This window comes from Nocardioides caricicola (genome assembly GCF_039541135.1).
Taxonomy (GTDB): domain Bacteria; phylum Actinomycetota; class Actinomycetes; order Propionibacteriales; family Nocardioidaceae; genus Nocardioides; species Nocardioides caricicola.
In genome coordinates, this window is sequence record NZ_BAABFQ010000003.1 from 1 (window position 1) to 56,548 (window position 56,548).

At 70.7% G+C, this 56,548-nt stretch carries 57 protein-coding genes and 1 tRNA gene (1 of these 58 cut by a window edge); 35 read left to right on the plus strand and 23 right to left on the minus strand.

The annotated features are described in order from the left end of the window. Positions 1-221: 221 nt before the first annotated feature. On the plus strand, positions 222-593 hold the full coding sequence (locus ABD875_RS01660) for a single-stranded DNA-binding protein (protein ID WP_345170730.1): 372 nt from the start codon (positions 222-224) through the stop codon (positions 591-593). Here the strand turns inward: ABD875_RS01660 and ABD875_RS01665 are convergent. Next, entirely contained in the window at positions 568-1,692 is a 1,125-nt protein-coding gene (locus ABD875_RS01665; protein ID WP_345170731.1) for a DUF1015 family protein, read from the minus strand. The two genes, ABD875_RS01660 and ABD875_RS01665, sit on opposite strands and share 26 nt — an antisense overlap. A gap of 14 nt (positions 1,693-1,706) precedes the next feature. On the opposite strand from ABD875_RS01665, the gene ABD875_RS01670 reads away from it, so the two are divergent. From ABD875_RS01670 to ABD875_RS01730, 13 genes are all read left to right on the plus strand, one after another. Then, positions 1,707-2,738, plus strand: coding sequence for an HAD-IIA family hydrolase (locus ABD875_RS01670; RefSeq protein ID WP_345170732.1), 1,032 nt, complete (start codon positions 1,707-1,709; stop codon positions 2,736-2,738). Between the two features lie 9 nt (positions 2,739-2,747). Further along, complete coding sequence (locus ABD875_RS01675) at positions 2,748-2,969, plus strand: hypothetical protein (RefSeq protein WP_345170733.1); 222 nt, start codon at positions 2,748-2,750, stop codon at positions 2,967-2,969. Positions 2,970-2,971: 2 nt separating this feature from the next. Continuing rightward, positions 2,972-3,811 (plus strand): TlyA family RNA methyltransferase, encoded by an 840-nt coding sequence (locus ABD875_RS01680; protein ID WP_345170734.1) that lies wholly within the window; start codon positions 2,972-2,974, stop codon positions 3,809-3,811. Next, on the plus strand, positions 3,808-4,752 hold the full coding sequence (locus tag ABD875_RS01685; protein WP_345170735.1) for an NAD kinase: 945 nt from the start codon (positions 3,808-3,810) through the stop codon (positions 4,750-4,752). Before ABD875_RS01680 ends, ABD875_RS01685 begins: the two co-directional genes overlap by 4 nt. Then, the gene (gene recN / locus ABD875_RS01690) at positions 4,745-6,439 is read left to right on the plus strand and encodes a DNA repair protein RecN (protein ID WP_345170736.1); all 1,695 of its coding nucleotides are present in this window, start codon (positions 4,745-4,747) and stop codon (positions 6,437-6,439) included. The genes ABD875_RS01685 and recN overlap by 8 nt, the downstream gene beginning before the upstream one ends. 66 nt (positions 6,440-6,505) lie before the next feature. Continuing rightward, the gene (gene steA, locus ABD875_RS01695; protein ID WP_345170737.1) at positions 6,506-7,666 is read left to right on the plus strand and encodes a putative cytokinetic ring protein SteA; all 1,161 of its coding nucleotides are present in this window, start codon (positions 6,506-6,508) and stop codon (positions 7,664-7,666) included. Continuing rightward, positions 7,663-8,511 carry a copper transporter gene (locus tag ABD875_RS01700; protein WP_345170738.1) on the plus strand — a complete coding sequence of 283 codons (849 nt, stop codon included), beginning with the start codon at positions 7,663-7,665 and terminating at the stop codon, positions 8,509-8,511. Before steA ends, ABD875_RS01700 begins: the two co-directional genes overlap by 4 nt. An 11-nt stretch (positions 8,512-8,522) precedes the next feature. Further along, positions 8,523-10,217, plus strand: coding sequence for a CTP synthase (gene pyrG / locus ABD875_RS01705; RefSeq protein WP_345170739.1), 1,695 nt, complete (start codon positions 8,523-8,525; stop codon positions 10,215-10,217). A gap of 18 nt (positions 10,218-10,235) precedes the next feature. Next, positions 10,236-10,832: an NUDIX domain-containing protein gene (locus ABD875_RS01710; protein WP_345170740.1), complete on the plus strand. Its 597-nt coding sequence runs from the start codon at positions 10,236-10,238 to the stop codon at positions 10,830-10,832. Between the two features lie 134 nt (positions 10,833-10,966). Further along, positions 10,967-12,091, plus strand: coding sequence for an alanine dehydrogenase (ald, locus tag ABD875_RS01715; RefSeq protein ID WP_345170741.1), 1,125 nt, complete (start codon positions 10,967-10,969; stop codon positions 12,089-12,091). Continuing rightward, a complete protein-coding gene (xerD, locus tag ABD875_RS01720) occupies positions 12,084-13,007 on the plus strand; it encodes a site-specific tyrosine recombinase XerD (RefSeq protein WP_345170742.1) in 924 nt (307 codons plus the stop codon). Before ald ends, xerD begins: the two co-directional genes overlap by 8 nt. Positions 13,008-13,060: 53 nt before the next feature. Beyond that, positions 13,061-15,523 carry a DEAD/DEAH box helicase gene (locus ABD875_RS01725; protein WP_345172643.1) on the plus strand — a complete coding sequence of 821 codons (2,463 nt, stop codon included), beginning with the start codon at positions 13,061-13,063 and terminating at the stop codon, positions 15,521-15,523. 32 nt (positions 15,524-15,555) lie between these two features. Further along, entirely contained in the window at positions 15,556-16,248 is a 693-nt protein-coding gene (locus ABD875_RS01730; protein WP_345170743.1) for a VOC family protein, read from the plus strand. Here ABD875_RS01730 and ABD875_RS01735 read toward each other — a convergent pair. Both ABD875_RS01735 and ABD875_RS01740 read right to left on the minus strand, forming a co-directional pair. After that, positions 16,245-17,360: a glycerophosphodiester phosphodiesterase gene (locus tag ABD875_RS01735; protein ID WP_345170744.1), complete on the minus strand. Its 1,116-nt coding sequence runs from the start codon at positions 17,358-17,360 to the stop codon at positions 16,245-16,247. The two genes, ABD875_RS01730 and ABD875_RS01735, sit on opposite strands and share 4 nt — an antisense overlap. A gap of 62 nt (positions 17,361-17,422) precedes the next feature. Continuing rightward, the gene (locus ABD875_RS01740) at positions 17,423-18,724 is read right to left on the minus strand and encodes a glycosyl hydrolase (protein WP_345170745.1); all 1,302 of its coding nucleotides are present in this window, start codon (positions 18,722-18,724) and stop codon (positions 17,423-17,425) included. Positions 18,725-18,828: 104 nt separating this feature from the next. On the opposite strand from ABD875_RS01740, the gene ABD875_RS01745 reads away from it, so the two are divergent. The 8 genes from ABD875_RS01745 (at position 18,829) to ABD875_RS01780 (ending at position 24,512) form a co-directional block, all read left to right on the plus strand. Beyond that, positions 18,829-19,128: a GNAT family N-acetyltransferase gene (locus ABD875_RS01745; RefSeq protein ID WP_345170746.1), complete on the plus strand. Its 300-nt coding sequence runs from the start codon at positions 18,829-18,831 to the stop codon at positions 19,126-19,128. Positions 19,129-19,434: 306 nt separating this feature from the next. Further along, positions 19,435-20,316, plus strand: a complete 882-nt coding sequence (locus ABD875_RS01750; protein WP_379187300.1) for a ParA family protein — start codon at positions 19,435-19,437, stop codon at positions 20,314-20,316. After that, positions 20,301-20,627 (plus strand): hypothetical protein, encoded by a 327-nt coding sequence (locus ABD875_RS01755; protein WP_345170747.1) that lies wholly within the window; start codon positions 20,301-20,303, stop codon positions 20,625-20,627. The genes ABD875_RS01750 and ABD875_RS01755 overlap by 16 nt, the downstream gene beginning before the upstream one ends. Further along, positions 20,624-21,544: a segregation and condensation protein A gene (locus ABD875_RS01760; RefSeq protein WP_345170748.1), complete on the plus strand. Its 921-nt coding sequence runs from the start codon at positions 20,624-20,626 to the stop codon at positions 21,542-21,544. The genes ABD875_RS01755 and ABD875_RS01760 overlap by 4 nt, the downstream gene beginning before the upstream one ends. Continuing rightward, positions 21,528-22,220 carry an SMC-Scp complex subunit ScpB gene (gene scpB / locus ABD875_RS01765; RefSeq protein WP_345170749.1) on the plus strand — a complete coding sequence of 231 codons (693 nt, stop codon included), beginning with the start codon at positions 21,528-21,530 and terminating at the stop codon, positions 22,218-22,220. The genes ABD875_RS01760 and scpB overlap by 17 nt, the downstream gene beginning before the upstream one ends. After that, the gene (locus ABD875_RS01770) at positions 22,217-22,966 is read left to right on the plus strand and encodes a pseudouridine synthase (protein ID WP_345170750.1); all 750 of its coding nucleotides are present in this window, start codon (positions 22,217-22,219) and stop codon (positions 22,964-22,966) included. Before scpB ends, ABD875_RS01770 begins: the two co-directional genes overlap by 4 nt. A 77-nt stretch (positions 22,967-23,043) precedes the next feature. Next, positions 23,044-23,628: a carboxymuconolactone decarboxylase family protein gene (locus tag ABD875_RS01775; RefSeq protein ID WP_345170751.1), complete on the plus strand. Its 585-nt coding sequence runs from the start codon at positions 23,044-23,046 to the stop codon at positions 23,626-23,628. A 2-nt stretch (positions 23,629-23,630) separates the two neighbouring features. After that, complete coding sequence (locus ABD875_RS01780) at positions 23,631-24,512, plus strand: RNA polymerase sigma-70 factor (protein ID WP_345172647.1); 882 nt, start codon at positions 23,631-23,633, stop codon at positions 24,510-24,512. Positions 24,513-24,517: 5 nt separating this feature from the next. Here the strand turns inward: ABD875_RS01780 and gad are convergent, their stop codons facing one another. The 3 genes from gad to ABD875_RS01795 all read right to left on the minus strand — a co-directional run bounded on the left by gad (position 24,518) and on the right by ABD875_RS01795 (position 26,902). Next, positions 24,518-25,888 (minus strand): glutamate decarboxylase, encoded by a 1,371-nt coding sequence (gene gad / locus ABD875_RS01785; protein ID WP_345170752.1) that lies wholly within the window; start codon positions 25,886-25,888, stop codon positions 24,518-24,520. Further along, on the minus strand, positions 25,885-26,451 hold the full coding sequence (locus ABD875_RS01790) for a hypothetical protein (RefSeq protein ID WP_345170753.1): 567 nt from the start codon (positions 26,449-26,451) through the stop codon (positions 25,885-25,887). The genes gad and ABD875_RS01790 overlap by 4 nt, the downstream gene beginning before the upstream one ends. Positions 26,452-26,545: 94 nt before the next feature. Continuing rightward, positions 26,546-26,902: an STAS domain-containing protein gene (locus ABD875_RS01795; protein ID WP_345170754.1), complete on the minus strand. Its 357-nt coding sequence runs from the start codon at positions 26,900-26,902 to the stop codon at positions 26,546-26,548. A gap of 31 nt (positions 26,903-26,933) precedes the next feature. On the opposite strand from ABD875_RS01795, the gene ABD875_RS01800 reads away from it, so the two are divergent. From ABD875_RS01800 to ABD875_RS01845, 10 genes are all read left to right on the plus strand, one after another. Beyond that, the gene (locus tag ABD875_RS01800; RefSeq protein ID WP_345170755.1) at positions 26,934-27,725 is read left to right on the plus strand and encodes a helix-turn-helix domain-containing protein; all 792 of its coding nucleotides are present in this window, start codon (positions 26,934-26,936) and stop codon (positions 27,723-27,725) included. Positions 27,726-27,729: 4 nt separating this feature from the next. Beyond that, the gene (locus ABD875_RS01805; protein WP_345170756.1) at positions 27,730-28,122 is read left to right on the plus strand and encodes a VOC family protein; all 393 of its coding nucleotides are present in this window, start codon (positions 27,730-27,732) and stop codon (positions 28,120-28,122) included. Positions 28,123-28,131: 9 nt separating this feature from the next. Next, positions 28,132-28,518 (plus strand): chorismate mutase, encoded by a 387-nt coding sequence (gene aroH / locus ABD875_RS01810; protein WP_345170757.1) that lies wholly within the window; start codon positions 28,132-28,134, stop codon positions 28,516-28,518. Then, the gene (locus ABD875_RS01815) at positions 28,511-29,572 is read left to right on the plus strand and encodes a prephenate dehydrogenase (RefSeq protein WP_345170758.1); all 1,062 of its coding nucleotides are present in this window, start codon (positions 28,511-28,513) and stop codon (positions 29,570-29,572) included. Before aroH ends, ABD875_RS01815 begins: the two co-directional genes overlap by 8 nt. Before the next feature lie 11 nt (positions 29,573-29,583). Beyond that, positions 29,584-30,255 carry a (d)CMP kinase gene (cmk, locus tag ABD875_RS01820; RefSeq protein WP_345170759.1) on the plus strand — a complete coding sequence of 224 codons (672 nt, stop codon included), beginning with the start codon at positions 29,584-29,586 and terminating at the stop codon, positions 30,253-30,255. Then, positions 30,252-31,013: a lysophospholipid acyltransferase family protein gene (locus ABD875_RS01825; protein WP_345170760.1), complete on the plus strand. Its 762-nt coding sequence runs from the start codon at positions 30,252-30,254 to the stop codon at positions 31,011-31,013. The genes cmk and ABD875_RS01825 overlap by 4 nt, the downstream gene beginning before the upstream one ends. Further along, entirely contained in the window at positions 31,010-32,377 is a 1,368-nt protein-coding gene (gene der, locus ABD875_RS01830) for a ribosome biogenesis GTPase Der (protein ID WP_345170761.1), read from the plus strand. The genes ABD875_RS01825 and der overlap by 4 nt, the downstream gene beginning before the upstream one ends. Before the next feature lie 115 nt (positions 32,378-32,492). Next, positions 32,493-33,485, plus strand: a complete 993-nt coding sequence (locus ABD875_RS01835; protein ID WP_345170762.1) for a hypothetical protein — start codon at positions 32,493-32,495, stop codon at positions 33,483-33,485. A gap of 39 nt (positions 33,486-33,524) precedes the next feature. Beyond that, a complete protein-coding gene (locus ABD875_RS01840) occupies positions 33,525-34,043 on the plus strand; it encodes a DinB family protein (RefSeq protein ID WP_345170763.1) in 519 nt (172 codons plus the stop codon). Between the two features lie 121 nt (positions 34,044-34,164). Further along, a tRNA-Pro gene (locus tag ABD875_RS01845) sits at positions 34,165-34,238 on the plus strand. A 209-nt stretch (positions 34,239-34,447) separates the two neighbouring features. Here ABD875_RS01845 and ABD875_RS01850 read toward each other — a convergent pair. Together ABD875_RS01850 and ABD875_RS01855 are read right to left on the minus strand one after the other, a co-directional pair. Continuing rightward, the gene (locus tag ABD875_RS01850; RefSeq protein WP_345170764.1) at positions 34,448-35,290 is read right to left on the minus strand and encodes an IS3 family transposase; all 843 of its coding nucleotides are present in this window, start codon (positions 35,288-35,290) and stop codon (positions 34,448-34,450) included. A gap of 47 nt (positions 35,291-35,337) precedes the next feature. Continuing rightward, positions 35,338-35,625 (minus strand): transposase, encoded by a 288-nt coding sequence (locus tag ABD875_RS01855; RefSeq protein ID WP_345170765.1) that lies wholly within the window; start codon positions 35,623-35,625, stop codon positions 35,338-35,340. Positions 35,626-36,064: 439 nt separating this feature from the next. Between ABD875_RS01855 and ABD875_RS01860 the strand changes: the two genes are divergently transcribed. Further along, positions 36,065-36,847, plus strand: coding sequence for a hypothetical protein (locus tag ABD875_RS01860; protein ID WP_345170766.1), 783 nt, complete (start codon positions 36,065-36,067; stop codon positions 36,845-36,847). Continuing rightward, positions 36,844-37,527 (plus strand): hypothetical protein, encoded by a 684-nt coding sequence (locus tag ABD875_RS01865; protein WP_345170767.1) that lies wholly within the window; start codon positions 36,844-36,846, stop codon positions 37,525-37,527. Before ABD875_RS01860 ends, ABD875_RS01865 begins: the two co-directional genes overlap by 4 nt. 242 nt (positions 37,528-37,769) lie before the next feature. Here the strand turns inward: ABD875_RS01865 and ABD875_RS01870 are convergent, their stop codons facing one another. The 12 genes from ABD875_RS01870 to ABD875_RS01925 form a co-directional block, all read right to left on the minus strand. After that, on the minus strand, positions 37,770-38,354 hold the full coding sequence (locus ABD875_RS01870) for a hypothetical protein (RefSeq protein ID WP_345170768.1): 585 nt from the start codon (positions 38,352-38,354) through the stop codon (positions 37,770-37,772). Further along, a complete protein-coding gene (locus ABD875_RS01875; RefSeq protein ID WP_345170769.1) occupies positions 38,354-38,803 on the minus strand; it encodes a hypothetical protein in 450 nt (149 codons plus the stop codon). Before ABD875_RS01875 ends, ABD875_RS01870 begins: the two co-directional genes overlap by 1 nt. Next, a complete protein-coding gene (locus tag ABD875_RS01880; protein ID WP_345170770.1) occupies positions 38,790-39,548 on the minus strand; it encodes a nucleotidyltransferase domain-containing protein in 759 nt (252 codons plus the stop codon). Before ABD875_RS01880 ends, ABD875_RS01875 begins: the two co-directional genes overlap by 14 nt. A 547-nt stretch (positions 39,549-40,095) precedes the next feature. Next, positions 40,096-40,638: a hypothetical protein gene (locus ABD875_RS01885; protein ID WP_345170771.1), complete on the minus strand. Its 543-nt coding sequence runs from the start codon at positions 40,636-40,638 to the stop codon at positions 40,096-40,098. A 271-nt stretch (positions 40,639-40,909) separates the two neighbouring features. Then, a complete protein-coding gene (locus tag ABD875_RS01890; protein WP_345170772.1) occupies positions 40,910-42,052 on the minus strand; it encodes an SPFH domain-containing protein in 1,143 nt (380 codons plus the stop codon). An 87-nt stretch (positions 42,053-42,139) separates the two neighbouring features. Continuing rightward, positions 42,140-42,772 carry a hypothetical protein gene (locus ABD875_RS01895; RefSeq protein ID WP_345170773.1) on the minus strand — a complete coding sequence of 211 codons (633 nt, stop codon included), beginning with the start codon at positions 42,770-42,772 and terminating at the stop codon, positions 42,140-42,142. 319 nt (positions 42,773-43,091) lie between these two features. Continuing rightward, positions 43,092-43,928: an alpha/beta fold hydrolase gene (locus ABD875_RS01900; protein WP_345170774.1), complete on the minus strand. Its 837-nt coding sequence runs from the start codon at positions 43,926-43,928 to the stop codon at positions 43,092-43,094. Between the two features lie 6 nt (positions 43,929-43,934). Then, the gene (locus ABD875_RS01905; RefSeq protein WP_345170775.1) at positions 43,935-45,281 is read right to left on the minus strand and encodes a dipeptidase; all 1,347 of its coding nucleotides are present in this window, start codon (positions 45,279-45,281) and stop codon (positions 43,935-43,937) included. Between the two features lie 3 nt (positions 45,282-45,284). Beyond that, entirely contained in the window at positions 45,285-45,734 is a 450-nt protein-coding gene (locus ABD875_RS01910) for a hypothetical protein (RefSeq protein WP_345170776.1), read from the minus strand. Continuing rightward, the gene (gadC, locus tag ABD875_RS01915) at positions 45,731-47,191 is read right to left on the minus strand and encodes a glutamate/gamma-aminobutyrate antiporter GadC (protein WP_345170777.1); all 1,461 of its coding nucleotides are present in this window, start codon (positions 47,189-47,191) and stop codon (positions 45,731-45,733) included. Before gadC ends, ABD875_RS01910 begins: the two co-directional genes overlap by 4 nt. Before the next feature lie 14 nt (positions 47,192-47,205). Then, entirely contained in the window at positions 47,206-48,327 is a 1,122-nt protein-coding gene (locus ABD875_RS01920) for a M24 family metallopeptidase (protein ID WP_345170778.1), read from the minus strand. Continuing rightward, positions 48,324-49,805: an MFS transporter gene (locus ABD875_RS01925; RefSeq protein ID WP_345170779.1), complete on the minus strand. Its 1,482-nt coding sequence runs from the start codon at positions 49,803-49,805 to the stop codon at positions 48,324-48,326. Before ABD875_RS01925 ends, ABD875_RS01920 begins: the two co-directional genes overlap by 4 nt. Positions 49,806-49,916: 111 nt before the next feature. Between ABD875_RS01925 and ABD875_RS01930 the strand changes: the two genes are divergently transcribed. Then, positions 49,917-51,272, plus strand: a complete 1,356-nt coding sequence (locus ABD875_RS01930; RefSeq protein WP_345170780.1) for a threonine/serine exporter family protein — start codon at positions 49,917-49,919, stop codon at positions 51,270-51,272. Positions 51,273-51,277: 5 nt separating this feature from the next. Here ABD875_RS01930 and ABD875_RS01935 read toward each other — a convergent pair whose 3' ends face one another. The 3 genes from ABD875_RS01935 to ABD875_RS01945 all read right to left on the minus strand — a co-directional run. Then, positions 51,278-54,337 (minus strand): fibronectin type III domain-containing protein, encoded by a 3,060-nt coding sequence (locus ABD875_RS01935; protein ID WP_345170781.1) that lies wholly within the window; start codon positions 54,335-54,337, stop codon positions 51,278-51,280. 66 nt (positions 54,338-54,403) lie between these two features. Further along, on the minus strand, positions 54,404-55,438 hold the full coding sequence (locus ABD875_RS01940) for a LacI family DNA-binding transcriptional regulator (RefSeq protein WP_345170782.1): 1,035 nt from the start codon (positions 55,436-55,438) through the stop codon (positions 54,404-54,406). Further along, positions 55,435-56,548, minus strand: the 3' portion of a protein-coding gene (locus ABD875_RS01945) for a sugar ABC transporter ATP-binding protein (RefSeq protein ID WP_345170783.1). It continues 392 nt past the right edge of the window; only the last 1,114 of its 1,506 coding nucleotides appear in the window; its start codon lies off the right edge, out of view; it ends in the stop codon at positions 55,435-55,437. Before ABD875_RS01945 ends, ABD875_RS01940 begins: the two co-directional genes overlap by 4 nt.

The following is a 56,548-nucleotide window of genomic DNA, read 5'->3' on the forward strand; positions in this document are numbered from 1 at the left end:
TTTCAGCGCCGATGGTACTGCAACCGAGAGGTTGTGGGAGAGTAGGACGCCGCCGGACATTCTTTCCAGCAGGGCCACGCATTCGTGCGTGGCCCTGCTTGGCATTTCGGCCCGCCTTTCGTCCACAGACGGCGTTGCCGCACGGTGGTGCACAGGCCTCACCGGCACCCGCCGCGATTGTCGGTCCTCTGGCTGAACGTGGTGCGCGGAGGTGATGTGCGATGTCCGCACCGAAGACGAAGTCGACCGCAGCCGCCGAGCTCGGTCTGGCCAACGAGGTCCGCCTGGTCGGCAGGGTGTCCCAGGCGCCCGAGGAGCGCGTGCTGCCCAGTGGAGATTCCCTGTGGACGTTCCGCGTGGTGGTGCCCCGCCCGCCGGGCGCGGCTCGGCGCCGACAGTCGGTCGATGCCCTGGAGTGCACGGCGTGGACGGCTCGTGCCAGACGGTCCGTGGCCGCCTGGGCCGCCGATGACGTGGTCGAGGTCAACGGTTCGCTGCATCGGCGGTTCTACCGAGCCGGCGGTGCGGTCGCCTCGCGGGTGGAGGTGGAGATGAGCTCGGGACGGCTCATTCGTCGCGCAGCGCGCGGATGAGCACTCCGACGTTCGGCTTGGGCTGGAACGACGTCGCCTTCTCCGGCAGCAACCGGTCCGCGGCGGCGACACTCAGGACCTGCTCGAAGTCGAGGGCGGGCATCAGGACCGCGACGCGGTGGTGGCCCTGTACGGCCGCGAGCGCGTCCTCGGCGGTGTGATGATGGCCGATCGTCGACGGCGCGTGCCGCAGGAGCGGGATGAGGTCCTCGTGCAGCACCTCGACGGCCGCGCGCCCGCTGTCGGCCGCGACGTGGAGCGTGATCCAGTCCTGTCCGTCGGTCGCAACCATCCGTTCCCGGCTGAGCCTGGCGACGGCGTGCTCCGCGGCCACGCGCTCGCTCTTGATCCCGGCCCGCTCGGCCGCCTGCTCGACGGCGGTGAGTCCGGTCCGTCCGAGCACCCGGTGGATCGCCCCCAGGTACAACGGGGTGTCGTCCTGGTCGACGAGCATCGCCAGACCGGCGTTCGTCGCCGGGCTCGGCGCCTGCTGCTGCAGGCGGAGGTAGGCGGCGTAGCGGTGGTGGCCGTCCGCGATCAGCGCGCGTGCCGGGGCCAGCGCGTCCGCGAGCCGGTCGATCTCGGCCGGGTCGGTGATCGCCCACACGCGGTGCTGCTGGTCGCCGCGGTCGGTGAACTCGCGGAGCGGGGCGCCCCGCCGCACCGCCTCGAGCTGGGTCCGCGCGGCGTCGACCCCGTGGTGCACCAGCAGGATCGGCGCGGGGTTGATGCTCATCTCGAGCATCCGCTCGGCGAGCTCGTCGGCCTGGGCCGGGTGGATGCCCTCGTGCGGGAAGATCGCCATCTCCGAGCGGCTGGTCGCCCGACGCGAGACGTCGAGGGCGCCGACCAGGCCGCGGACGGTGACGCCGTCGGCGACGTACTCGTGCAGGTACAGCGCCGGCTGCTCGTCTCGGAAGACCTCGCCGCGCTGCTCCCAGAGCCGGAGCCGGTCGCTCACGCCCCGGTGCTTGCGGGTCAGGGCCCGGAAGGACGCCGGGTCTCCGATCCGGCGTGGAGCGAGCGAGAGGCTGCGGAACGGCAGGAGCCGCAAGGGCCGCGCGACGTGGGGTGGGGTGACCACGGAGTCGGCGTCCATCGAAGCATCGTAGGGTGCCACCACATCCGATCCTCGTGGAGGTGTGCGTGCTCGGCACGTCTGAACAGGCCCTGGCCGGCGCGTACGACCTGGCGATGCTCGACCTCGACGGGGTCGTCTACGTCAGCGGCGACGCCGTCCCGGGCGCCGCCGAGCACCTCGCAGCGGCGCGGTCCGCCGGCATGCGACTGGCCTTCATCACCAACAACGCCGCCCGGCCGCCGGCCACGGTCGCCGCCCACCTGCGCGACCTGGGCGTCGAGGCGGCAACCGAGGACGTCGTGACGTCCGCGCAAGCGGCCGCGCGGGTGCTCGCCGACAGGTTCGGTGCCGGGGCGGCCGTCGTCTGCCTCGGAGCGGACGGCCTGCGCGAGTCGCTGCTCGCCGAGGGCCTGTCCCCGGTCGGGGCCGACGACGACGCGGTGGCGGTCGCGACCGGGTACGGCCCGGAGGTGCGCTGGTCGGAGATCATGCGGGCCGCGGTTCGGATCCGCGACGGCCTGCCGTGGGTGGCCAGCAACACCGACGCGACGATCCCGACCGCGTTCGGCGTGGCGCCCGGGCACGGGGTCCAGGTGGACATGCTCCGCCGGTTCGCCGGCGTGGACCCGGTCGTGGCCGGCAAGCCGGAGCGGCCGTTGCTCGACGAGACCGTGCGGCGCGTCGGTGGCCACCGCCCCCTGATGGTCGGCGACCGGCTGGACACCGACATCGAGGGCGCGCGGCGCACCGGCGTGGACTCGCTGCTCGTGCTGACCGGCGTGACCGGGTTGCCCGAGCTGGTCACGGCGTCACCGGACGAGCGGCCGACCTACCTTGCGCCCGACCTCGCCGGCCTCCTGGTCGCGCACGGTGCGCCGGAGCGGGCCGACGTGGGGTGGACCCTGGGCGGCTGGCGCGCCGAGGTGAGCGACGGTGCGTTGCGGCTGGGCGGCGACGGCGCGGTCGAGGACTGGTGGCGGGTGGTCGCGGCGGCGGCCTGGTCGCACCTCGACGAGACCGGCGAACCGGTGCACCTGTCCGGTGTGCAGGTGCCGTCGCGGTAGCCTCGGGCCATGACTGAGGACCCGGACTTCCCCGGCCCCGAGGAGCCGGAGACGGTGCCGTCGGAGCCCGAGCGCGTGCGCACCGGGGTCACGGACGTGGACGCGGTGATCACGGCGGTCGAGGAGCTCGAGGAGCGCCCGCTCGAGGAGCACGTCGGTGTCTTCGAGACGGCCCACGAGCAGCTGCGGCGTGCGCTGGATCGCCCTGCTGACCCTGCCGACACCGCCTGACCGTGCCGCCACGACGACTCCGTCTGGACGCCGAGCTGGTCCGCCGGGGGCTGGCCCGCTCGCGCGAGCATGCCGGCGATCTGATCGCGCAGGGCCGGGTGAAGGTGTCCGGCGCGGTCGCGACGAAGCCCGCGACGGGAGTGACGACCGACGTGGCGATCGTGGTCGCCGACGACCCGGACCGGCCGGACTACGTGTCCCGCGGGGGCCACAAGCTGGCCGGGGCGCTGGCGGCGTTCGAGCCGCACGGGTTCGTGGTCTCCGGGCGGCGGTGCCTCGACGCAGGTGCGTCGACGGGCGGGTTCACCGACGTGCTGCTGCGCCACGGTGCCGCGCAGGTGGTGGCGGTGGACGTGGGGTACGGCCAGCTGGCCTGGAAGCTGCAGTCCGACGACCGGGTGCTGGTGCGTGACCGCGTCAACGTCCGCGAGCTGACCGAGGAGATCACCGACGGTCCCGTGGACGTCGTGGTCGGCGACCTGTCGTTCATCTCGCTGGAGCTCGTGCTGGATGCCCTGTTCGGCGTCACCGCGTCCGACGGCGACCTGGCACTGATGGTGAAGCCCCAGTTCGAGGTGGGCAAGGAGCGGCTCGGCAAGGGCGGCGTCGTGCGCGACCCCGCGCTACGCGCCGAGATGGTCGTGAAGGTGGCGGCCGCGGCGGCGCAGCGCGGCTGGGGCGCGCGGATGGTGGCGACCAGTCCGCTGCCCGGGCCGTCGGGCAACGTGGAGTTCTTCCTGTGGCTGCGGCACGGTCCGGCGACCCTCGACGAGGAGGCGATCCACAGCGCGGTGCGCGCCGCCGCGCCACCGGGGGCGGCGAGTGAGAAGGTGGAGCCGTGACGGAGGCAGCGGAGACCCGGCGCGTGCTGTTGGTCGCCCACACCGGGCGAGACGACGCACGGGAGGTCGCGCGCGGCTTCGTGAAGGCCCTGACCTCGCACGGGCTGGTCGTCCGGCTGCTCGCGCCCGAGGCGGCCGACCTCGGCCTCGAGGCGGCCGACGGGACGATCGAGGTCGTCGTCGACGACGTGCGCGCCTGCGAGCTGACCGTGGTGATCGGCGGGGACGGCACCATCCTGCGTGCCGCGGAGCTGACCCGCGGGTCCGACGCTCCCGTGCTCGGGGTGAACCTCGGCCACGTCGGCTTTCTGGCTGAGGCGGAGTACGACGACCTGGACTCGACGATCGAGGCGATCGTCGCCCGGCGCTACACGATCGAGGACCGGCTCACGCTGGACGTGACGGTGCAGCGCGACGGAGAGCTCGTCGCCCGCACTTGGGCACTGAACGAGGCGAGCGTCGAGAAGGCTTCGCGTGAGCGGATGCTCGAGGTCGTGGTCGAGGTGGACGGCCGCCCACTGTCGCGGTGGGGCTGCGACGGCGTCGTCTGCGCGACGCCGACCGGCTCGACCGCCTACAACTTCAGCGCGGGTGGTCCGGTCGTGTGGCCGGGTGTCGAGGCGCTGCTGATGGTGCCGATCAGTGCCCACGCGCTGTTCGCGCGGCCGCTGGTGGTCGCCCCCACCTCCGTGCTGGCCGTCGAGGTGCTCGCGCGCACCGACGGCGCGGGCGTGCTGTGGTGCGACGGCCGACGTACCGTCGACCTGCCGCCGGGCGCGCGGATCGAGGTGCGCCGCGGCGAGACGCCGGTGCGGTTGGTGCGCCTGCACGAGGCGCCGTTCACGGACCGCCTGGTGGCCAAGTTCGGGCTGCCGGTCGCGGGCTGGCGTGGCTCTGCCGAGCGTCGGCGCAGTCTAGCCCAGGAGGACGGCGATGCTTGAGGAGATCCGGATCGGCTCGCTGGGCGTCATCGAGTCCTCGACACTGGAGCTCGGCCCCGGCCTGACGGTCATCACCGGTGAGACCGGTGCGGGCAAGACCATGATCGTGACGGCGCTCGGCTTGCTGCTGGGCGGTCGTTCCGACAGCGGCGCGGTGCGCACCGGCGCCAAGAGCGCCCGGGTCGAGGGCGTGGTGAGGGTCGGCGACCTGAGCGCGTTCGCCGGCGCCGTCGAGGACGCCGGGGGAGAGGTCGAGGACGACCGGGTCGTCCTCGCGCGCAACGTCTCGGCCGAGGGCCGCTCGCGCGCGTACGTCGGCGGCGCGTCGGTGCCGGTGTCCACGCTCGCCGAGGTGGCCGAGCCCCTGGTGGCCGTGCACGGCCAGTCCGACCAGCACCGGCTGCTCCAGGCGGCCGCGCAGCGCGACGCGCTCGATCGGTTCGGCGGCGAGTCGCTGGCCGCGCTGCTGGCGACGTACGCCGACGTCTACCGCCGGCTCGACGCCGTGGAGCGCGAGCTGGAGGAGGTCGTGGCGCACGCCCGCGAACGCGCCCAGGAGGCGGACCTGCTCCGGTTCGGGCTGGGCGAGGTCGAGGCGATCGCCCCCGAGCCCGGAGAGGACGCCGCGCTCGCGGCCGAGGAGACCCGCCTGGGATTCTCCGACACGCTGCGCACCGCGGCCGAGCAGGCCCGCGAGGCGCTCTCGAGCGAGCAGGGGGACCCGGACGCGCTGGCGACGACCTCGGCGGCACGCACGGCGCTCGAAGGGGTCCGCGAGCACGACCCGGAGGCCGGCGAGCTGGCCGACCGGTTGGCCGAGCTGACCTACCTGCTGTCCGACCTGGCCGCGGACGTCGCGTCGTACGCCGACCGGATCGAGACCGACCCCGCGCGGCTGGCCGCGGTCTCCGAGCGCCGGGCGGCGCTGACCGCGCTGACGCGCAAGTACGGCGAGACCATCGACGAGGTGCTCGCCTGGGCCGAGCGCTCGGCGACCCGCCTGCTCGACCTGGACCACACCGACGAGCGGATCGAGGAGCTGCGCGCCGAGCAGGAGCTGCTGCTCGGCGAGCGCGAGACCGCGGCCGCCGCGCTGACGGCCGCCCGGGTGGAGGCGGCGGGCCGGCTCGGCGCCGAGGTCACGGCGGAGCTGGCGCTGCTGGCGATGCCGCACGCGCGGCTGAGCGTGGACGTGCGCCCTAAGGGGCGCTTCACCGCCTCCGGTGCCGACGAGGTCGAGCTGATGCTCGCCGCGAACACCGGCTCGGAGCCGCGGCCGCTCGCCAAGGGCGCGTCGGGCGGTGAGCTGTCCCGGGTGATGCTGGCCCTCGAGGTCGCGCTGGCCGGGACCAGCCCGGTGCCGACGTTCGTGTTCGACGAGGTCGACGCCGGCGTCGGCGGCGCGGCGGCGGTCGAGGTGGGCCGACGGCTGGCGCAGCTCGCGCGCAGTGCCCAGGTGCTGGTGGTCACCCACCTGCCCCAGGTGGCGGCGTACGCCGACCGGCACGTGGTCGTCGAGAAGTCCTCCGACGGCACCGTCACCAGCTCCGGGCTGACCGTGCTCGACGACGAGCAGCGCGAGCGCGAGCTGTCCCGGATGCTCGCCGGGCTCGCCGACTCCGACACCGCGCTCGCGCACGCCCGGGAGCTGCTCGACGTCGCCCAGGAGCTGCGCGCCGCCCGCTGAGCGCCCGACGCGCCCGGGGTCCGCGCGGTCCGAGATCCCACGAGTCCCTTTGGCAACATGGGGTCAGTGCTGAAGATCCCCGCCCGCCAACGCTCCGCCGTCGGCCTGCCCGGCCTCGCCGGGACCGCCCGGGTCGAGCGCCGCACCCGACAGCTGCTGCCTCGGCTGCGGCCGGGTGACGTCGCGGTGGTCGAGCACGTCGACCTGGATCGCGCGACCGCCCAGGCGCTCGTCGACGCCGGCGTCGTCGCGGTCGTGAACGCCGCGCCGATGATCTCCGGGCGCTACCCGAACCTCGGGCCGCAGGTCCTCGTCGACGCAGGTCTCCTGGTCGTCGACGGCATCGGGACGGCCGGCCTCGCAGCGGTCAGCGACGGGGGCACGGTGCGGATCCACGACGGTGGCGTGTACGTCGGCGACGAGCTGGTCGCCCAAGGTCGCGAGGTCGACCCGGGCACGGTCGCCGCCGAGCTGGACCTGGCCCGCTCCGGGCTGGCCAGCCAGCTGGAGACGCTCACCCACAGCAGCACTGAGTTCCTGCGCCGCGAGCAGGACCTGCTGCTGCACGGCCGTGGGGTGCCGCGGCTGGCCACCAAGGTCGCAGGCCGCCCCGTGGTGGTCGTCGTCGACGGCCAGGACGCCGAGCGGGAGCTCGCGGCGATCCGGCCGTTCGTCCGCGAGCAGCACCCCGTCCTGATCGGTGTCGGCGCCGGTGCCGACCTGCTCCGGGCCGCTGGTCACCGGCCCGACGTGATCGTGGTGGAGGGCGAGCTGCCGCCCGCCAAGGCGCTGCGCGCCGCGCGCGACGTGGTCGTCCGGATGGACCGGGGGTCGCACCGCGACGACCTCGAGCAGCTGGAGCGGATGGGGATCCGGCCGCTGCGCTTCGAGTCCGCGGCCACCCCCGAGGACGCGGGCCTGATCATCGCCGACGCCGCCGATGCCGCGGTGATCGTCGGAGTCGGCCTGCACGCGACCCTCGACGACTTCCTGGACCGGCAGCGCGTCGGTCTGGCCAGCACCTACCTGACCCGCCTCAAGGTCGGCCACCGGCTGGTCGACGCGACCGCGGTCCCGTACCTGTACTCCGGCCGGGTCCGGCCCTGGCACCTGCTGCTGGTGATGCTCGCCGGTCTGGTCGCGCTCGCGGCCGCCGTCGCGGTCACGCCCGTCGGCCAGGAGTGGGCCCAGCAGCTGAACGACACCATCCAAGGACTGTTCTCGTGATCTCGTACCGCCATCACATCGTCTCCCTCGTCGCCGTCTTCCTGGCCCTGGCCGTCGGTGTCGCCCTCGGCGGCGGCCCGCTGAGCGACCTCGGTCGCGACGACAAGCCCGCGTCGGCGCCGACGTCGCCGAGGAAGCAGCCGGCGGCGAAGGCGACGTACGGCGACGAGTTCGCGTCCGCCGGAGCCGCAGCGCTGTACGCGAACGGGCTCCGGGACCGGTCGGTGTCCCTGGTCACCCTGCCGGGCGCCGACGCCGACGTCGTCAGCGCGCTCGGCGCCGAGGTCGAGGCCGCGGGCGGCACCATCGCCGGAACGTACGACGTGCTGCCGGCGCTGACCGACGCGAGCGAGAAGTCGCTCGTGGACACGCTCGGCAGCCAGCTCGCCGACCAGCTCGGCTCGGGTGCGGTCAGCGCGGACGCGCCGACGTACGAGCGGATGGGGCAGCTGCTCGGGCTCGCGGTCTCCGGGAGCTCGGACCTGCCCAGCTCCGAGGCCGAGGCGGTCCGGCAAGGGCTGGCGGGCGCGGAGCTGATGGGCTCGCCGGAGGACGCCGCGCGCGCCCCGGCGGTCCTGGTCGTGCTCGGCGACAGCACCAACCCCGCGATCCTGACCGGCGTCGTGACCGGCCTCGCCGACAAGGCGACCGGGGTCGTGGTCGCGGGCAGCGCCGACGTGCTGACCGACCTCCGGTCCGAGTCGGACGGGCGGGCCGCGACCGTCGACGGAGTCGACCAGCCGCTCGGCCAGGTGACAGCGGTGCTCGCCGTGATCCGGTCGTTCTCGGTCCAGGGCGGTTCCTTCGGTGCGTCGGGATCGGACGGAGCGGTTCCTCTGACGTAGGATGGAGTTCCGTGAGTAACGGGACGCCGACCAAGCATGTATTTGTCACCGGAGGCGTCGCCTCCTCCCTCGGGAAGGGCCTGACGGCGTCCAGCCTCGGCAGCCTCCTCAAGGCGCGCGGTCTGCGCGTCACGATGCAGAAGCTCGACCCGTACCTCAACGTCGATCCCGGGACGATGAACCCGTTCCAGCACGGCGAGGTGTTCGTCACCAACGACGGCGCCGAGACCGACCTCGACATCGGTCACTACGAGCGGTTCCTGGACACCGACCTCGGCCAGATCGCCAACGTGACGACCGGGCAGGTCTACTCCAGCGTGATCGCCAAGGAGCGGCGCGGGGACTACCTCGGCGACACCGTCCAGGTCATCCCGCACATCACCAACGAGATCAAGGAGCGGGTGCTCGCCATGGGCGGGCCCGGCGTCGACGTGGTGATCACCGAGGTCGGCGGCACGGTCGGCGACATCGAGTCGCTGCCGTTCCTCGAGGCCGCGCGCCAGGTGCGCCACGACATCGGCCGCGACAACTGCTTCTTCCTGCACGTCTCGCTGGTGCCGTACATCGGTCCCTCCGGCGAGCTCAAGACCAAGCCCACCCAGCACTCCGTGGCCGCGCTCCGCCAGGTCGGCATCCAGCCCGACGCCGTCGTCTGCCGCGCCGACCGCGAGCTGCCGCAGTCGATCAAGCGCAAGATCTCGCTGATGTGCGACGTCGACCAGGAGGCCGTGGTCACCGCGGCCGACGCCCCGTCGATCTACGACATCCCGAAGGTCCTGCACCGCGAGGGTCTGGACGCCTACCTGGTGCGCCGCCTCGACCTGCCGTTCCGCGACGTCGACTGGACGGTCTGGGACGACCTGCTGCGTCGCGTGCACCACCCGAAGGAGGAGGTGACCATCGGGCTGGTCGGCAAGTACATCGACCTGCCCGACGCCTACCTCTCGGTCGCCGAGGCGCTGCGCGCCGGCGGCTTCGCCCACGAGGCGAAGGTGAAGATCCTCTGGATCCCGTCCGACGAGTGCCAGACCCCGGCCGGGGCGGCCAAGCACCTGCAGGACGTCGACGCGATCTGCGTGCCGGGCGGCTTCGGGGTCCGCGGCATCGAGGGCAAGCTCGGCGCGCTGACCTACGCGCGCACCCACAAGATCCCGACGCTCGGCCTGTGCCTCGGCCTGCAGTGCATGGTGATCGAGTACTCCCGCAGCGTCCTCGGCCTCGAGAAGGCCGGCTCGACCGAGTTCGACCCGGACACCCCCGAGCCGGTGATCGCGACGATGGACGAGCAGCTCGCGTTCGTCGAGGGCGCCGGTGACCTCGGCGGCACCATGCGCCTGGGCCTGTACCCGGCCGCGCTCAAGGAGGGCACGGTCGCACGCGAGGCGTACGGCGCCGCGCTCATCGAGGAGCGCCACCGCCACCGCTACGAGGTCAACAACTCCTACCGCGAGCAGCTCGAGGCGGCCGGACTGGTCTTCTCCGGCACGTCGCCGGACAACAACCTCGTGGAGTTCGTCGAGCTGCCCCGCGACGTGCACCCGTACTACGTCTCCACCCAGGCGCACCCCGAGCTGCGCTCGCGCCCGACCCGGCCGCACCCGCTGTTCGCGGGCCTGGTCGGGGCCGCGATCGAGCGCCAGAAGGAGCTGCGGTTCCCGATCGACGAGTCGGGCCTGCACGTCGAGGTCGACGACGACGAGGTCTGACCGGCTAGCGTCACCTGCATGGTGACGCCCGACCTGGCCGACGTACCCGACTCCTGGCCGGTGGCCTCGAGCGACTACGAGTACGACGGTGGTGGCTGGGTGGTGCGGCTCCGGTCCGACCGGATCCGTCGTCCCGACCACCCCGAGGACGAGCCGTTCACGCGGCTGGTCGTCGAGCACCCGGGAGCGGCGATCGTGCTCGCGCTCGACGACCAGGCCCGGGCGCTGTGCCTGTGGCAGTACCGCCACGCCGTCGGCAAGCGGCTGGTGCAGCTGCCGGCCGGCCTGTGCGACGTCGACGGCGAGGAGCCGCTGGCGGTCGCGCGCCGCGAGCTCGTCGAGGAGGCCGGGTACGACGCGACCGAGTGGATCCACCTCGGTTCCCTGCACTCCTCGCCCGGGATCACGGAGGAGACGGCCCACTACTACCTCGCCCGCGGGCTGACCGACGTCGGCCGCGGGGACTTCGAGCCCGTCCACGAGGAGGCCGAGATGGAGCTCGGCTGGGTGCCCGTCGCGGAGCTCCGGGACGCGGTGGCGGCGGGCCGGCTCGCGGACGCCCACCTCGCGCTCGCGGTGCTGATGGCGCAGGCGCGTGGTCTTCTGGAAAGGTGAGCCCCGACGTCCGTGTGACCTGGCCAACACCCCCGGCCCGGTCCTACGGAATCAGTCGCGGTAGTGTCGGATTGACACGGATTGAGTGCCCGGATCGGGCATGACCAACGGTATCGATGACAGGAGCGGGTTTCGTGAAGGTCGGGGTCCCCAAGGAAGTCAAGAACCACGAGTACCGGGTGGCGATCACCCCGATCGGCGTGCACGAGCTCACCGCACACGGGCACCAGGTCTTCATCCAGCAGGGCGCGGGCGCGGGCTCGGGCATCAGCGACGAGGAGTACGTCGGCGCCGGCGCGACGATGGTCGCCACCGCCGAGGAGGCGTGGGGCACCGACGGCGGCATCGACCTGGTGCTGAAGGTCAAGGAGCCGGTCGCGGAGGAGTACGACCGCATGCGTGAGGGCCTGACCCTGTTCACGTACCTGCACCTGGCCGCGGACAAGCCGCTGACCGAGGAGCTGATCAAGCGCAAGGTCACCGGCATCGCCTACGAGACCGTGCAGCTGCCCTCGGGCGGGCTGCCGCTGCTGTACCCGATGTCGGAGGTGGCCGGCTGCCTGGCGCCCCAGGTGGGCGCCTACTCACTGATGAAGGCCCAGGGCGGCCGCGGTGTGCTGATGGGCGGCGTCGGCGGCGTCGCCAACGCCAAGGTCGTCATCATCGGCGCCGGTGTCTCGGGCCAGAACGCCGCGAACATCGCGCTCGGCATGGGTGCCGACGTCACGCTGCTGGACACCGACCTGGACAAGCTGCGGATGTCGTTCTGGCGCTACAACAACCGCGTGCACGGCCTCGCGTCGTCGAAGCTCGCGATCGAGCAGCAGGTGATGGAGGCCGACATGGTGATCGGCGCGGTGCTGATCCCCGGTGCGGCCGCCCCGAAGCTGGTCACCAACGACCTGGTGTCGCGGATGAAGCCGGGCTCGGTGCTCGTCGACATCGCGATCGACCAGGGTGGCTGCTTCGAGGACTCCCACGCGACCACGCACGCGGACCCGACGTACGAGGTCCACAACTCGATCTTCTACTGCGTGGCGAACATGCCCGGAGCGGTGCCGAACACGTCGACGTACGCGCTGACCAACGCGACCATGCCGTACGCCGTCGCGCTGGCCGACAAGGGCTGGAGGGACGCGCTGCGCGCCGACCGCAGCCTCGCGCTGGGCCTCAACACCCACGACGGCCAGCTGACCAACGCCCCCGTGGGCGAGGCGGTCGGCATCGACGCGATCTCGCTGGAAGCCGCCCTTGGCTGACGTCCAGCGCGCGATCCGCACGTACCTCGACCACCTGGCGGTCGAGCGCGGTCTCGCCGCGAACACGCTCACGTCGTACCGGCGCGACCTGCGCCGCTACCTCGAGCACCTCTCGACGCACGGGATCGAGGACCTGGACGCGGTCACGGAGGCCACGGTCACCGGGTTCCTCGTCTCCCTGCGCGAGGGGGACGCCGACCACCCGCCGCTGAGCTCGACGTCGGCGGCACGCACGGTCGTCGCGGTGCGCGGGTTCCACAAGTTCGCGGTCGCCGACGGCCTCGCCGCCGTCGACCCGGCGAGCGGTGTGAAACCGCCGGCGCCGGCCAAGCGGTTGCCGAAGGCGCTGCCGCTGGCCGACGTCGAGGCGATCCTCGAGGCGGCCGGCGCGCCCGGTACGACGCTGGCGCTGCGCGACCGGGCCCTGCTCGAGGTCCTGTACGGCACCGGCGCCCGGATCTCCGAGGCGGTCGGGCTGGACGTCGACGACCTCGACGCCGTCGACGGCACGGTGCTGCTGCGCGGCAAGGGCAGCAAGGAACGGATCGTCCCGGTCGGCTCGTACGCACGGACCGCGGTCGACGAGTACCTCGTGCGGGGCCGCCCGGAGCTGGTCGCCGCGGGCAAGGGCACACCCGCGCTGTTCCTCAACGCGCGCGGCGGCCGGCTGTCTCGCCAGTCCGCCTGGGCGGTGCTCGTGAAGGCGGCGGACCGGGCCGGTGTCACCAAGGACGTCTCGCCGCACACGTTGCGGCACTCGTTCGCGACGCACCTGCTCGACGGCGGCGCCGACGTACGCGTCGTGCAGGAGCTGCTGGGGCACGCGTCGGTGACCACGACCCAGGTCTATACGTTGGTGACCGTGGACAACCTCCGTGAGGTCTTCGCGACCGCCCATCCCCGAGCTCGTGACTGAGCCGCGTGGCTGACCTCCTCGACGACATCACCGCGTCGGTCGCCGACCGCGGGATGGCGCTGTACCCGCACCAGGAGGAGGCGATCCTCGCCCTGCTGTCGGGGGAGAACGTCGTGCTGGCCACGCCGACCGGCTCCGGCAAGTCGCTGGTCGCCGAGGCCGCGCACCGCGCGGCGCTCGCCGAGGACCGGGTGTCGTTCTACACCGCGCCGATCAAGGCCCTGGTGAACGAGAAGTTCTTCGCTCTCTGCGAGGTGTTCGGCGCCGCCGACGTCGGGATGCTGACCGGCGACGCGTCGGTGAACCCGGACGCGCCGATCATCTGCTGCACGGCCGAGGTGCTCGCGAACATCGCCCTCCGCGAGGGCGCCCAAGCCGACGTCGGGCTCGTGGTCATGGACGAGTTCCACTTCTACGCCGAGCCGGACCGCGGCTGGGCCTGGCAGGTGCCGCTCCTGGCGCTGCCACAGGCGCAGTTCCTGCTGATGTCCGCGACGCTGGGTGACGTCACCGAGCTGGCCGAGGACCTGACCCGGCGCAACGGCCGCGAGACCACGGTCGTCGCGGACGCCGAGCGGCCGGTGCCGCTGACGTTCACGTGGGCGATGACGCCGATGGCGGAGACGCTCGAGGAGCTCGTCACGACCGGCCAGGGCCCGGTGTACGTCGTGCACTTCACCCAGAAGGACGCCGTCGACCACGCCACCACGCTGCTCAAGGCCACCTGGGTCCCGAAGCCCGACCTCGGCACCCGACTCGACCACGTGCGGTTCGGCGCCGGGTTCGGCAAGACGCTGTCGAAGCTGCTGCGGCGGGGGATCGGCGTGCACCACGCCGGGATGCTGCCGCGCTACCGCCGGCTGGTCGAGCAGCTCGCCCAGGCGGGGCTCCTGGGCGTCATCTGCGGCACCGACACGCTCGGCGTCGGGATCAACGTGCCGATCCGGACCGTGCTGTTCACCGGGCTGGCCAAGTTCGACGGCAACCGGCAGCGCATCCTGCGCACCCGGGAGTTCCTCCAGATCGCCGGGCGCGCGGGCCGCGCGGGCTTCGACACGGCGGGGTACGTCGTCGTGCAGGCGCCCGAGCACGTCATCGAGAACGAGAAGGCCAAGGCGAAGGCCGCTGAACGGGTGGCCGCCGGCAAGAAGAACTCCAAGGCGCAGCTCAAGAAGCCGCCCGAGGGCACGGTCGTCTGGAGCGAGCAGACCTTCGACAAGCTGGTGGCCGGCGTGCCGGAGCAGCTGGTGTCGCGGATGAAGGTCGACAACGCGATGCTGATCAACGTCCTGGCCCGCGACGAGGACGCGTTCCCGGTCATGCGCGGACTGCTGATGGACAACCACGAGGAGCGCCGGCAGCAGCTCCGGCTGGCGCGGCGTGCGCTCCGGCTCGCGCGCTCGCTGGTGCGGTCGGGCACGCTCACCAGGCTCGACGAGCCCGACGAGCTGGGCCGGCGCTACGTGATGACCGTCGACCTGCCCGCGGACTTCGCCCTCAACCAGCCGCTCGCGCACTTCGCGCTCGCGGCGCTGGACGTGCTGGACCCGGAGGCCGACGAGCACACCCTCGACATCGTGTCGGTGATCGAGTCCGTGCTCGAGGGACCGCGGCAGATCCTCGCGCAGCAGCAGTACTTCGCCCGCGGCGAGGCGGTCGCGGAGATGAAGGCCGACGGCATCGAGTACGACGAGCGGATGGCGCTGCTGGAGGAGGTGACGTGGCCTCAGCCGCTCGCCGAGCTGCTCGAGGCGACGTACGAGATCTATCGGCAGACCCACCCGTGGTTGCCCGAGGACGCGCTGCAGCCGAAGTCGATCGTGCGCGAGATGTACGAGCAGGGGATGAGCTTCACCGACTTCGTGAGCCGCTACCAGCTGGCCCGGTCGGAGGGTCTCGTGCTGCGCTACCTGACCGACGCGTACCGCACGCTGCGCCAGACCGTGCCCGAGTCGCACCGGACCCCGGAGCTCGAGGACCTCGGCGAGTGGCTAGGGGAGACGATCCGGCAGACCGACTCGTCGCTGCTCGACGAGTGGGAGGCCCTGGCCGACCCCGAGCACGTCCGCTCGGACGTCGCACACCACGAGCCGCCGCCGTCCCCGCGCCCGATCTCCAAGCAGGACAGGGCGTTCCGCGTGATGATCCGCAACGCGATGTTCCGTCGCGTCGAGCTGGTCGCGCGCGACGACCTGGACGGTCTGATGGCGCTGGAGCGAGCCGCTGCGGACCGCACCGACCCGCCCGGTGAGGTCCTGATGACCCGGTCGGTGTGGGACCAGGCAATCGAGGACTACTACGCCGAGCACGACGAGGTCCGGCTCGACGGCGACGCCCGCGGGCCGGCGCTGCTGGCCATCGCCGAGGCGGGCCGCACCTGGAAGGTCACCCAGACCATCCACGACCCCGAGGGCAACCACGACTGGGTGATCGAGGCCGACGTCGATCTCGACGCCTCCGACGAGGCCGGCGAGCTGGTGCTGCGCACGACCGCGATGCGGCCGCTGGGCGGGTAGGTGTCCCCGGGCGACCGCCCTAGGGTGAAGCGATGAGCTCACAGCTGGTGGCGGTGACGTACGGCGCGCTGGCCCCGGACCGGCTGGCCCACTTCTGGGCGGGGCTGCTCGGCCGCGACGTCGTCGCCGACGGTGACGGGGCGCTGCTGCCGGGGAGCGAGAGCCAGGTCGGGCTGCGGTTCGCGCCCGGTGGCGCCGAGAAGGTCGGGCTCAACCGGGTGCACCTCCACGTGACCAGCGAGGGCACGACCCTGGAGGCGGTCGTGGCGCGGGCCGTGGAGCTCGGCGCCCGGCACCTGGACGTCGGCCAGCTGCCCGAGGAGCCGCACGTCGTGCTCGCCGACCCTGAGGGCAACGAGCTGTGCGTGATCCCGCCGGACAACGGCTTCCTCGCCGGTTGCGGGCCGCTCGGCGAGCTCGCGTGCGACGGCACCCGGGCGGTCGGCGTGTTCTGGAGCGAGGCGCTCGGCTGGCCGCTGGTCTGGGACGAGGGCGAGGAGACCGCGGTCCAGTCGCCGTACGGCGGCACCAAGGTCGCCTGGGGTGGCCCGCCGGTGGCGCCGCTGGTGTCGCCGGCCCGCCAGTGGTTCGAGCTGGTGACCGACGACGCGGTCGGTGAGGTGGAGCGGCTGGTCTCGCTCGGCGCCGCCAGGACCGGCGCGGGCGACGGTGTCGTCGTCCTCGCCGATCCCGACGGCAACGAGTTCCGGCTGCGCGGCGCCTAGTCCTCCCAGCGCTCGACGGCCTCGACGGCGGCGTCGGGGTGGTCGGCGAACACGCCGTCCACGCCCGCCTCCAGGAAGTCGCGCAGCTCCGCCTGCACGTCGCCGTCGGCGTTGGGGTCGGTGCCCGTGCGGTAGTTGGTCGCCATGAACTGGTTCTCGTTGCGGATCGTCCAGACGACGACCTTCAGCCCGGCGCGGTGCGCGTCGCCGACGACGGCGCTCGCCGCCCCGGTCGCGCCGGTGGCGGGGTCGCGCGGGAGAACCCAGTCCTTGTGGGCGCCGAGCCAGTCGGCGTACCGCGAGACCGTCCGCAGGCCGCCCGGCGTCACCATGGCGGCGTACGTCGTGCCGGCCTGGTCGGCCGGCCCGCCGAGCGCGTCGACGAGCTGGACGAGCGGCACCCGGGTCATCCGGTCGAGCTCACGCAGGTTGCCGACCTCGAAGGACTGGATGGCGACGTCCGACCGCTTGGAGTCGAGGCCGAACCGGTCGAGGGTGCGTACCAGCGGCTCCTCCATCGAGAGCCCGATGGAGTCGAAGTACGACGGGTGCTTGGTCTCCGGCGCGACGCCGATCTCGCGGCCCGTACGCCGCTCGGCGCGCTGCACCAGGCACAGCACCTCGGTGAGCGTCGGGATCTCGTACTGGCCGTCGTACGCGGTGTTCTCGGGCCGCACCTGCGGCAGCCGCTCCTTCGCGCGCAGGGTCTTGAGCTCGGCGAGCGTGAAGTCCTCGGTGAACCAGCCCGTGACCGCGCGGCCGTCGATGGTCCTCGTGGTCCGGCGGTCGGCGAACTCGGGGTGGTCGGCGACGTCGGTCGTGCCGCTGATCTCGTTCTCGTGGCGGGCGACCAGGACGCCGTCCTTGGTCGAGACCAGGTCGGGCTCGATGTAGTCGGCGCCGAGGTCGATGGCGAGCTGGTAGGCCGCGAGCGTGTGCTCGGGCCGGTAGCCGGACGCGCCGCGGTGGGCGAAGACGAGGGGCTCGGCCCGGTGTCCGTGCCCCGCGCCCGGCCCGTGCCCGTGCTCGGCGACGGCGGGGGAGACGGTGAGGAGCGGGGCGGTCAGCGCGACGGCGACGGCAGCGGCGAAGGGTGTGATCCGAGAGGTCATGGCCCGATCGAAGCGGGCGCCGATGACCTCCGGGCCAGGGGACGGTGAACGGGACGGGTCGGTCAGCCCACCTGGCAGAAGGCGTTCGCGCAGCCCTTGAGCCACGCCGGACCGCCCTGGAGCGAGCTGATCTGCTTGTCGCCCTGGCTGTCGTCGAACCACAGCATCGCCCAGATCGGCTTCGCCGCCAGCGTGCGCGCGGTCCTCGTGATGACGGCCGGGTTCCAGGCGCCGTCCTCGCTTCGTTCTGGGCCGACCTCGGTGAACGCCATCCGGCGCACCTTCCGGGCGACCGCGGCGTACCCCGTGACGTCGAGTCGGTCCTTCGCGTCGGCCGACGTCGCCTCGGGGTCGTAGCTGTCGATCCCGGCGAGGTCGACCTTCGCGGGCACCAGCGACTCCGGGGCCGCGACGCCGGACCACGTCTTCGCAGCGAAGGAGTAGGCCCACACGATGTTGTGGAGACCGGACTCCTGCGCCCGGCGCTGCATCTCCGCCCAGACCTTCCGGTACGTCGAGGGCTCAGCGTGGCCCCACCAGAACCAGCCGCCGTTCGCCTCGTGGAACGGCCGGAACACCACCGCGACGCCGTTGTCCTGGAACATGCGGAGCAGCTCGAGCTTCTCGGAGTAGTCCGACCAGAAGCGGATGTACTCCGCGGACAGCGGGTCGAGCAGGGCACCGAGGTCGTGCCAGCCGCGGTCGGCGTAGTTGCCGCCCGTGTGCGGGTTGTCGGCGTGCCAGGACACGCTGAGCACGGCCCCGTCGAGGGCGAGCGCGGAGAGGTCGGCGACGGCGCGGTCGAGGAACGGGAACTCGTAGCTGCCGGTCTTGGCCAGCTCCCACAGGTCGAAGCCGACGACGTTGACCCGCTGCGGAGCCAGGGCGGTGAGCGGGTCGAGGAAGTCGCTGCTCGAGACGTTGAGCTGCTGGCCGACGCCCATGAGCCCGGCCGCCTTCCAGCGGTCCAGGCGCGCGGCCAGGCACTTCGCGGCGTCGTTGGCCGCGGGGTCGACGAGCTTGTACTTCGGGGTGCAGGACTGCGACGACCGGGTCCGCAGGGTCACCTGCGGCGAGCGCACCGCGGCCTTGCCGTTCCACGCCTCGGCCGTCACGCGCAGCACCTGGTCGGACGGCGCGGCGGTGTCGAGGGCGACCACGGCGCGTCCGGTGGCGTCGAGCGTGGCGTCGGCGAGCCGGTCCCAGCCGCCCTGGTTCAGCCGCTGCACCTCGACGGGGCGACCGGACTGCGCCGGCGGGAGCTGGGCGACCAGCGCGGCGGGCTCACCGGTCGTGACGACCGGGGGAGCGAGCCGGACGCTGAGCGTGGTGGCCCTCCGATCGGGGTCGTCCGGGCGCGCCACGACAGGAGTCGCCCCGGAAACGATCAATCCCCCCGTGAGCAACCCCGCGAGCAAAGCCGTCACGGCCCCCCGTGGTCGCACACCCGAAGTCTAGGGTTGGGGGCATGGCCGATGTCGTGACTTCCCACAATTCCGATCAGCACCGCTACGAGGCCCGGGTGGACGGTGAGCTCGCCGGGTTCATCGAGTACCGCCAGTCCGTGGGCCTGGTGAACCTCGTGCACACCGAGGTGGACGACCGCTTCGAGGGGCAGGGGATCGGCTCGAAGCTGGCTCGCTTCGCCCTCGACGACCTGCGCGCCGACGGCAGCCACCGGGTGCTCGCCACCTGCCCGTTCATCGTGAGCTGGATCGGCAAGCACCCGGACTACGCCGACGTGGCGGAGGTCCCGTCCGCGGACTGAACCGTCCTCCACAGGGCTGTGCACAGGTACCCCCCTCCCTGTGCACCCCGCGCCGGGCGTCGTGCACAGTCCATCAACAGATTTGCCCCTGGCCTGGGGGTTTCGGGGGTTCGGCTTGTCGCTGTCGGAGCCCGGTCCTAGAGTCACCGCGAGTCGACCACAAGTCGTTGTGTCGACAAGTCGGTGAGGGAGCGGCAGATGAGCGCAGACGGCACGTTCGCAGGCGCTGCTGGCCAGATGCCGCCCCAGGTCTCGCCGAGGTCCACCACTCCTTCCCCCGCTCCCACCATCGGAGATGAGTCGCCCGTGACCGACCCCCTGCCCTTCGAGCGCCCGGTCTCGGAGGCCAAGCTCGGCCCGACCGGCCGGCCGATGCCGGTGATCCCGGAGCCGACACCCCTCACCGAGCACGGCCCGGCCCGGGTCGTGTCGATGTGCAACCAGAAGGGCGGGGTCGGCAAGACCACGACCACGATCAACCTGGGCGCGTCGCTGGCCGAGTTCGGCCGCAAGGTGCTGCTCGTCGACTTCGACCCCCAGGGATCGCTGTCGGTCGGCCTCGGGCTGAACCCGCACGAGATGGAGCTGACGGTCTACAACCTGCTGATGGACCGCCAGGTGTCGCTCGACGAGGTCGTCGTACCCACCGGCGTGCCCGGGATGGACCTGCTGCCCTCGAACATCGACCTCTCGGCCGCCGAGGTCCAGCTGGTCCACGAGGTCGCGCGCGAGCAGACCCTCAAGCGGGTGCTCGAGCCGGCGCTCGCCCACTACGACGTCATCCTCATCGACTGCCAGCCGTCGCTCGGCCTGCTGACGGTCAACGCGCTCACGGCCTCCGACGGCGTGATCGTCCCGCTCGAGTGCGAGTACTTCGCGCTGCGCGGCGTCGCGCTGCTCAAGACCACGATCGACAAGGTCCAGGAGCGGCTCAACCCCAAGCTCGAGATCGACGGCGTGCTCGGCACCATGTACGACGGCCGCACGCTGCACTCGCGCGAGGTGATGGAGCGGCTGGTGCAGGCCTGGGGCGACCTGGTGTTCCACACCGTCATCCGGCGTACCGTGAAGTTCAGCGACTCCACCGTCGCCGGCGAGCCGATCACGACCTATGCCAGCTCGTCGAGCGGTGCGGACGCCTACCGCCAGCTGGCCAAGGAGGTGCTGGCCCGGTGCCTCGACGGGTGAGCCTGCCTGCCGCCGACGACCTGTTCCGCCCCACCGCCCGCACCGAGGAGCCGGAGGCTGCGCCGGCGGAGCCCGAGCAGGACGGCCGCAAGAAGCCGAGCGGCCGGGTCCGGCACGACGAGAAGATGACGGTGTACATCACCTCCGACGAGCTGCTCGACCTCGAGCACGCCCGGCTGGTGCTGCGCCGTTCGCACGGCCTGGCCGTCGACCGGGGCCGGGTGGTCCGGGAGGCGATCGCGCTCGTGCTCGCGGACTTCGAGGCCCGCGGCGACGAGAGCGCGCTGGTCCGACGGTTGACCGAGGAATGACTCCGCCAGTCGACCAGTCAGCCGGGCCGTCATCCGGGCCGTCAGCCGGGCAGCCCGTCGAGCAGTCCGAGGCCACGCCCGGTTTCGAGGTGCGGCTGGAGAACTTCGAGGGTCCGTTCGACCTCCTGCTCAACCTGATCGCGAAGCACAAGCTCGACATCACCGAGGTCTCGCTGTCGACGGTCACCGACGAGTTCATCGAGCACGTCAAGGCCGGTGGCAAGGTCTGGGACCTCGAGCAGACGACGTCGTTCCTGCTCGTCGCCTCCACGCTGCTCGACCTGAAGGCGGCGCGGCTGCTGCCGCAGGGTGACGTCGAGGACGAGGAGGACCTCGCGCTGCTGGAGGCCCGCGACCTGCTGTTCGCCCGGCTGCTGCAGTACCGCGCCTTCAAGCAGGTGGCCGCGGTGCTCGAGCAGCGGCTGGCCGGCGAAGCGCGCCGGCACCCTCGCGCGGTCGGTCTGGAGGAGCGGTTCGCCGGGCTGCTGCCCGAGGTGCTCATCGGGATCGGGCTGGAGCAGTTCGCCCAGATGGCCGCGAAGGCGCTCGAGCCCAAGCCGGTGCTCGAGGTCTCGCTGCACCACATCCACGCCGCGAAGGTCAGCGTGCGCGAGCAGGCCGCCCTGGTCGTCGACCGGCTGCGCCGCTCGGGGACGATGACGTTCCGCGCGCTGTGCGGGGACTCGCCCGACCGGCTCACGACCGTGGCGCGGTTCCTCGCGCTGCTCGAGCTGTTCCGCGAGAGCGCGGTCGCGTTCGACCAGGTGACGCCGCTGGGCGAGCTCACCGTACGGTGGACGGGAGACGAGGACGCCGACGTCGACGAGCTGATCACCGACGAGTTCGACGGCGCGCCGGTGGAGGACGATGCCGATCAGGGCGGACCAGAGGGAGACGACGATGACCGAGACGACTGAGGCCGAGGAGACGCTGGCGGTCCCCGTCGCGGAGCTGCGCCCGTCGCTCGAGGCGCTGCTCATGGTCGCCGACCAGCCGCTGGACGAGATGGCGCTGGCGACCGCGACCGGCTACCCGACCGAGGAGGTCTCGCTCGCGCTCGCCGGGCTGGCCGCGGAGTACACCGAGCAGGGCCGTGGCTTCGAGCTCCGCAACGTCGGCGGCGGGTGGCGCTACTACACCCGTGAGGAGTACGCCGCGGTCGTCGAGGGCTTCGTGCTCGAGGGCCAGCAGGCCCGGCTCACCCAGGCCGCGCTGGAGACCCTCGCGGTGGTGGCCTACAAGCAGCCGATCTCGCGGGCCCGGGTGTCGGCCATCCGGGGCGTGAACGTCGACGGCGTGATGCGCACGCTGCTGTCGCGGGGTCTGCTCGAGGAGGCGGGCCACGACGAGAGCACGGGCGCGCACCTGTACCGCACGACCGCGTACTTCATGGAGCGGATCGGGGTGAGCTCGCTCGACGAGCTGCCCGAGCTGGCGCCGTACCTGCCCGACATGGACGACCTCGAGGACGAGCTGGCCGAGATGGTCGCGCCCGTCGCCACGGAGCAGGCGCCCGAGCCGGAGCCGCACCAGCCGCACTCGCCGCACAGCGGTGACGGCACCGAGCCCGACGGCGGGACCGAGCCGACGTGAGTGACCTCCCGACCGACGACGACGGCCTGATCCGGCTGCAGAAGCTGCTGGCGATGTCGAACGTCGCCTCGCGCCGCAAGTGCGAGGAGCTGATGCTCGACGGCGAGGTGGAGGTCGACGGCGAGGTCGTCACCCGGCTCGGCACCAAGGTCGACCCGCGCACCGCGGTGATCCGGGTGTCCGGCAAGCGGCTGCCCCCCGTGTCGGAGAAGGTCTACCTCGTCCTCAACAAGCCACGCGGCGTCGTTTCGACGATGTCGGACCCCGAGGGTCGACGCAGCCTGGGCGACCTGGTCGCGGACCGGCCCGAGCGGTTGTTCCACGTCGGCCGGCTCGACACCGACACCTCGGGGCTGATCATCCTCACCAACGACGGCGACTTCGCGCAGCGGCTGGCGCACCCGTCGTACGAGGTGGACAAGACCTACGTCGCCGAGGTCGAGGGCGAGATCTACCGCGGCACGCTCAAGAAGCTCCTCGAGGGCGTCACGCTCGAGGACGGGCCGGTCACGGTCAGCAAGGCCCGGATCATCGAGGCCGGCAAGGAGAAGTCGATCGTCGAGGTGGTGATCCACGAGGGCCGCAACCGGATCGTGCGGCGGCTGTTCGACCACCTCGGCTTCCCGGTACGCCGGCTCACCCGCACGCAGATCGGCCCCGTGGTGCTGCGCGGCCTGCGGTCGGGGGAGATGCGCGAGCTCACGCTCGACGAGCTCGGGGAGCTGCTGGACCGCGCGGCGCTCTGAACTTTCTCCTCCAGGCCTGTCACAGGCCGACCGGGGCCGGCGTCTTCATGTCGAACCGACCCGAACAGGAGGACGACATGACCACCACGACCCGCATCCCTGTCGCCGAGATCACCGGCTTCAAGGGCTGGATCATCAAGCGCTTCGCCCGCAGGACGCTCGGCCAGGTGCCGACCTCGATCGGCGTGTACTGGCACAACCAGAAGGTGCTCATGGACATGGCCTCCTTCGGTGGCAAGGTCAAGAAGTGGGACGCCTGCGACGAGCAGCTGAAGTCCTTCGCCCACATGGCGGTCGCGTCGATGGTCGGCTGCACCTGGTGCCTGGACTTCAACTACTTCGAGGCGCACAACAAGAACCTCGACATGACCAAGGCCCGCGAGATCCCGCGCTGGCGCGACGCGGACGTGTTCTCGTCGCTGGAGCGCGAGGTGCTCGGCTACGCGGAGGCGATGACGGAGACCGAGCCGACCGTGACCGACGAGATGGTCGCCTCGCTGCGCTCGCAGATCGGGGACGCGGCGCTCCTCGAGCTGACTGCGGTGATCGCGTTCGCGAACTCCACGACGCGGCCGAACGTCGCCCTCGGCATCGAGTCCGACGGCTTCGCCGCGGCGTGCGGGCTCGAGCCGCTCGCCGAGCGGGCCACCGTAGGGTCGTGACCGTGCTGGAGGACCCGTTCGTCGCCCACCGGCGGCTGCTGTTCACCGTGGCCTACGAGATGCTCGGCTCGGCCGCCGAGGCCGAGGACGTCGTGCAGGACACCTGGATCCGCTGGGACGCGATCGCTCCGGAGGGCCGAGCCGAGGTCCGTGACCCGCGCGCGTACCTGGTCCGGATGACCACCCGCAAGGCGCTCGACCGGCTGCGTGCGAACGCGCGCCGCCGCGAGGACTACGTCGGCGAGTGGCTGCCCGAGCCGCTGCTGACCGCGCCGGACGTCGCCGAGGACGTGGAGCTCGCCGAGAGCGTGTCGTTCGCGATGCTCACGGTGCTGGAGACGCTGGGGCCGACCGAGCGCGCGGTGTTCGTGCTGCGGGAGGTCTTCGACGTGCCGTACGGCGAGATCGCGCAGGCGGTCGAGAAGTCGGAGGCCGCCGTACGCCAGATCGCGCACCGCGCCCGCGAGCATGTCGCCGCCCGGCGTCCGCGGGTCGCGGTGAGCCGTGACGAGCAGCAGGAGGTCGTCGAGCGGTTCCTCGCGGCGGTCAGCGGCGGTGACCTCCAGGGGCTGCTGGACGCCCTCGCCCCGGACGTGGTCATGGTCGCGGACGGCGGCGGGATCGCCCAGGCGGTCACGAACCCGGTCGCCGGCGCGAAGAAGGTGGCGAACCTGCTGCGCACGTTCCCCAAGTTCGGCGCCGGCGCGACGATCGTGCCGGTGCTGCTCAACGGGGCTCCCGGCGCGCGCATCGTCGGGCTGGACGACGGCCACGAGACCGCGATCCTGTTCACGGTCGAGGACGGCCGGATCAGCCGGATCTACGCGGTGCGCAACCCCGAGAAGCTCAGCAGCATCGATGTGGAGGCGGCGCTCGGCCGCTGACGGCGCTAGTGCCCCGGACCGACCACCATCTTGGCGCGCTCGGACTCGTGCGCCCCGCCCTTCTCGTCGAGGGTGGCGCAGGCCTCCGCGATGTCGCGGGCGAGCGTGTCGACGTGCTCCTGGCTGAACGTCTCCTTCACCAGGGCGCGCATGATCGTGACCTCCTGGGCATCTGGCGGCAGCGTGTAGGCAGGGACCATCCAGCCGCGCTCGGCCGACAGCTGCCAGGCGATGTCGAACTCGTCGTACGACGTCCTCTCGGCCAGCCGCCAGGCCACCAGCGGGAGCTGCTCGTGGTCGCGGCCGATGATCTCGAAGCGGCCCATTTCCTCGAGCCGGTCGGCGAGCCGGTGGGCGTTGTGCTGCATGTTCCGCAGCTTGTACGTGTAGCCGGCGCGGCCGAACCGCACGAAGTTGTAGTACTGCGCGAGCACCATGCTCGAGCCGGTCGAGAAGTTCAGGGTGAACGTCTCGTCGGTCTTGCCGAGGTAGTTCTCCTTGAAGACCAGGTCCGGCGCGAGGTCGGCCTTCTCCCTGAAGACGAGCCAGCCGACGCCGGGGTAGACCAGGCCGAACTTGTGCCCGGACACGTTGATCGACCGCACCTGCTCGAGGCGGAAGTCCCAGGCGGAGTCCGGGTAGAGGAACGGCCACACGAAGCCGCCGCTGGCGCCGTCGACGTGCAGGGGGACGTCCATGTCCCGCTCGTCGCGGATCCGGACCAGCAGGTCGTTGATGCCGACGATGTCGTCGCGGTGGCCGGTGAACGTCGTCCCCAGGACGGCCGCGACGCCGATCGTGTTCTCGTCCACGAACGGCTCGACGTCCTCGGGCCCGATCGTGTACTTGCCGGGTCGCAGGGGCACGATCCGCGGCTCGACGTCGAAGTAGCGGCAGAACTTCTCCCACACCACGTGCACGTCGCCGCCGAAGACCAGGTTGGGGTTGGTCGTCGGCCGGCCGGCGGCCTGCTGCCGCGTCCGCCAGTTCCACTTCAGCGACAGCGCGCCGAGCATGATCGCCTCCGACGAGCCCTGGGTGCGCGCGCCGGTGGTCTCACCGGGCGCGTGGAAGAGGTCGGCGAGCATCCGGATGCAGCGCTGCTCGATCTCGGCGGTCCGCGGGTACTCCGCGTGGTCGATGAAGTTGCGGTGCAGGTTCGCGGCGATCAGCCGCTGCGCCTCCGGCTCCATCCAGGTGGTCACGAACGTCGCGAGGTTGCGGGCCGGATCACCCTCGATGGCGAGGTCCTCCGCCACCAGCCGCATCGCGTCGACCGAGGTCATCCCGCCGTCGGGGAACGTCCGGCTGGGGGTGTCCTGGGCTGCGAAGCGGTTGCCGAACAGGGCGGCGTCGGCGTCGGACGTGGTGGTCATGTGGGTTCTCCTTCGAAGCACACGAGCATGAGGGCGGCGCCGACGAAGAAGCACACGGCGCCGAGGAGGGTGCCGCCGACGGCGGCGAGGTCGTCCACGGCGGAGCCGTCGGGCAGCACGTACGCACCGATCGCCGAGATGCCGAAGAGCACCGAGCCGACCATGTTCAGCCAGGCGATCAGGCCCGCCTGGGCGAGCAGTGCGAACGTGCTGGAGACCAGGAAGAGCGTCGAGCCGACCACGTCGGGCCGCCAGACGTGGTGGTTCTCCGCCTGCGTGGACGCGTACGTCGCCAGCGCGGCGGTCGTGCTGACGTTGAAGCAGAGCGTGCCGGGGAACTGCGTCGCGGCGGCGACCCAGTTCCGGTCATGGGGTTGCCACGACCACCAGGTGAGCGGCGGCACCGTCGGGGACTGCGCCTGGAGCAGCTGGCCGAGCGACGCCGCCGTGAAGAACACCGCCCCGACGACGTAGGTCAGCGCGTCGGCGCGGGCGCCGACGCCGTCGAGGTAGGCGGGCACCGAGCCCAGCACGAAGCACGCCGAGCCGATCATGAACAGCACGGCGATGGTCGAGTTCAGGCGTGCAGGGGTGATCCTGCGAGTCTGGAGGGGACAGCAGGGCGCCCACACCCCCCGGTTCGGGTGACCCCGAGGACTACACGAGCTCCCCGGCGAGCGCGTCGTCGAGGTCGTCGTGGATCCGGAAGACCCGGTCCAGCGACGTCGCCCGCAGCACGTTGAGCACCGGCCTGCTCGTGCACACGAGGACCATCGAGGTCTGGAGCACGCGCGCCCGCTTGTAGGCGCCGATGAGGGCGCCGAGCCCGAGCGAGTCCATGAACGTGACCTCGTCGAGCACCAGGACGAGCCGCGACGGCCCGTCCACCTGGATCTCCTGGAGCTTGGCGCGCAGCGCGCCCACAGTGGCGAGGTCGACCTCGCCGGCGCACCGCACGACGGCGGTGTCGTCGCGTCGCTCGACGACGATCATGAGCTGGTCCTGAGTTGGCACGCAGCAGTTGTACCCCGGATACGGTGTTTGCATGGCTCCTTCGCCCGACGGAGTTCTCGCGCCGTACGTCGCCTCCGTCTCGGCGTACGACGTCGCGCTCGGACCGGCGGGCGTCCACCGCGGGCTGCCCGGCACGACGCTGACGTTCGTGCTGCCGGTCGGGGAGCCGCTCGACGTCGGGTGGGCCGGGGACCCGGCCAGCCGCGCGCGCCGCTGGTCGACGGTGTCGGGGCTGCACGCCCACCCCGCCGAGATCCACCACGACGGCCACCAGGCCGGCGTCCAGCTCGAGCTCACCACCGCGGGCGCCCGGGCACTGTTCGGGCTGCCGGCGGCGGCGCTCGCCGGCGAGCTGCTCGAGCTGGAGGACGTGGCACCGTGGCTGCGCACGCTGCCGGAGCGCCTGCACGAGGCGCCGGCTCACGCGTGGGTGGCGGTGGTCGAGCACACGTTGGCCGCCGCGCTCGTCGACGTACCCGCGGCGCGGGCCGAGGTCGGCCGGGCGCTGGCCCGGCTCACCCGCGGGGCGGGGGTCCAGGAGGTGGCCGACGAGGTCGGCTACAGCCGCCGGCACCTGGCTGGGCTGGTCCGGGCCGAGTGCGGCCTGGCGCCGAAGCAGGTGCAGCGGCTCGGCCGGTTCGAGGCGTCCCGGTCCCTCATGGGGCGGTTGCCGCTGGCAGAGGTGGCGTACCGGTGCGGGTACGCCGACCAGGCGCACCTCACCCGCGAGTGGAGCGCCCTGGCGGGCTGCCCGCCGACGACGTGGCTGCGCGAGGAGTTCCCATTCCTCCAAGACCTCGACGCACGCGCCGCGGGAGGCTGAGGTCATGACGAACGCAGCAGAGGTCCGGCTCTGGCACACGATGTCCTTCCGCGACGCCGACGCGATGATCGCCTTCCTGTCCGCGATCGGCTTCGTCGAGCACGCGACGTACCGGTCAGAGACCGACCCGTCCGTCGTCGAGCACGCCGAGTGGCTGTGGCCCGGGGGAGGCGGTCTGATGTTCGGCAGCCTCCGCGAGGGCGGGGCGGTCACGAACGTCGGCGGGTCCGCGGCGTACCTGGTCGCCGACGACCCGGACGCGGTCTTCGACCGGGCCGTCGAGGCGGGCGCGACGGTGCTCCGCGCGATGGTCGACCAGGACTACGGGGGCCGCGGCGGCAGCGTCGAGGATCCAGAGGGCAATCACTGGTCATTCGGGAGCTACCAACCCCGTTAACCTGTCCGCGTGGCAGTCAGGGCAGTGCGAGGAGCGACCCAGCTCGACGAGGACGTGCGCGAGCACATGCTGGAGAGGGTGGCCGAGATGGTCACCGACGTCATGCAGTCCAACGGGCTGGACGTCGACGACTTCATCTCGATCATCTTCACCGCGACCTCCGACCTGAACTCCGAGTTCCCCGCCTATGCGGCGCGGATCCTCGGCTTCAGCGACGTACCCCTGATCTGCGCCCGGGAGCTCGAGATCGACGGCTCGATGCCGCGGGTAGTGCGGATGATGGCGCACGTCGAGACCGACCTGCCGCGCTCCGACATCACGCACGTCTACCTGCACGGCGCCGCCGCGCTGCGCCGCGACCTCACCCGGGTCCACGCGGTCCCCGACGATGAGTGAGCTGGTGGGCCCGGTCGAGGTGATCGGCACCGGCCTGCTGGGGACGTCGATCGCGCTCGCGTGTCGGCGCGCGGGCCTGGAGGTGCTGCTGAGCGACCTCTCAGCGGAGCACGTGCGGACGGCGTCCGCGCTCGGTGCCGGACGCCCGCGAACCCCCGGTGACCGTCCGCAGCTCGTCGTGGTCGCCGTGCCGCCGGACCACCTCGGCGCCGCGATCGCCGCCGCGCTGCGGGCCGGCGACGCCGTCGTCACCGACGTCGGGAGTGTGAAGGCGGGGCCGCTGGCCGAGGTCGCGGGCGAGCCTCGCGTCCGGCGCTACGTCGGCAGCCACCCGATGGCCGGCAGCGAGCGCTCCGGTCCGCTGGCCGCGACGGCCGACCTCTTCGAGGGCCGACCCTGGGCGGTGGCGCCGCACGCCGACGCCGACCCGGACGCCGTCGCGCTGGTCGAGGAGCTCGTGGCGCTGTGCAACGCGGTCGTCGTCCGGCTCAGCCCGGAGGACCACGACCGGGCCGTGGCGCGGACGTCGCACGTCCCGCACCTGCTCGCGTCGCTGGTGGCCGGGCGGCTTGCCGACGCTCCCGCGGACTACCTCAAGCTGTCCGGCCAGGGGGTCCGCGACGTCACGCGGGTGGCGGCCGGGAGCCCCGACCTCTACGGGCAGATCGTGGCCGCGAACTCGGCCGCGGTCGTCGACCTGCTCTCGGAGGTGCGCGCCGGGCTGGACTCGATGATCCAGGCGCTCACCGACGCCGACCGCGACACGCTGCGGGTGCTGCTCGACCGCGGCGTGGACGGCACCCGGGCGATCCCGGGCAAGCACGGCGGGCCGGTGCGGCCGACGGCGTCGGTCTTCGTGTCGGTGCCCGACGAGCCGGGCGTGCTCGCGCGGCTGTTCGCGGCGGCGGGGGAGGCCGAGGTCAACATCGAGGACGTGCGCATCGACCACGACCTCGGCCGCGCCGTGGGTCTGGTCGAGCTGCTCGTCGAGGAGTCGCGCGGCGAGCACCTGCTGGCCTCGCTCGAATCCCGGGGATGGGTGACCCACCGGTAGGCTGTGGGCCCGTGAGCAGCCCCCTCGTCGTCGCGATCGACGGCACCTCCGGATCCGGCAAGTCGAGCACCTCGCGGGGTGTCGCGCACCGGTTGGGGCTGCGCTACCTCGACACCGGCGCGATGTTCCGCGCGATGACCTGCTGGATGCTCGAGCACGGCGTCGACGTGCACGACCCGGTCGCCGTCGCCGCGCGCTGCCACGAGCCGGAGATCGTCTCGGGCACCGACCCGCTCGGGCCGACGATCACCGTGGACGGCGCGGACGTCGCGGTGGCGATCCGCAGCGACGCCGTGAACGCCGCGGTCTCGCCGGTCAGCGCCGTCCCCGAGGTGCGGGCCCGGCTGCTCCAGCTCCAGCGCGACGTGATCGCCGCCGACGGAGGCATCGTCGTCGAGGGCCGCGACATCGGGTCCGTCGTGGTCCCGGACGCGCCGGTGAAGGTCTACCTGAGCGCCGACCCCTCGGCCCGCGCGCTCCGACGCGCCGCCGAGCAGGGGAGCGCCGACGTCGAGGCGACCCAGGCGTCGTTGCTGGCGCGCGACGCGATCGACTCCGGACGCGCGACCGCGCCGCTGGTGATGGCCGACGGTGCGGTGCACATCGACACCACGCCGTACACCCTCGAGGAGGTCGTCGGCCTCGTGGTCGGCCTGGTCGAGGAAGCCGGGGCCCGCACATGAACAGCGGCGCCGCACACCTCGCGCTGCCGCGCAGCGACCAGAAGAAGGCGCCGTCCCGCTTCCTGCTGCACCCGCTACGACCGATCGCGGCCTGGCTGCTGCGGCGGCGCTACGACGTGCGCCTGCACGTGATCGGGACCGTCCCCACCGAGGGACCCGTGATCTTCGCGTCCAACCACGTGGGCGTCATCGACGGCCCGATGCTCGCGATCTACGCGCCGCGGCCCGTGCACGCGCTGACCAAGCAGGAGATGTTCACGGGCTTCCTGGGCCGGTTCCTGCGCTGGGCGGGCCAGATCCGCCTCGACCGCTTCAACACCGACCCCGATGCCGTGAAGACCTGCCTGCGTGCGCTGCGCGACGGGCGCGCGGTCGGCATCTACCCGGAGGGCAGCCGCGGCAGCGGCGACCTCGAGCGGTTCCACCGGGGCGCGGCCTACCTCGCACTGGTGTCCGGTGCGCCCGTCGTACCCGTGATCATGCTCGGCAGCCGTGAGCCCGGCGGGACCAGCGGCTCGCTCCCGCGCCGCGGCGCGACCATCGACATGGTGTTCGGTGAGCCGTTCCAGGTCGACGCCGTGGCGTGGCCGAGGACACGGGAACAAGTGGAGAAGTACTCGTTGTTGCTGCGGGAGCACATGTTGGTCCTTCTGGACCAGGCGCGCGCGTTGACCGGGCAGGAGCTGCCCGGCCCGCTGCCGGGCCGTGATGTCGATCCCGACCCCGCCACCGGCGTTACCGACCAAGGAGCACCATGACCGAGCCCACGCCCGACGCGACCCCCGAGGCCGCCCCGGAGGCAATGGGTCCTGTCCCCGTGCTCGCCGTGGTCGGCCGACCCAACGTCGGCAAGTCCACGCTGGTGAACCGGATCATCGGCCGCCGCGAGGCCGTCGTGCAGGACATCCCCGGCGTGACCCGCGACCGGGTGTCGTACGACGCGAACTGGAACGGCCGGGCGTTCACGGTCGTCGACACCGGCGGCTGGGACCCCGACGCGAAGGGCCTCGCCGAGGCGATCCGCGCGCAGGCCGAGATCGCGGTGACCCTCGCCGACGCCGTGCTGTTCGTCGTCGACGCGACCGTGGGCATCACCGACGCCGACGAGGCGGTCGTGAAGATCCTGCGCGCGTCGAAGAAGCCGGTCGTGCTCGCCGCCAACAAGGTCGACGACCAGCGCACCGAGGCCGAGGCGTACGGCCTGTGGAACCTCGGGCTGGGCGAGCCGTACCCCGTCTCCGCCCTGCACGGCCGCGGCTCGGGCGACATGCTCGACGCCGTGCTCGCCGCGCTGCCCGAGACGCCGCCGCAGTCCTTCGAGGAGGTCGGCGGTCCCCGCAGGATCGCGATCGTCGGCAAGCCGAACGTCGGCAAGTCCTCGCTGCTCAACCAGCTCGCCGGCGAGACCCGGGTCGTCGTCGACAACGTCGCCGGCACCACCGTCGACCCGGTCGACGAGCTGATCGAGCTCGGCGGCACCACCTGGCGCTTCATCGACACCGCGGGCATCCGCAAGCGGGTCAAGGAAGCCTCGGGCCACGAGTACTACGCCTCGCTGCGCACCTCGACCGCGATCGACCGCGCCGAGGTCGCCGTGCTGGTGCTCGACGGCGGGCAGGCGATCTCCGAGCAGGACGTCCGCATCCTGCAGACCGTCCGCGAGGCCGGCCGGGCGCTGGTGATCGCGTTCAACAAGTGGGACCTCGTCGACGAGGAGCGCCGCTACTACCTCGAGCGCGAGATCGAGCGGGACCTCGTCCAGGTGCAGTGGGCGCCGCGGATCAACATCACCGCGCGCACCGGCTGGCACATCGACCGGCTGGTCCCCGCGCTCGAGAAGGCCCTCGAGGGCTGGGAGACCCGCATCTCGACCGGCGCCCTCAACGGCTTCCTCGGCCGGCTCGTCGCCGAGCACCCGCACCCGGTGCGCAGCGGCAAGCAGCCGCGCGTGCTGTTCGGCACCCAGGCCTCGGTCGCGCCGCCGACGTTCGTCCTCTTCACCACCGGCAAGCTCGACGCGTCGTACGAGCGGTTCATCGAGCGCCGGCTGCGCGAGGAGTTCGGGTTCGTCGGCACGCCGATCGTGCTGAACCAGCGGCCGCGGGAGAAGCGCAAGCGCTGACGACCGCCCTGCGGTCGGTGCGCGGAATGGTCACCAACCGCAGATTTCCGGGCCCCGAACGTGCGGTTCGTGACCATTCGTGAGGGTCTGGCTCGCGCCGGGTTACCGTCGAGCCATGCGACGCCTGCTCGCCCTGACCCTCGCCGCAACGGCCGTGGCGGCAGCACCCACGGCCGCACCGGCCACCGTGCCGGCTACCGCACCGGCTACCGCACCGGCCGCCAGGCCGATCGCCGGCACGTCGTGCTCAGAGTTCCCCGCCGACAACTGGTGGCACGCCGACGTGCGTGACCTGCCGGTGCACGCGCGCAGCCGGCAGTGGCTGTCGCACATGTCGACGGGCGTCGACCTGCACCCGGACTTCGGCCCGTCGTACGGCGACGGGCCGAACTACGGGATCCCGATCACCGTGGTGGGGTCGGGGCACCCGAAGGTGCGGGTGCGCTTCGACTACGCGAGCGAGAGCGACCGGGTGCGCTACCCGCTGGGCCGCGACACCCGGATCGAGGGCGGGCGCGGGTCGGCGGGGGACAAGCACGCGATCGTCGTGGACAAGGGCGCCTGCAAGCTCTACGAGACCTGGAACACCCGGGTGCGGCGCGGGAACTGGGTCGCGGGCTCGGGCGCGGTGTGGTCGCTGCGGTCCAACCGGTTGCGCCCGGACGGCTGGACGTCGGCCGACGCGGCCGGGCTGCCGATCCTGCCCGGACTGCTGCGCTGGAACGAGGTGAAGGCGGGACGCGTCGACCACGCGATCCGGTTCACCACCGACGTCACCAGCACCCACCACCTCTGGCCGGCCCGGCACGACGCCGGCTCGCGGAGCAGCCTCGCCTACCCGCCGATGGGCGCCCGGTTCCGGATGCGCGCCGGATTCTCCACCCGGGGCTTCTCGCCGTACGCCGTCGCGGTGATCCGGGCGATGAAGGTGCACGGGCTGGTGCTCGCCGACAACGGGTCGCCGTGGTACTTCCAGGGCGAGCAGAACGCGCGCTGGCCGGCGCGGCTGGTCGAGGAGCTCAAGGAGATCCCGGCGTCGGCGTTCGTCGCCGTCGACACGTCCTCGCTGCAGGTCTCTCCGAACTCGGCCCAGGTCGATCCCGATTGAGGTCAGGATCTGGCCGGATGGCTCCGTAGCGTTCCGGTCATGACGAACTCCGAGCGCGACGACCTCCTCGACCTCCTCACCAAGCACCGGGAGCTGTTCCGGTTCACCGTCCAGGGCCTCTCCGACGAGGCCGCCCGCACCACGCCGACCGTGAGCGCGCTGTCGCTGGGCGGCCTCATCAAGCACGTCACCTTGGTGGAGCGAAACTGGGCCGACTTCGTGGTCAACGGGGCGGCGAACCAGCCGGACTGGGCCAACGTCGACTGGAGCAACCCGCCGCCCGAGGTCGTCGCCTTCCAGCAGGCGTTCGTGATGCGCGAGGACGAGGCGCTCGCCGATCTGCTGGAGACCTATGCCGAGGTCGCCGCAGCCACCGACGAGCTGGTGCGGACCGTCGACCTCGACGCCGCCCACCCGCTGCCCGCGGCCCCGTGGAGTCCCGCGACCACCTGGACGGCGCGCCGCGCGATCATCCACATCGCCCTCGAGACCGCCCAGCACGCCGGCCACGCCGACATCATCCGCGAGACCATCGACGGCCAGAAGTCGATGGGCTGACCGCTGTCGTGCAGTCGTGATGCTGAGAGTGCGCTCGGGCGCACGCCGGGCAGCACGACCCGATTCCGCCACCGGCGCCCGGCTGCGATAAGGTTCCTGCGGTCCTGATGAGGGACCGATTCGGGCTGTGGCGCAGCTTGGTAGCGCACTTGACTGGGGGTCAAGGGGTCGCAGGTTCAAATCCTGTCAGCCCGACCGAATGCCTACGGAGTTTCCGCAGGTCAGAGCAACGAAGGGTGCTTGCCGACAACCGTCGGTAAGCACCCTTCGTTCGTTCCTCTCACGGGGCTCTCACAAGCGCCCCCGATTCCGGGGCGTGCGACGGTGAGTCCTCATATCCAACGCACCATCAGAATGCAATGGAGGAGCCTGACCCGGTTCTCCGGACACGGATGGTGTGGTGATCATGCCGCGCCGTTGGCGGCGGTGTGAAGGCGTTGTTGCTGCCAGTGGTGCTCGTAGTCGACCGGACTGAGCATTCCGATCGCGGTGTGCCGGCGCCGGGGGTTGTACCAGGCCTCGATCCACTCGAAGATCGCTGCGCCGAGCTGCTCGGGGCTGTCCCACACGGCGCGAGTGTCGAGCAGTTCACGTTGCATGGTCGACCAGAACGACTCGATCATCGAGTTGTCCACCGAAGAGGCGACCCGTCCCATGGATCCGAGCAGGCCGGCGTCACGCAGCCGGTGCCCGAAGACCCAGGACGTGTACTGGCTGCCCCTGTCGGCATGCACCACGGTGCCGGGCTCGGGGCGGCGGCGCCAGATCGCCATCTGCAGGGCGTCGACGACCAGCTCCGAACGCATGTGGTCGGCGATCGACCAGCCCACGACCTGCCGGGTGAACACGTCGAGCACCGCGGCGCAGTAGACCTTCCCGGCGCGCGTCGGGTGCTCGGTGATGTCGGTGCACCACAACAGATCCGGTCCAGCGGCGACGAACCGGCGTTGCACCAGGTCCTGGTGGACCGCCTCAGCGGGCCGGTGGCGACGCTTGTGCCGGTGGCTGATCCCGCGCCGGCTGGTCATCCGCAGCAGCCTCGCGACGCGTTTGCGGCCGACCCGCAGCCCCATCCCGAGCGACAGCTCGGCATGCACCCGCGGTGCCCCGTAGGAACACCGCGACATCCGATGGATGTCGACGATCGTGTTCGCCAGATAGGCGTCCTCGAGGTCCCGGTTCGACGGTGGCCGGTCACGCCACTCGTAGTAGCCCGACCGCGAAACGTTCAAGACCCGGCAGGCCACCGCGACGTCGAAGTCGTCCGCGGCGAGCTCCTGGACCAGCCGGAACCCTATTCTGGGAGCACGTTCTCCTGCGCGAAGTAGGCCGAAGCGCGCTTGAGGATCTCGATCTCCATCTGCTGGCGCCGGTTCTCCCGACGCAGCCGAACCAACTCTTCGCGCTCGCTGGTCGACAAGCCCTCCTTGCGACCGGAGTCCACATCGTCCTGGGCAATCCAGCGCCGCAGACCGGACTCGCTGATCCCCAGATCCTTCGCGACCTGGGCCACCGACGCACCAGGCTGACGAGCCAGGTCGAGTGCCCTGCGACGGAACTCGGGCGGGTGAGGTGCAGGCATCTTCGAACTCCCTTCCTGCAGCGATCATCGCTACAGATCAGGTGTCCGGGCTACCGGGTCAGGCTCCTCGTGGTCATGCCCCTGCTGATCGATCACCGGCGGTGGATGGAGGGTTCACTCGAGCGGCTTGCCACGCAGAGGCAAGGGCTGAGTCGTTCCATCCGCCCACATAGCGTCCGGCTAGACGTGCAGCAGCTGTTAAGTCTGGGCTCGCGCCCTCGTGGACCGCCTTCGCGAGGTCATTTCTGATGTCGCCAGCCAGGAGATCTCTATAGATCGAGCGACCACTCTTGCCCGATTGGTGCGCAGCAGTCACGCGACGGTATGTCGCACCCTGGTTCGAGGTCGAGCGAGCGCGGCGAGGCTGGCCGCCGGACAGATAGTGCTTGAATGCTGGGGCAAGTTGGCGCGAAGGCATGGCAGGCGGTGAGTCGTAACGATGCAAAGCACCGTGGTGGACGCGGTTAAGCGTGAGATCGTCGACTACGCGACGGCGGGCCTTAACCGCTTGCTGGAGGTGGATGAAGGCCGCTACGTCATCAAGTACGTCCCCAGTGCGTGGGCGATGCAGTACACCGTCTCTGGTCGCCTGAAGGTCTCGCAGACTCCGGCACTCACGTGGGGCACGGGCACCTACGTCAGCCCGATCTTGCACCCACTCTCTACGGCGCTTTATGGCAGGTGCGGGCTGGTAGCGCGCGCTGACGATGCCCCGGCATGGCGAGTGTTCGACGCACGCAAGGCGTCAGCGCAGGCTGCGTATGTCAATTGGGTTCGTTCCCAGCCGATATTTCACGATCTAGTGCTCACGGTTCACGCCACGTACACGAACCACTTCCTGCGAGACCTATTCAGGGCAACGTTCCAGATTGACTGCGTGCTCTTCCGGCCCGATCAGGCGGCCGACCTGCATACAGACACGCTTAATGACACGTGGCTTCTAGTCACGGACTGGGACTCGCACGGTGGCATCGATCCCACGTTTAGCACTCGGCTCCGCGACGCGAGATTCTCGGTCCTGCTGGACGAGGAGTTCGACCTGCTTGAAGACGGCCTGCCGATTCGGGCAGCGGACAGGAAACTCGAGGCTGCGACTGTAAGGCGCCTGTCCAGGCACGGGACCCCTGTCGCGCATGCTCGGGCTGATCTGCCTCAGCTTTCGTTGGATATCGTCAATCAATACGTGCAGGACGGCTTCGTGCACGTGTACATAGAGCCATGAGCGGCCTGCTGCGACTCGCCAACGAGTTCCTTGAGCGGATGATGAACCCGTCGTACGGGCCGCTGTTGAACGACGAGTACGCCATGCGGCTCGGCGAGCTTCTTGCGGACGAGCACACGTCCGATCAGCTCGCCCAGGAGGCGACTCGTCTGACTAGGGTTGACGAGCTGTCAGCGCATACCTGGCTCTGGCTACTAGGCCAACCGCAGGCGGACGCGATCGATCGAGGACTGCTAGGGTACCTGTGTATCGAGTTCGAGGCGGCGGCTTTCAGAGCCAGAGTCATCGACAGCGCGCTGCGCGACAACCCGCGCCTCGAACCGGGTGAGGTATACGTCTCTGGACGCCAGTCGATCCAGGAACTTGAGAACGTATGGCTGCGGGACCTCGTCGCAACCGTGGTACAGCTGGGAGACGATTCAGAGGGCACTCAAGCGCCCTCCTCCGATTCGGCTGGCAACTTCCGCGGACCCGACCCCTATAACGCACAGAGCATGCTCGTCGCGCTGCTCTCTGTGGGCCGGCGCGACTGCCACGAGGCGGCCGCCGCACTACTGCACCATGAGTGGGCCGGTCAGGACGCTCTGCTGCGATCCTTCGACAGCCGAATGACCTCGATGGATGAAGCCTCTCAAACCCAATGGACTCGTCTGCGACCGGGTCGGGGGCTGCAGGACTAGGTCTCATCTGACCTTCCTTGCCGGACAGCTTCGCACTCACGCTTCCGCCAATCTGGGCCATGTGGCCAACGCGACCGCACGCGGCGCAGTGACCGCCGAGAGCGCTCCTCGTGACTGGATCGTTCTCAGGACGACGTCCGACGTTGCAGGTCGCGGCACGGTCCCCTTGTAAGGCGGACAACTCGGAACCAGCGGGCACCCGCTCTACCCGGCCGACATGTCATCTTGGCCGCGGGACTGAGTCACCCGTCGTGTCTATGGTGCCATTCGCGCGAGGGATCCTGATCCGGCTGCGGTGAATCCGACGCAAGCACCCCTGTGGCCAGTAGAAGTGCGACCACCGTCGATAGGCCGAGCATGCTGATGTAGAGCGTTCGATACAAAATCGTCGGCCGGGCGTTCCACCAGCGGTTGATGCCGAATCCCGATCGAAAGCCTCGGAACAGTCCGAAATGTTCTCCACGCAGCGTCACGCGGAAGCGGTCCACCACGCCGGGGTCATCCTTGGCCCTGCTGATCGCGTTGTAGTAGGCGGACATCAAGGTCTCGCATGCACGCGCATGCACGGATGCTTCCGCGTAGAGCCATCCGTAGTAGGCGTCTAGGACCCAGAAGATGGCTGCAACCACACACGCGAGGACGGCAAGGGAGGCGAGTTGCTGCTGAAGGGCAACCCCGAGGAGCGCCAGCCATACTGTGACGGCAATTCCTCGAACTGCGGTGCTCGTCGCGATGACACCCCGAATGAACTCGTTGGTCATCTCTAAGTCGAGTTCGACCAGCCGGAGACGCTCTGCATCCTCAAACTCCTCGAACCGGTGGCCCATTAAAGGTCCCCGATCTTGGATACCGCGTCGGCGAGGGTCGCGGAAAGGGCTGCCGGCGCCGAATCGGCGGACAGGTGATGTGCCCATGCTTGAGTTGCGATCAGAATTCGATTGAGCAGTGCGACGGCCTCGTCAAAGTCGACGACGTATCCATCGTAGTTGCCCTGAGATTCTCTAACGAGATCGCAGAATTCTTCAAACGAAACCAGGATCAGTCTAATCTCGGTCATGGCGTGTGTATCAGGCAGCGAATCGACGAACGCCACGGCTCGTTTCTTCCCCTCGGAGTTGAACCCCCGGATGTTGTGTCCCAGGGCGCCGAAGAACTGGTCGAAGAACGACTCCCCGAACGTGATGACGGCAGAGTCGCTCCTCATGGGCTCGCCGGCACGTGCCTCGACGACGATGTCGTCAATGAATTCGAATACGCTCGGATCAACGTTTGGCATCGTAGATCTCGCGTGCGGCCAGTACGCGCAGGACGGCTTCCCTAGCTTCAAGTGTCCGTGATTCGGCGGCTGAGCCGATCGGGTCGAACGGGAGTTCAACCACGGCATCGGCATGTCTGACGTAGTCGTAGAACGGCTCGAGAGACCTAATTGTTCGAATGTCGTCGGCCAAAGCTGGGTCGAGGTGCTGGAGTTTGGCGAACGCTTTGGTCTGATCGAATTCGAGCTCGCCGTGCCTCGACAGTCGCGCGAGCACAGCTACACGCCCGACACTGTAAAGGTGGGCCAATGGAAAGAGCATGCGACCGCCAAACCGATCGATATGGGCGTATCGCGTGAGGTATTGCTGTGACCGTTCTACCTCGTAGTCGACGGAGACAGGGATCTCAGTTTGGAGGATGGCAGTTAGCGTGCCTTGGGGATCATGAAGAACCACGCTTTCGCGTCGTAGGTGAGCCGCGAACCGCGACCACTGGCGAAGCCGCTCCTCGAGCGCGTTCACCGTGTAGGTCGACAGTGACAGATCCGGGTGGGTCAGCGGGCTCGGCTTGTCTCGAGTAAGCATCGAGGAACGCACGCGAGCACCCTTCACCAGAACTAGGAGGTCTACGTCACTGTGCTCGTCCGCGTCGCCGCGTGCGACAGATCCGTAGAGTGCGACTGCCAGCACCGAGGGGAAGTCTGCCAACGCGAGCGCAGCAGCGTCAGCGATGCTGCGCTTGCGGATCGCCGGACTCTCGGTCACGGTTCAGATCGTAAGCGTTGGCGCCGACAACGTGTCCCAACGAGCGCGTTTGGCGGCCCAGGAATGGTGCCGGTCTTCGACGAGATTCAGCCGTCAGCCGTCAGCCGTCAGCCGTCAGCCGTCAGCCGTCAGCCAGTGGTCCGGCGTTGCCATTGCGTCGGCGATCCATGCCAATTTGCGGTGGTGCGCCGATCGCCAATCACGTCCGGCAAAGGGCCGGGGGCTTGTCAGGGCGGCGCCTGCATCACTGCGACCACCGTCGCTGCGGTTGAATCAAAGGTCGGGCGGTCGTCGGTGGGCGGGGCGGCTGGCGAAGTCGCCCCTCGAGTTGCTACAAGATGTGGGCCATAGCCTGGCGGCGTGCCAGTCCGGACACTTCCGCGGCGCCCACGTCGCCGACGCCAACGGGTGCAAGGGGAGCGCCAAGACCGCGTCATAGTGGAGCGTATCTACCACTGGCTGTCTGCTCGCCCTACGCACCTCAGGTTTACTTCGGCCCATCCGATCTCCCGCACGACGAAGAAGCGGTCTTGCGTGTCCTGTGCGGCTACCGCCGCTTGCCGCCCTCAAAGCTGCCGGGGACAAGGTGATCCATGGCGTCCCGTCGCTCGCGATAAGTGACTTGCCCGCCTCCGCTGCACTCGGTCACGCCAGTGCGCGTCGCCTTTGTGTGGGCGTCCACGGTCCAGTCGCTCGCCTTCAGCGTGAAGGCCACGCTCTGCAAGCACACTGGGCACTTCCGGATTCGGGTAGGCGCCGCCTTCTTTGCCTCGTCGCCGATCTTGCCCTTGCTGGTTGCTCTACCGGTCTTCTTGTACTTGCACTTGATGCACTTGCCCAGCGCGTCTTCGAATGAGAGCACTGACTTCTGCTTGTTGCAGACCGGGCAGACCTTCGTCTGAACGGGTGCTGCGACCTTGGCGCTTTTGCCGTAGCCCTGTGCGCAGCGCGGTCGCTCTGGCGGAGCCGTCTGGGTCATCTGAGCGTGCACGTACGCCTCACAGGTTGCATGGAGGGCGAGGTACTCCTCGGCTGCCGCAAGCTCGTCAGGCGTGGGCGATCCGTCCGCAGCATCCACGAGTTCCCGCATCCGACGAATCTTGCGTCGGTGAGCGGGCTGCAAGCGGTAGGCATAGCCCATTCTCCGAGGTCCTTCCCTGTCAGGTCCGTCCCATCGACGGTGCTGCAAGAGAAGCACACGCTCCCGACACAAGACACCGGTTCCGGGAAGTTCTGAGCCAGAGAGGTGCCGATTCGGGCTCGGAGAGCATTGGTGTTTGTGAATCGCCCGGGTCCGGCGGCGCTTACGACGCCGGTGGCCATACGTACCGAGGCGGGTCGGGCCTCTCGCGTCAGTTGGGTCACATCCGCCCGAGTACATCTTGCTGTTTTGCAGCGTATTGCTCGGGAGTGATCAGACCCTGATCAAACATTTCCTTCAGCTGTCCTAGCACGGCAACCGGGTCTGATTTCGCCGGTGCAGTTGGAGCGGTCTGCTGGTTCAATCCGGCGACGGTTCCACCTGCGGCACCAAGACCCATCGCAAGTCCCAACATCCCAGCGCCACCCTCACCGCTCTCGGCCATGGCTATGGCCGAGTCGGCGATCGTTGTCTGCGTGTACGCGTTGCCGATGCCGCCACCCAGCATCAGGCCCTTGTTGTACTTGTCCATGAGGTCGCGCGACGCGTCGTCGTACTCGACTGAGCTGATCGCAGCCGCGACCACTTCGAGGCCAAACCGCTCGAGCCATGAACCGCTAGGTCCGCCCTCGTTGGTGAGTGCTGCGGCCAACTCAGGTCCGTGCGAGGCAAGCGACGCGATGTCAGTCGTGCGAGACAAGGACTGGATTGCTGCTTGGAACGCGGTTAGGAACTCCTGACGGAGTTGTCCGCTCGCGGCCTCATCGGCCAGTGAGTAGAACTGGAAGTTGCCAGGGAGGAAGTTGCGGAAGAACCGAATTGGGTCAACCACCCGCACTGAGTACTGACCTCGTGCCCTTAGACGCAGAACCGGAGCCTGGCCGGCACCTTCTGGAACGAGCGAGAAGTCTCTGTAGGGAAGTAACCCGGGAGTGCCGAATTGGAGGTTACGGATCTCCCGCAGGTTCACGTAGTAGATGAGCTGCTGCTGGGCCGGCTGCCCCCCGAACTTGATTCGCTCCCAGGACTGACGGATGAGCGACTCACGCAGACCGGATCCATTGAAGATCGACGGCTGGCCATCGTTGTAGAAGACGAAGTACCCAGGCTCGGTCGACACGCTTGCGATCTCGCCGCCATCGGTGATGATCACAGCGGAATTCTCGGGTACGACAACGCGAGAGCCATCGGAGATCACGTTGGCGGAAGCCGACCGATTGCTACCCCGACCGCGGTTGCTCTCCTGAAAGAACCCGGGAGCGACTACGGTCTGCTCATCGAAGGTAGGAGCGACGAAGAAGTCACGCCACTGGTCGGCGAGAGTTCCGCCTACCGCACCAACTGCCGCGCTGACCAGTCCCATAGCGTCCCGCCTTCATCAGTCCAATGAGTATGTAGTGAGTCGAGGTTCCGGCGCCGTCGCCCTTGCCTCGCAGCGTAGGTGAGAGGCTCAGGGAGTATTCAGGACCAGCGGCGTGCCACACGCGACGCAGGCACGTGTGATGCCCACGATCAACTCGTTGTGCGCCCCGCACAATTGACAGGCCACAACTGTTTTGTGCGAGCTCTTCGGCAGGTATTTCGTGCTGACGACCCGCTCCGAGTTGTAGTCGATGTAGAAGTCACCGATCACGCCAGCATCAATCATGCCTTGGATGTCGCGGTAAACGGTGGAACTGTTCAGCCTTGTCTTGGCTGCAATCTCCTGGACGGTCATGACCTCGATGCCGGTCAAGATCGCTAGATACTTTCTCTGGGCCGCTTCTCGGCGCGAGCGCTTGACGAACAAGTACACGCACAGCGCCGCGATTGCGAGCAGGACGAGCCCGATGAACAGGAGCAGCAGCCGAGTTCCCAAAGGAACCTCCGTCGTGGTTGTCGTCTCGTCCTTCCACCACAGGTGACCCGAGGTCTCCGTTTTGGTGGTCTCGGTGTCGAAGGACAGCCCGAACAGAACCGCCCCGACGATTCCGAAGATCACCGCCGCGAGCGCGAGCCAGTAACGCTTCAGCGAACTCGCCATGTGTTCGCGCCGACGGTCCGCGCGCTCCGCCTCCGTCGACAGGTACTCCCACACATTCACGCCCGAGATCCTAGATCGCCCGAGGGGACGTTCGCTTGCGTATGGAGATGGGGCCGCCTGGTACCCGCCACGCCAGCAGACCTCTCACGGGATCTCTCACAGACGGCCCGGCACCGCTTGTCACTGGATGGGGCGCGGAGCGCATGCCGCACGCTGCAAACAAGGGGCGCCGACACTGCCTGGCACGCGCCGGCACGCAGCGGACTGCTCTGGGGGTCAAGGGGTCGCAGGTTCAAATCCTGTCAGCCCGACCGAAGAAGCAGCAGCGAGAAGCCGTCCTCCACGCGGAGGACGGCTTCCGTGTTTCGGGGTCGTGCGGTCAGCCGCTGAGGTGCGCGCGGACGGCGGCCTGGACGTCGGCGACATCCGGGCCGAGCCACGCCGAGACGTGGGTGCCGCTCTCGAGCGTCATCAGGCGCGAGGAGGGCAGGCGCCCGTCGGCGTGGACGCTGTGCTCGTACGGCACGTCCGCGTCGCCGCGCGCGTGGACCAGCAGCACCGGCGCGGTCACGTCGCCGAGGGGGAGGTCGAGCGCGGCGTACTGGTCCATGTCGTTGTCGAAGCCATGGCGCCGCGGGCCGGTGATCGTGTCGAAGAGGCCGAGCGCGAACGCGCGCTGCTCCTCGTCGTCGAGGACCTGCGCGGTGATCTCCTTGACGTCGTGCCGCGAGAGGTCGCCCTCCTCGGAGAGCAGCATCTTGACCGCGGTCCTCGGTGCGCCGTCGGCGAGCTTGCCGACCAGCCAGCTGCCGAAGCGGTTCATCAGCAGCTTCTCCTCGGCCATGCCGACCCGGCGCTTCAGACCGACCTCGTACGTCGTGCTGACGGCCGCGATCGCGACCACGGCGCCCACGCGGTCGGGGTGTCGCGCGGCGAGGAGGTACGCCGACGGCCCGCCACCCGACCAGCACGCGACGTCGAAGCGGTCGATGCCCAGGGAGTCCATCAGGCCGATCAGGAGCTCGGCCTGCTGGGCCGGCGTGCGGGCGTCGTCGGTGAGCGGCGTGCCCCGGTAGCCGGGTCGCGACGGCGCGACCACGCGGTGCGAGTCGGTCAGGAACCGGGTCATCAGCTCGCCCTGGTCGCAGCCACCGGGGGACCCGTGGACGAAGAGGACCGCCGGACCGGCGCCCAGGTCGACGTGCTCGATGGCCATGGTGCGCTAACCGCCGTACCGGCTGAGGAACAACGCCTCGGCGATCGCCATCCGCTCGATCTCGCCCGGGTCCACGCTCTCGTTCGGCGCGTGGATCAGGCAGGCCGGCTCCTCGACACCCATCAGGATCAGCTCGGCGTCGGGGTAGGTGTCCGCCAGGACGTTGCACAGCGGGATCGAGCCACCCTGGCCGAGGAAGGACATCGGCGTGCCGTAGGCGTCGCCCATGGCCGCCGCGATCGCCTGGTACGCCGGTCCGTCGGTGACCGCGCGGAACGGTGAGCCGGTCGCCTCGACCTCGACGTCGACCTCGACGCCCCAGGGGGCGTGGCCCTTCAGGTGCGCTACGAGCGCCTGCTCGGCCTCACCGGGCGTGGTGCCGGGCGGGATGCGCAGGTTCAGCCGCGCGGCGGCGTCCGGAGTGATGGCCGCGGCCGAGCCGACCACGGGGGAGCAGTCGATCCCGAGCACGGTCAGCGCCGGGCGCGCCCACAGCATGTCCGAGACCGTTCCGGAGCCGAGCAAGGCGCCACCCTCGACGATGCCCGCGTCGGAGCGGAAGTCGTCGGGCGGGTACGGCGCTCCCTCCCACTGCTGGGTGTTGTCCAGCCCGTCGATCGTCGTGTTGCCCTGCTCGTCGCGCAGCGACGCGAGGATCTCGATGAGCGCGGCGAGGGCGTCCGGGGCAGGCCCGCCGAACATGCCCGAGTGGATCTCGGAGGCGAGCGCCTTCACGCGCACCACGACGTTCACCATGCCGCGCAGGCTGACCGTGACCGCAGGCTTCCCGACCGCGGCGTTGCCGGTGTCGCAGACCAGGATCGTGTCGGCCCGCAGCAGGTCGGTGTGGTCGGGCAGGAACTCCTCCAGCCCGCCGGTGCCCATCTCCTCCGAGCCCTCCACGACCAGCTTGAGGTTCACCGGGACGTCGTCACCCAGCGCGCGCAGCGCAGTCAGGTGCATCACGATGTTGCCCTTGCAGTCGGCCGTCCCGCGGCCGAACCAGCGCCCGTCCTTCTCGGTGAGCTCGAACGGCGGGGTGTGCCAGGCCGCCTCGTCCAGCGGCGGCTGCACGTCGTAGTGCGCGTACAGCAGCACGGTCGGGGCGTCCGGGTCGCCGCACGGGCGGGAGCCGACGACGGCCATGCTGCCGTCCGGTGTCTCCTCGAGGCGGGCGTCGGCGAAGCCGCGCTCGGCGAAGGCCTCCAGGACCCACCGGGCCGCGCTGGCGCACTCCTCGGGCGGGTACTGCCGCGGGTCGGCGACGGACTTCATCGCGACCAGCTCGGTGAGGTCCGCACGGGCGCGCGGCATCAGGTCCTGTACGGCGGCCCGGACGGTGTCGAGGTCCATCGGCTACTCGTCGACCAGGTCGTTGTCGAAGTCGAGGTCGTCGACGAACTCCCGGAACTCCTCGAGCTCCTCGGGGCAGTAGACGGAGATGATCGCGAGCTCGCCCTGGACCGAGATGCCGGCGGCGACGCTCGGCCGCGCGCCCGGTCCGCCGGAGCCGTTGAAGATCATCTGCCGCAGCGTCGCCTGCTTCAGGGCTGCGTTGGGGTCGGCGCAGGTGGCGCCGCCGTCGTCGCCGAGCACGCCGACGATCACGTCCTTGTCCGGCGCGTCGTACCCGGCCTCCTCGATCACCGAGATGAGCTCGTCGGCCTTCTGGCTCGCCTCCTCGGAGTTCTCGTGGCCGCGGTAGACGACCAGGCCGACCACCACGAGTGCGATCAGGACGACCGCGATGACGCCGTAGATGAGGCGGCGCTTCTCGTCTGTGCTGGGGGAGTCGTACACGCTCATGCCGACACCTCCTCGGTCTCGGGCTGCTTCCAGCTGGGCTTGCGGAGCTTGTAGAAGAGGAACGGCACGAGCAGACCGAGGCCGAGCGCGCCGCCGCCGACGACCAGGAAGTAGGTGCCCGGGCTGCCGCCGCCGAACTGGGCCGGCGGGACGAAGCCGATGAGCAGGGCCGCGAGAGAGGCCGCGAAGCCCACGCCGCACAGGCCCACCAGCATCGGCGCGCGGTAGCCACGCTCGTGGTCGGGCTGGTTCCGCCGCAGCCGCACCGCGGCGATGAACATCAACAGGTAGACGATCAGGTAGACCTGCGTCGTGATCACGGAGAACATCCAGTACGCACTGGACACGTCGGGGATCAGCGCGTACCCGAGGGCGATGAACGTGGTCACGATGCCCTGGGTGACCAGGATGTTCTGCGGCGCGCCGTGCTTGTTGAGCTTCTGCAGGAACGGCGGCAGGTAGCCCTCCTGGCGCGAGATCATCAGCAGGCCCTTCGAGGGGCCGGCGAGCCAGGTGAGCATGCCGCCCAGCGACGCGGCGACCAGCATGATGCCGAAGATCGGTGTCAGCCACTGCGCCCCGAAGTTCGCGAACACCGCGTCGAAGGCCTGCATGACACCGGCCGTCAGGGAGAGCTCGTCTGCAGGCACGATCCAGGCGATCGCCAGCGCGGGCAGGATGAAGATCACGAGCACCAGCCCCATGGCCAGGAACATCGCCCGCGGGAACTCCTTGGCCGGATTCTTCAGTGAGCCGACGTGCACGGCGTTCATCTCCATGCCGGAGTACGACAGGAAGTTGTTGACGATCAGCACCAGGCTGGAGAGTCCCGCCCAGGCGGGCAGCAGGTGGCTGGAGTCCATCGGAGCGGCCGACTCGTTGCCCTGGCCGAGGAAGACCATGCCGAGGATCACCAGCACGGCGCCTGGGATCAGCGTGCCGATGACGAGTCCGGCGCTGGCGAGCCCGGCGACCCCGGCGGTGCCCCGCGAGGACACCCAGACCCCGGTCCAGTAGACGACGACGATCACCGACGCGGTCCACACCCCGCTCGACGCGAGCTCGGGGTTGATGACGTAGGCGAGCGTGCTCGCCACGAACCCGAGCAGGCTCGGGTAGTAGAAGATCGTCATCGCGAACTGGCACCAGACGGCGAGGAAGCCCATCGGCTTCGAGATGCCTTCCGAGACCCAGTTGTAGACGCCGCCCTTCCAGCCCGAGGCCAGCTCGGCCGACACGAGCGAGGTGGGCAGGAGGAACACGATCGCCGGGACGACGTACAGGAACACGCACGCCAGTCCGTAGACGGCCATCGTCGGCGCGGCCCGCAGGCTGGCGACCGAGCTGGTCGTCATCATGGCGAGCGCGATCCAGGAGATCCAGTGCGTTGCCGGGATCGCTCTGCGCGCTCCCGCCTCCGCCGGAACGCCCTCGGCGGGGACGTCCATGGTGCTCATCGCATCCTCCTCGTTTACGCGACCACGGCGATGCCGTGGTCGGTGTTGTTGAACCGGCGGCCGCCGTCCTCGGTGACCGTCACGATGTCCTCGATCCGCACCCCGAACCGCCCGGTCAGGTAGATGCCGGGCTCGACGGAGAAGCACATGCCCGGGACGAGCGGCTGCTCCTCGCCCTCGATCATGTACGGCGGCTCGTGCGTGGTGACCCCGATGCCGTGGCCGGTGCGGTGGATGAACCGCTCGCCGTACCCGGCCTCGGTGATCACCCGGCGCGCGGCCCGGTCGACCTCCTGGCAGGAGACCCCCGGCCGGACCGCGTCGACGCCGGCCTGCTGCGCCGCGCGGACGATGGCGTGCACCTCGCGGAGCTCCGCGGACGGCTCGCCGACACTGACGGTGCGGGTCGTGTCGGAGCCGTAGCCGTACTTGAGCCCGCCGAAGTCGAGCACGACCGCGTCGCCGTCCTGGATCGTCCGCTCGCCGGCCTCGTGGTGCGGGTTCGCGCCGTTCGGGCCGGAGCCGACGACCGTGAAGTCGACCTGTTCGTGGCCGTGGCGGCGCAGCAGCTCGGCCAGGTCCGCGGCGACCTCGGTCTCGCGGCGCCCGGCGAAGCGGACCTGCACGATCTCGAGGTACGTCGCGTCCGCGGCCGCGCCTGCCGCCTCCAACCGGACCAGCTCGTCGGCGTCCTTGACCGCCCGCATCATCGGCAGCGCCTGGGTGAGCGCGCGGTACCGGGTGCCGGGCAGCGCCCCCTCGAGGCCGAGCAGGTGCATGGCCCAGGCGTTGTCGGAGATGCCGAACGTCCCGCCGGGGCTGACCAGCGGCGCGGCGGCGGCGTAGGGGTCGACGCCGTCGGTCCAGTCGACCATCCGGACGGCCGCTGCGCCCGCGGCTGCCTCGGCGTCGGGGCGCTCGAGCGTCGGCACCAGCAGCGCCGGCTCGGCCGTCGCGGACACGACGAGCGCCGTGAGCCGCTCGGTGATCGCGGTCGGCTGGTAGCCGGTCAGCCACACGAGGTCCGGCCCGGGCGTCACGATCACCCCGGCGAGCCCCGCGGCCGCGGCGTCGGTGGCGACGCGCGCCATCCGGGCCGCGTAGTCGGAGGTCGTGAAGGGTTCCGGTGCGGTCACGAGGCGGCTCCCGAGGCCGAGGTGGGGATGGTGTGCACGACGGCGGCCGCGGAGGCGGCGGCGTCCTGGGTGGTGCCCGTCGCTGCCTTGTGGCGGCGGATCGCGACAACGGCGAGCAGGATGCCCAGCGCGCTGATCACCGCCATCAGCCAGGCCGCGGCCGCGAGACCGGAGGCGAGGGCGTCGGGCGCGCTGGCGCCGTCGTCGAGCTGGTTGGCCTGGACGGTGGCGTAGATGGTTGCGCAGAGGGCAGTGGCGACCGCGGCGCCGACGTACCGCGCCATGTTGGACACGCCGGACGCGCCGCCGACCTGCTCCTGGGGGACGCTGGCCGTCGCGGCGGAGGAGGCGGGACCGTTCGACAGGCCCATCCCGACCGCGATCGCGAGGATGGGGAGCAGGAAGGTCGCGTAGGCCCACGAGGACTGGGTGAACCCGATCGCGACGAATCCGACCGCCATCGCGATGAAGCCGATGCCGATGACCTGGCGTCCGCCCAGCTTGTGGGCGAGCTTCGGTACGAACGGCGCGACCACGACCAGCCCGACGGTGGCCGGCAGCGTCGCGACACCGGCCTGGAGCGGGCTGAAGTCGAGCGCCGCCGGGTCCTGGAAGTACAGGCTGAGGAGGTACATCAGCCCGTTGATCGTCCCGGCGCCGATCAGGATCGCGAGCGTGGAGCCGACCAGGATGCGGTTGCGCAGCAGCGCGAGGTCGAGCAGCGGGACGGCGACCCGCTTCTCGACGGTCACGAAGAGGAAGCCGAACACGATCGAGGCGGCGAAGCAGCCCAGCGTCCGAGCGTCGACCCAGCCCCAGTCGCCGCTCTTCGTGAAGCCGTAGATGAGCGGGACCAGCGTGGCCGCGATGAGCACCGTGCCCAGGTAGTCGATCGACCGGGGCCGGTCCGGGTCACGCGACTCCTGGATCGTGACGTACGTCAGCGCCATGCAGACCAGGGCGACGCCCGCGTCGATCCAGAACAGGCCCTGCCAGCCGGTGATGCCCACGAGGACGCCGCCGAGCAGGGGTCCGGCCGCGGCGCCGACGGCCGCGGCCGCGCCCCACAGCGACACGAACTTCAGCTGTTGGTCACCCGACGTCGCGACCGACAGCAGGCTGAGGCCGCAGGCGAGGATCGTGGATCCCGCGGCGCCCTGGATCACGCGGCCGGCGATCACCATGCCGCCGGTCTCGGCGAGCGCGATGAGGACGCAGGACAGGACGAACAGGAGCAGGCCGAGCTGGAAGACCCGCTTGCGCCCGAACACGTCACCGAGCGACCCGGACGTGATAATCACGGCTGCGCCCACCAGCGAGTAGCCGGTGACCGCCCACTGGAGGTCGTTGACCGACATGCCGGTGTCCTCGCTGATCGCGGGGAGCAGGATGCTCACCGCCGAGGTGTTCGCGTTGACCACCAGGGTGGACAGGCACGTGGCTGCGAGAACTCCGCCAGCCCTACCCGTGTCGCTCATCAACCCCTCCAGCCGTGGCTCGCGTGCACTGACCGTAGGAGCCGCGATCGTGGCGTCGCCTCCCCCCTTTCGGGCGAGTACGCCGACAGGGCGTGGCGGCATGCTGAGCGCGTGGAGGACGCCGGGGACCCGCGGGCCCGACGGCGCTGGCGCTCACGCCGGCGCGGGGTGATCGCGCGCATCGACGAGATCGCGCAGCGCGCCCTCGGCGACACTGCGATGGTGGCGCCGGTGCCGGACCAGGCGCCCGAGGAGGTGCTCGAGCTGTTGCGCGACCTCGGGGCCGCGATGAGTCGGGCGCAGGACAACGCGGAACGGATCACGCTGATCCTCGACGACGTGGCGAAGGCCTACGGCGCGTACGGCGTGAGCTTCTTCGTCCTGCCGACCGGCATCTTCGTGCGCATCGAGGCGGGCTCCTCGACGCGGGTGGACTTCGCGCCGACGTCGTCGCAGAGCAGTCTCCGGCTCGACCAGATCGACCAGCTGTACCGGGTCGTCGACGACATCCGGCAGGGCAAGCTCGACGTGGCGACCGCCAAGGCCCGGCTGGCCGAGCTGCTCCGCAGGCCACGCCGGCTCGGGATGGCCTCGGTCGTCATCGGCACCACGATCCTCACCCTCGGGCTCGGCCTGCTGCTGCACCCGACCGCGGGGGCCGTGCCGGCGTACCTGCTGCTCGGTCTCGTGGTCGGCGTGCTGCAGTGGGTCGCCGAGCGGGAGCGCACGCTCGCGATGCTCCTGCCGGTCGCGGCTTCGTTCGCGGTCACATGGGCGGCGTTCGCCTGGGCGGCGCCGACGTTCGACGCGGCCCCGCTGGACCTGGTGATCGCCGCGCTCGTGGTCTTCCTGCCCGGCGCAGCGCTCACCATGGCGACCGTCGAGCTCGCGGCCGGCTCGATGCTCTCGGGCTCTGCGCGGCTCGTGTACGGACTCCAGCGCCTGCTGCTCCTCAGCTTCGGCATCGCGATGGGCGTCCAGGTGGCGGGCCTCCCGGACCACGCGGCCACCTCCGAGACCCTCGGCGCCTGGGCCCCGTGGGTCGGCGTCTTCGTCTTCGCGGTCGGCCACTTCTTCGCCAGCGCGGCGCCGGGCCGCACGTTCGCGTGGCTCGTCCTGGTCCTGTACGTCGCCTACGCGGCGCAGTTCGCCGCGGGGGCGGTCCTCGGCTCCCTCGGCGGCAGCTTCGTCGCCGGCGCGGTCCTGCTGCCGGTCGCCTACCTCGTGCAGGACCGCAGGAGCGGGCCGCCGGTACCGGCGACGTTCCTGCCCGCGTTCTGGATGCTCGTGCCCGGAGCCCTCGGCCTGGAGGGCGTCACCCAGCTGATCGGCGACGAGGAGGTGGCCGGCCTGGGCGACTTCCTCAACGCACTGCTGGCCGTGGTCGCCATCGCGATCGGGGTGCTGGTCGGATCGGGCTTCTCCGAGCGGGTGGGCCGGGCGACGTCGCACTGGCGCGGGATCTAGCGTCGCTAGCGAGGCACCCGCACGGTGATCTTCTTGGACCGTTTCCCGACGCCGAGGTAGTTGGTGGCGGCGACCGAGAACCGGTACGTGCCGGGGTTGAGGCGCTCGAACACCGCGCTCTGGTTCTCCGGCAGGACGGTCTTGGCCGCTCGGCCGGGGTCGACGCTGACGACGTAGGTGATGACCGGTGCGCCGTTGTCCTCCGGCGCGGCCCAGGTGATCGTCACGGTCCGGCCGTCGACGGTCGCCTGGACGTCCTCGATGCGGGGCGGCCTGCCCGCGGGGATCACGGCGGGCGAGCTGAGCGACTCCGGGGAGGCGCCGACCGTGTTGGTGGCCGACACCGTGAAGGTGTAGCTGGTCCCGTTCGACAGGCCCTTGATCGTGGTGCGGGTTCGCGTGCCCGCCACCGTGGCCGTCGTGCCGCCGGGGTTGATGGTGACGGTGTACCCGGTGATCGGTGAGCCGTTGTCGGCCGGTGCGCGCCAGGAGACCACGGCCGAACGAGGACCGCGCGTCGCGTTCACCTCCGTCGGCGTCCCGGGAACGGTGGCCGGGATGACCGCGGCCGAGGCCGGGGACGCCGGCGACGACCCGAGCGCGTTGATGGCCTTGACGGTGAACGTGTAGGGGGTGCCGTTGGCGAGGCCGATGACCTTGGCCGTCGACATGGTCCCGGCGACGGACATGGTCGCTCCGCCCGGGCTGGCGGTGATGGTGTACGCCGTGACCGGTGAGCCGTTGTCCGCCGCGGGGGTCCAGGTGACGACAGCGGACTTGTCACCTCGCGCCGCGATCACGCCGACCGGCGGTGCGGGGACGGCGGCCGGGGTGACCGTGGCCGAGGCCGGCGACGGGAGGGAGGTGCCGACCGCGTTGGTGGCCGTGACGGTGAACGAGTAGGTGAGGCCGTTGATCAGGTCCTTGAACGTGGTCGTCGTCTTCGTGCCCGTCAGGACGACGGTCGCCCCGCCCGGGCTGGCGGTGACGGTGTAGCCGGTGATGGCGGCTCCGTTGTCCACGGCCGGCGTCCAGGTGACGACGGCGGACTTGTCGGCCCGGGTCGCGATCACGCCGGCCGGCGCGGACGGGACGGTGGCGGGGGTGACTGCCGGCGACGCGGTCGAGGCCGCCGAGGTGCCGACGGCGTTGGTGGCCCTGACGGTGAAGGTGTAGGCGACGCCGTTCGACAGGTTGCCGATCGTGGCGCTGTCGCGCTCACGCGAGACCGTCATCGTGGCCCCGCCGGGTGAGGCGGTGATCGTGAAGCCGGTGATCGGCGACCCGTTGTCGGCGCCCGGCGTCCAGGTGACCTGCGCCATCTTGTCGCCGCGCACGGCGGTGACGGCGGTCGGCGCCGCCGGCACCGCGGCCGGCGCGATCGCCGCCGACGGCAGGGACGGCAGGGAGGCGCCGTTCGCGTTCGTGGCGGTGACGGTGAAGGTGTAGGGGTTGCCGTTGGTCAGACCGGTGATCGTGGTGGTCGACATCGTGCCGGTGACGGTCTTGACGGCCCCGCCCGGCTGGGTGGTCACGGTGTACGACGTGATCGGGTAGCCGTTGTTGGACCCGGGCGTCCAGGTGACCTGGGCCGACCTGTCGCCGCGCACGGCCGTGACGGCGGTCGGCGGGGCGGGGATCGCGGCCGGCGTGACGGCGGTCGACGGGAGGGACGGCCGGGAGCTGCCGTTCGCGCTGGTCGCCGTGACCGTGAACGTGTACGCCGTGCCGTTGGTCAGGCCCGGGAACAACGTCGAGGTCTGGTTGCCGCTGGCGGTCCGGGTGGCGCCGCCGGGGGAGGCCTTGACGGTGAAGCTGGTGATCGGTGAGCCGTTGCTGGCTCCGGGCGTCCAGCTGACCTGGGCCGAGCGGTCGGCGCGCACCGCCGACACCGCGGTCGGCGGCTCCGGCACGGCGACCGGCTGGTTGAGGACGGTGAGCCTCGCCCAGTGCGTGTGCTGGGTGGGCTCGCGGTTCCCGAGCGCGTCGCGGAGCGGGGGCAGCACCACGGCCCAGGTGCCGGGCGCGGCCGTCGTGGGGATCGTGGCGGTGGCCCGGTAGGTGCCGTCCCGAGCGTCACCGGACGTGCGGGAGAGCGTGATCGGCCCGACGACCTGGCCGGTCGAGTCCGACTCGATGGACACCGCGGGTGCGACCGCTCCCGTGGCGTCGGTGATCCGGGCGGTGACGGTGACCTGCTGCGCGCCGGCGCTGACGTCGACCGTCGTGGGGGTGAACGCGTAGTCCTCCAGGACCGGCGCCGCGGTGTCGGGATGGACGTCCAGGACGGTCAGCGCCGTCGGGTGCCGGTGGTGGTTGAGCTCGCGGTTGCCGAGCGTGTCCGCGAGGGGGTCCAGGGTCACGGTCCACGCCCCGGCCGCCGCGCCGTTGAGGATGGTGGCGGTCGCCTGGTAGATCCCCTCGTGGTCGTCTCCGGCGATCCGGACCATGTCGAGCGGGCCGACGGCATGGTCGGTCTGGTCCGACGAGACGGTCACCTGGGGGGTGGCGGTGCCGGTCGCGTCGGTGATCCAGGCCGTGATGACGACGTCACGCGGCCCCGAGCTGACGTCCACCGTCGAGGGGGTGAACGAGAAGTCGGTGAGTGCCGGCGGATCCAGGTCGGCGTCGTCGTCGACGACCGCCAGCTTGGTCGGATGGGTGCTCTTCGCGCCGGCGTAGTTCCCGATGGTGTCGCCGAGCGCGTCGAGCGACACGCTCCAGGCGCCCGCTGCCGCACCCGCCGGGACCGTGACGGTGGCGGCGTAGATCCCGTTCTGCGCGTCGCCGGCGGTGAGCGTGAGGTCGGCGTACGCGGAGGCCTGGGTGGTCGAGTCCGAGGTCACCCGGACGCGCGGGGAGTCGACACCGGTCGCGTCGGTGATCTGGGCGGTGACCGCGACCTGCTGGGCGCCGGCGCTGACGTCGACGGTCTTGGGCGTGAAGTCGAACGTGACCAGGGTCGGGGGTGCGGTGTCCACGGCCGCCTCGGCAGGCGTGCCGACGCCGACCCCCAGCAGTGCGACGCTGAGGATCGAGACGAGCACGAGCCTGGACCGGGACACGCCTCCCTATCGGCAGGCGACGCCCGGACCTGACCCGAACCTGCCGGGAGCCGGCCGAGGTCCCGCTCAGTCGTCGTCGATGGGGCGGGTCGACTGGCGCACGATGAGGTGGGTGGGGATCGGGGTGTCCTCGGTCACCGCGCTCTCCTCCTCGACCGCGATCAGCACCTTCTGCATGATCAGCTCGCCGAGCGTGTCGAAGTCCTGGCGCACGGTGGTGAGGGGCGGGAACAGGTATCCGGCCTCGGGAACGTCGTCGAAGCCGATCACGCTCACGTCCTCGGGCACGCGCAGCCCGCGCTCGCGCAGCGCGGACAGCAGCCCGATCGACATCTGGTCGTTGCCGACGAACACGGCGACGCCCGGCTCGATGTCGAGCTCGGTGCCGAGCCGGTGCCCGCTCGCGGCCGACCAGTCGCCGAACACCGGCGGAACGATCTCGAGCCGGTGCGCGGCGAGCTCGTCACGCCACCCGCGGACCCGCTCGGTCGCGTCGGGTGCGTTGCGCGGTCCGGCGAGGTGGAGGATCCGGGTGTGCCCGATCTCGGCGAGGTGGCGCACGGCGGAGCGCGCGCCGCGGTACTGGTCGATCGAGACGATCATCGGGCTGCGCCGAGCCGTGGATGCCGCGACCACCACCGGGATCCGGAGGTCGAGGCTGCGCACGAGCTCGAGGACGGCCACGTCGACCACGACCAGCACGATCGCGTCCACGCGCTGGCGCAGCAGGGACTCGACCACCGCCCGGATCGCCTTCGGGTCACCGGCCGGGGCGCTGACCGACTCGACGTTGTAGCGCGCGGCGCGCGCGGCGAAGTTGAAGTGCATCGCGATCGACGTGGGGCCGTAGTCGGAGATGCCCGGTGTCACCAGCCCGATCGTGCGGGTGCGCTTGGTGACCAGCGCCCGCGCCGCGGGAGAGGGGCTGTAGTGCAGCTGGGCGATCGCCTGCTCGACGCGGGCACGGGTCGACGGCCGGACGTTCGGGAGGTCGTTGATGACCCGGGACACGGTCTGGTGGGAGACCCCGGCGAGGCGGGCGACGTCGAAGATGTTCGCTGCGCGGCCCTTGCCCGGCTCGGGGGCCGGCTCGGTGCTCATACGGCCTCCGGCCGGGCGACGAGCGCGGTGAGGGAGTCGGGGGTGAGCTCCTCGGACGGGACCGTGTCGAGGATCCGGCCGTCCTGCACGATCAGGACGCGGTTTCCGACGCGCAGCACCTCCTCGAGCTCGGCGGAGATGAACATGACCGAGAGGCCGTTGTCGGCGAGCTCGCCGACGAGGTTCTGCACCTCGACCTTGGCGCCGACGTCGATGCCGCGGGTCGGCTCGTCGAGGACCAGGACGCGCGGCGACAGCGCGAGCAATCGCGCGAGCAGCACCTTCTGCTGGTTGCCTCCGGACAGCGTGCCGGCCGGCCGGTCGAGGTCGGGCGGGCGGATGTCGAGCGCGTCCACCCAGCTCATCGCCAGCTCCCGCTGCCGGGCCGGGCGGATCCGGCGGAAGACCCCGCGCTCGGCCTGCAGGGCGAGGGTGATGTTCTCCTGGACGCTCAGCTCGCTGAGGATGCCCTCGCTGCGCCGGTTCTCCGAGGAGTACACGACGCCGAGGGAGATCGCCGAGCGCGGGTTCCCGAGACTCTCGTCGCAGCCCCGGATCCGGATGATGCCGCCGTCGAGCTTGTCGATGCCGGTGAGCGCCCGGGCGAGCTCGGTGCGGCCCGAGCCCAGCAGCCCGGCGACACCGAGCACCTCGCCCTCGATCATGTCGACGTCGGCGTCGTTGATGCCGGACCCGACCGACACCGCGCGGGCGCTGAGGAACGGCTCGGTGCGGTCGTCGGCGACGTGCAGCCGGGGCCGGGCGCGCAGCGACTCCGCGCTGCGCCCGAGCATCGCCTGGACCAGGTCGATGCGCAGGAACTCCCGGGTGAGGTACTCGCCGACGAGCTTGCCGTCGCGCAGCACGGTCACCCGGTCGCAGATCTCGTAGACCTGGTCGAGGAAGTGGGAGACGAAGATGATCGCGACGCCGCGCTCCTTGAGGTCGCGGATCACGCGGAACAGCTCGGCGCACTCGTCGAGGTCGAGGCTCGACGTCGGCTCGTCGAGCACGAGCACCCGCGCCTCGGTGGAGATGGCGCGGGCGATCGCCACCAGCTGCTGGACGGCGAGCGAGTGCCGGCCGAGGATCGAGGCGGGGTCGATGTCG

What these genes read in the sequence shown, in the direction of transcription:
- ABD875_RS01805 (WP_345170756.1), top strand. Translation starts at nt 27,730, where the DNA reads ATGACGAACGCAGCAGAGGTCCGGCTCTGGCACACGATGTCCTTCCGC.
- ABD875_RS01940 (WP_345170782.1), bottom strand. Translation starts at nt 55,438, where the DNA reads ATGAGCACCGAGCCGGCCCCCGAGCCGGGCAAGGGCCGCGCAGCGAAC.
- ABD875_RS01925 (WP_345170779.1), bottom strand. Translation starts at nt 49,805, where the DNA reads ATGAGCGACACGGGTAGGGCTGGCGGAGTTCTCGCAGCCACGTGCCTG.
- ABD875_RS01735 (WP_345170744.1), bottom strand. Translation starts at nt 17,360, where the DNA reads ATGACCTCTCGGATCACACCCTTCGCCGCTGCCGTCGCCGTCGCGCTG.
- gadC (WP_345170777.1), bottom strand. Translation starts at nt 47,191, where the DNA reads ATGAGCACCATGGACGTCCCCGCCGAGGGCGTTCCGGCGGAGGCGGGA.
- ABD875_RS01855 (WP_345170765.1), bottom strand. Translation starts at nt 35,625, where the DNA reads ATGCCTGCACCTCACCCGCCCGAGTTCCGTCGCAGGGCACTCGACCTG.
- ABD875_RS01725 (WP_345172643.1), top strand. Translation starts at nt 13,061, where the DNA reads ATGGCGCTGTACCCGCACCAGGAGGAGGCGATCCTCGCCCTGCTGTCG.
- recN (WP_345170736.1), top strand. Translation starts at nt 4,745, where the DNA reads ATGCTTGAGGAGATCCGGATCGGCTCGCTGGGCGTCATCGAGTCCTCG.
- ABD875_RS01745 (WP_345170746.1), top strand. Translation starts at nt 18,829, where the DNA reads ATGGCCGATGTCGTGACTTCCCACAATTCCGATCAGCACCGCTACGAG.
- ABD875_RS01835 (WP_345170762.1), top strand. Translation starts at nt 32,493, where the DNA reads ATGCGACGCCTGCTCGCCCTGACCCTCGCCGCAACGGCCGTGGCGGCA.
- ABD875_RS01890 (WP_345170772.1), bottom strand. Translation starts at nt 42,052, where the DNA reads ATGGGACTGGTCAGCGCGGCAGTTGGTGCGGTAGGCGGAACTCTCGCC.
- ABD875_RS01825 (WP_345170760.1), top strand. Translation starts at nt 30,252, where the DNA reads ATGAACAGCGGCGCCGCACACCTCGCGCTGCCGCGCAGCGACCAGAAG.
- ABD875_RS01800 (WP_345170755.1), top strand. Translation starts at nt 26,934, where the DNA reads ATGGCTCCTTCGCCCGACGGAGTTCTCGCGCCGTACGTCGCCTCCGTC.
- ABD875_RS01860 (WP_345170766.1), top strand. Translation starts at nt 36,065, where the DNA reads ATGCAAAGCACCGTGGTGGACGCGGTTAAGCGTGAGATCGTCGACTAC.
- ABD875_RS01760 (WP_345170748.1), top strand. Translation starts at nt 20,624, where the DNA reads ATGACTCCGCCAGTCGACCAGTCAGCCGGGCCGTCATCCGGGCCGTCA.
- ABD875_RS01910 (WP_345170776.1), bottom strand. Translation starts at nt 45,734, where the DNA reads ATGAGCGTGTACGACTCCCCCAGCACAGACGAGAAGCGCCGCCTCATC.
- gad (WP_345170752.1), bottom strand. Translation starts at nt 25,888, where the DNA reads ATGACCACCACGTCCGACGCCGACGCCGCCCTGTTCGGCAACCGCTTC.
- ABD875_RS01675 (WP_345170733.1), top strand. Translation starts at nt 2,748, where the DNA reads ATGACTGAGGACCCGGACTTCCCCGGCCCCGAGGAGCCGGAGACGGTG.
- ABD875_RS01815 (WP_345170758.1), top strand. Translation starts at nt 28,511, where the DNA reads ATGAGTGAGCTGGTGGGCCCGGTCGAGGTGATCGGCACCGGCCTGCTG.
- ABD875_RS01870 (WP_345170768.1), bottom strand. Translation starts at nt 38,354, where the DNA reads ATGGGCCACCGGTTCGAGGAGTTTGAGGATGCAGAGCGTCTCCGGCTG.
- ABD875_RS01905 (WP_345170775.1), bottom strand. Translation starts at nt 45,281, where the DNA reads ATGGACCTCGACACCGTCCGGGCCGCCGTACAGGACCTGATGCCGCGC.
- ABD875_RS01900 (WP_345170774.1), bottom strand. Translation starts at nt 43,928, where the DNA reads ATGGCCATCGAGCACGTCGACCTGGGCGCCGGTCCGGCGGTCCTCTTC.
- ABD875_RS01875 (WP_345170769.1), bottom strand. Translation starts at nt 38,803, where the DNA reads ATGCCAAACGTTGATCCGAGCGTATTCGAATTCATTGACGACATCGTC.
- ABD875_RS01660 (WP_345170730.1), top strand. Translation starts at nt 222, where the DNA reads ATGTCCGCACCGAAGACGAAGTCGACCGCAGCCGCCGAGCTCGGTCTG.
- ABD875_RS01885 (WP_345170771.1), bottom strand. Translation starts at nt 40,638, where the DNA reads ATGCGGGAACTCGTGGATGCTGCGGACGGATCGCCCACGCCTGACGAG.
- ABD875_RS01710 (WP_345170740.1), top strand. Translation starts at nt 10,236, where the DNA reads ATGGTGACGCCCGACCTGGCCGACGTACCCGACTCCTGGCCGGTGGCC.
- ABD875_RS01665 (WP_345170731.1), bottom strand. Translation starts at nt 1,692, where the DNA reads ATGGACGCCGACTCCGTGGTCACCCCACCCCACGTCGCGCGGCCCTTG.
- ABD875_RS01865 (WP_345170767.1), top strand. Translation starts at nt 36,844, where the DNA reads ATGAGCGGCCTGCTGCGACTCGCCAACGAGTTCCTTGAGCGGATGATG.
- ABD875_RS01730 (WP_345170743.1), top strand. Translation starts at nt 15,556, where the DNA reads ATGAGCTCACAGCTGGTGGCGGTGACGTACGGCGCGCTGGCCCCGGAC.
- scpB (WP_345170749.1), top strand. Translation starts at nt 21,528, where the DNA reads ATGACCGAGACGACTGAGGCCGAGGAGACGCTGGCGGTCCCCGTCGCG.
- ABD875_RS01775 (WP_345170751.1), top strand. Translation starts at nt 23,044, where the DNA reads ATGACCACCACGACCCGCATCCCTGTCGCCGAGATCACCGGCTTCAAG.
- der (WP_345170761.1), top strand. Translation starts at nt 31,010, where the DNA reads ATGACCGAGCCCACGCCCGACGCGACCCCCGAGGCCGCCCCGGAGGCA.
- ABD875_RS01840 (WP_345170763.1), top strand. Translation starts at nt 33,525, where the DNA reads ATGACGAACTCCGAGCGCGACGACCTCCTCGACCTCCTCACCAAGCAC.